The sequence below is a fragment of the Campylobacter concisus genome (genome assembly GCF_003049065.1).
Lineage (GTDB): Bacteria > Campylobacterota > Campylobacteria > Campylobacterales > Campylobacteraceae > Campylobacter_A > Campylobacter_A concisus_BE.
In genome coordinates this window covers 1-55,865 of the sequence record NZ_PISC01000011.1, presented here as the reverse complement: position 1 = coordinate 55,865, position 55,865 = coordinate 1, and the positions used below count along the sequence as shown (strand labels likewise).

Below are 55,865 nucleotides of genomic sequence, written 5' to 3'. Positions count from 1 at the left end.
TTTGACCAAATTCATCTTTAGATGTTATCTCTATAGGCTGTGCTTTGTTTGTCTTGTGATTTAGTAGATCAAAGAAAGATAGTAGGCCTGTTTTTAGTTTGAGGATGATTTTTAGGAGGTAAGACGACATTAGAAGTGAAACTATCACAGAGATGATGATCGCTGCTAAGATAACGCCGATAGCGGAGTAAAATAGCGTATGCAAATCTTTTAAAAGCACATCCTCGTCCATCTCGCCAAATAGGTACCAATCAAGACTTGGGATATATTTTGAGCCAATTATCAAATTTCTCGTGCCGTTAAAGTAACGGATGACGCCGCCATTTTTATTCATCAAGACATCAAATTTCTCTTTGCCAAGGACATCTTTTACATTTACTTTGCCGACCCTGTCGCTCTTTTCTATCTTTACGATACCACTTGAATCAACCATTAGGAATTTACTGCCCTCGCCCATGGTTTTTGAAGTGACTAAATTTACGATGTCATCAAGGTTCATGCCTATCGCGCTGACGCCATAAAATTTGCCGTCTTTTTCAACCTTGCTATTTACATAAAGCGTTAGCGAGCCAGTAGCTTCTGAGACTTGGATATTTAGAGAATTTACCTCTTTGCCATTTTTAACGTCAAAGTACCAGCTATCGCGTGGATTGTCCTTGCTAAGCTGTTTTAAAATTTTGTCGTTTGTGTAGTAGTTTAGAGTTTTATCAGAGACAAACATCGCCGTTGAGAGGTTAAACGCCTTCATAAGGTCGGTGTTATAGTTAAAAAGCGTCGCTAGCCCGTCCTTTGGCTCGCCCTCGTCTATCCACTTGAGAAGATAGTCGTTTTTAGTCATCTGATAAGAGGTATTGATGATCTTGTCTATGGCATAACCGATCTCACCTGCAACGTTAGAGACAGCTAGAGGCAGCTCATCTTTCACAACTTTTTCTGTATATAGGTTGCGAGCTATGTTGTAACTGATGAGGCTAACGCCGATTAGTAACAGCACGATCACAGCTGTCAAAATAACAGAAATTTTAATCCTTAAAGACTTCATAAATCACTCCTTGATCAATATTTGCGTAATTATTCAACTTTTTATATAAAAGTAAAATTAATTTAAATAAATCTGAAATTTTGTTTTAACTATGTCACTTTGAGGGGTTATAATGACACAAATTTAAATCACTCCCTGCCATAAAGTGCTAAAAATTTCTAAGCAACTTTTCAAACTGCACGCCATATCTTGTGCGGTTATTATCTTGTAGCGTGATCTTGATGCTCTCAAGCACAAAATTTGCTGCCTTTTTGATAGCATTTTGCATGCTTTCGCCATTTATGAGTGAGCCAAAAAGCACTGAAGCGAATATATCTCCGGTGCCACTTGCGTGAAAGGGCAAATACTCGTGAAAATACTCCACTTTTTCTTTTGTCCTTGCATCGTAAGCTATGATACCACACTCATTTTGCCTAAACCTAATGCCCTTTAAAACGATCTTTTGCACGCCAAAACTAGCCAAGCCCTCAAGCAACTCCAAAATGTAATCCTCGCCGTATCCCTCGCTTAAAAATGACTTTTCACACATAAAACTTGCCTCGGTTATGTTTGGCGTGATGACGTGTGCCTTTGTGCAAAGCTCTCTCATCTTTGCGACAAATTTCTCATCAAAGCCGTGATAAAGCTTACCATTATCGCCCATGCAAGGATCCACAAGCCTTAGCAAAGAGCCGCTGTCAAATTCAGCAAAGACCTTCTCTATAAGCTCAAGCTGCCTAAAACTACCTAAAAATCCAGTGTAAATTCCATCAAAGCTGATGCCCTCTTTGTGCCAAACCTGCGTTATAGCGTCAAATTCATCAGTTAGATCACGAAAAGTGAAATTTTTAAAGCCGGTGTGAGTTGAGAGCAGTGCCGTTGGCAAGATGCACGCCTCGATGCCTTGGGCGCTGATTATGGGAAGTGCGACTGTGAGCGAGCATTTGCCCACGCACGAGATGTCTTGTATAGTTAAAATTCGCTTCATATATCATCTTAATTTATAAAATTTAACGCCAGCAACGTCAGTTTGATAAACCGCGCCATCTTGCAAGAGCTTGTTTAAAATTTGCTTTGAGTGCTCTGAGAAATTTTCTTCGACATTTGCCGTAGTTTGCGGACGGCGCTCTAGCATGGCTAAAATTTCACTCTTGCTAAATTCATACTTTTGCTCTATCTTGTGAGCCCTAGCTATGGTGACTGGCACGCCTTTTATCTTGCTTGCAAGCTCTTCAAGCCTACTAGTATCAACGCCTTTTACGTTGTAAGCTGGCGGACGATCTATCGTACCCACATCCACTCGGTGCGGAGCTATCTCATTTATAGCCTCATTAAGCGCTATAAACTCCTCTTCTTTGTCGTTAAATCCAGCCACGACCAAAATTTCAAGCACAAGCTCGCCCTTAAATTCCTTGCGAAATTTAGCCATTGCTTTTATAAGTTCATTTACTTCTATGCCACTTTTGTTGCGGTCTATCTTTTTAAATGTGCTTTGCACGGCGCTATCTAGGCTAAATTTAACTATATCAAGCCCAAGCAGTGCTTCACAAATTTTTTGATCTCTCACGCCTGAGCCGTTGCTTAGGATGAGAGTTTTTGCCTTACCTTTTATCTCATTTACTTTTGCCACCAGCTCTTTTAAGTGCGGATAAAGAGTTGGCTCGCCATTTGCTGTAAGCGTGATGACATCGATGTTTTGATGAACTTTTAATGCTTCTTTTAAAGCGCTTATGATTTCATTAACGCTTGGTGGATTTTCTATCTCTTCAACTGGCTTTGCGCCCTTTAGCTCGCAATAAACGCAGTCAAAATTGCATGATTTTTGCTTTGGGCTTAGATCGATGCCAAGGCTCATGCCAAAACGGCGCGAATTTATCGGTCCAAAGACAACAGTGCTATCTTGCACTTTTTCTTTGAACCTCTTTTATGAAATATTTTGCGTTTTCAACTGGCACATCTGGCAAGATCCCGTGACCAAGGTTGAAGATATGCGGCGCGCCTTTCATCGTGCTTAAAATTTTATCCACGCCCTCATCGATCGCCTTTTTGCTATATAGCCTTGTTGGCTCCATATTGCCCTGAAGGACGTATCTTGGGCTAAGTTTTTCTTTTGCTAGTTCAATCGGCGTGCTCCAATCAACGCCAAAAACGTCAAATTTACCTGAAATTTTATCCAGATAGCCGCTTATACCTTTTGGGAAAACGATGACTGGGATCTCTGGAAACTCAGCCTTGACGCTATCAACTATCTTGTTTATGTAGTTAAATCCAAACTCAAAATATGCCTGCTCTTCAAGTGCAGTCGCCCAGCTGTCAAAAATTTGCACCGCATTTACGCCAGCTTTTATCTGCTCTTTGACGTAAAGGATGAGCGCTTGCGTCACTTTTTCTAAAATTTGATGTAAAAATTCTGGATTTTGATAGAGCATTTTTTTGCAGACCGCATAGTTTTTACTGCCACCACCCTCTATCATATATGTAGCTATCGTCCAAGGTGCGCCACAAAAGCCAATGAGCGCCTTATCTTTGGCTAAATTTTCTCTTGTAAGCTTGATCGTATCATAAACGTATGCTAAGCCTTTAACCGATCTTTCGATACTAAGCGCATCAAGTGCAGCCTCATCACGCAAAGGCTTTGTAAAAACTGGTCCCTCGCCCTTTTCAAAGCGCAGATCCATGCCCATTTCAAGAGGCACGACAAGGATATCGCTAAACAAAATCGCCGCATCAACGCCTAGGATATCAACTGGCTGAAGCGTGACCTCGCTAGCCTTTTTATAATCTTTACAAAGTGACAAAAAGTCACCTGCTTTAGCTCTTACAGCCATATATTCTGGTAGATATCTGCCAGCTTGGCGCATCATCCAAACAGGCGTGTATGGCGTAGGTTTTTTAAGGCAAGTGTCTATGAAAATCATCAAATTTCCTTTAAATTTTTAAATGGATATTATCCAAAAATAGCTAAAGAAAAGATGTAGGAGAAATTTTAAGCGTAAAAACGCTTAAAATTTTAGTGATCTCCCTTGTGAAGGAAGTAAAGTCCAAGGCAAAGCGCTAGGATAGAAGCCGCAAGATAGGCCATTTCAAGCGGAGTTGTAAAGTTTGCATGAAGCACTCTTTGGAAGAAATTTACGATTAAAACCATGACGATCACTTTGCCAAGCTTGTCTTTTAGCTCATCAAGCGAATGCACTTCAAGCACCTTACTCTGCTTTGACTGCTTTAGCTGTGTGATCTCTGAGATGAAAAGCTCGTAAATTCCGAAGCTAAATATATAAAGAACAAGCGCCATCAAGTATAGATCGATCGCTCCAACTATCTCGCCAACGACTTCTGAATGGAAATTTTCAACGTGAAAATCTGCAGCAAAGAAATATTTATAAACCTCTAAAAGCACCTTGCCGACATCATAACTTGCGATGATGAAAAGCACGATCGCACCTAAAAGTCCAAAGACCACTGGGAAAAGCGTGAAACTGTTGCTTGCAAGCAAAATTTTCTCGAATATTTTACGCAATAAAAACCCTTTTTGTGAAATTTAAAAAGGGGGTATTTTATAGTTTTTTCCTTAAAATTTAGGTGCAAAATCGCAATTAATTTTAGTGCAAATTACTCTTGCATCACTATCCATTTTTGTGCGATCCTGACGGCATTTGTCGCAGCCCCCACGCGGATCTGATCAATACTACACCTTTTGATTAGAGCTTAAATTTTAGTGGCTAGCATGTAGAAATTTAGCGGCAAGGTTTTATTATGATTTTTGTTTATTTGACTTCAAATTTAAGCTTGTTGCAAGAAGGATTTTAAGTCTTTTGGGCTAAAAATTTAACCCAAAAGATAAACATCAATTAGCCAAAACAGATAAATTTAGCAGGCTAGAGCTCCAGCCTGCAATGGTTACTAAAACAAGCTATTTACGCTTTCGTTGTGATAAACACGGCGTATCACTTCGCCAAAGAGTGAAGCTGTGCTTAGCACTTTTATACAAGGGAGTTCTTCTTTTAATGGGATCGTATCAGTCACCACTAGCTCGTCTAAAAAGCCAAGTTTTAGCCTATCATAGGCTGGTCCGCTAAGCACTGGGTGGGTGCAAAACGCCATTACGCTAGTTGCGCCACGCTCTTTGAAAATCTCAGCCGCTTTTACGATGGTGCCAGCTGTGTCGATCATATCATCAACCAAGATCACATCTTTGCCCTTAACATCGCCAATCACGTTCATCACTTCGCTCTCGTTTGCTTTCTCGCGGCGTTTATCAACGATGACCATATCTAATAAATTTAGATTTTTTGCCAAGGCTCTAGCACGAGCCACGCCGCCTACATCTGGGCTTGCGACGACTGGATTTGGCAAATTTTTAGCTTTTACGTAGTCGTTAAAGATGATGCTACCATAGAGGTTATCTACTGGGATATCGAAAAATCCTTGAATTTGTCCTGCGTGAAGGTCCATCGTCACGACCCTGTCGATGCCTGCTGTTTGCATCATATTTGCCACAAGTTTTGCAGTGATAGGCACTCTAGGGGCTGCTTTTCTGTCTTGTCTAGCGTAGCCAAAATACGGCACTATCGCTGTTATAGAGCTTGCACTGCTGCGTTTTAAAGCGTCGGTTAAGATAAGAAGCTCCATTAAATTTATATTTGCTGGGGCACATGTTGGCTGGATGACAAAAACATCTTTCCCACGCACGCTTTCGCCGATTTGCACGCTGATCTCACCATCGCTAAATCTTTTAATGCTAGCTTCACTCAGTGGAAGCGACAAATATTGCGAAATTTTCTTCGAAAGCTCGATATTTGCGGTGCCTGAGAAAATTTTATAGCCTCTCATAATAGTAACCTTTTTTAGTGATCTTTATGTTGGGATTTTATCGAAATGAGCTTTAAATTTAAATTTATTTACCAACTATTTTTAGTCAAATTTTCTACTCCAAAAGCCAAAATTTACACCAAATTTTTAAACCATTTTACATTTGTAAATTTATGAGGACTAAGATAACAAACATGTTTAAGATATATAGAATTTACGACTTTATTAAAAGCGACGACGAGAAATTTAAAGGTGTCTTTATCGATAGACTTTATCCTAGAGGCGTGAAAAAAGAGATATTTTCTAGCTTCATCTGGCTAAAATCAGTCACTCCGTCAAACGAGCTAAGATCATGGTTTCATGAAGATAAAGAGGCTAGGTTTGATGAGTTTTGCAAAAGATTTAGGCAAGAGCTAAATGGCAAAGAGGAGCAAGAGGGGCTAAAAGAGCTTAAAAAGCTAGAAAAAGAGTATAAAAACGTGGCGCTTCTGACCGCTGTCAAAGAGCCAGAATTTAGCCACGTCAAGGTGATAAAAGAGGCGCTTAAGATCGTATAAAACCGCTTGCGATGACGCGATCTCCGTCATACATCACGCAAAGCTGACCTTGCGCTACGCCAAGTGCGTTTTGATTTAGCGTTAGTTTTGCGGTTTTGTTAGCTTTATCAACCTCTACAAAAGCCTCAAGTTTAGGGCTTCTATATCTTATCTTGGTTTCGCACTCAAATTTATCTTCATCTATAAATAAATTTACATTTTCAAGCTCGACCACCTTTTGAGCAAGGTCGTCCTTCGTGCCGACAACGATCTCGTTTTTTTCGGCATTTATCTTGATGACAAAGTGTGGCTCGTGAGCGCCAAAAACCTCAAAGCCACGGCGTTTGCCGATAGTGTAATGCATGTAGCCTTGGTGGCGGCCGATGATATTGCCGTCTTTATCTACCACATTGCCTGGTAAATTTGTGTTGTAATGCTTGTTTAAAACCTCGATGTAGGTATTTTCCACAAAGCAAATTTCACTGCTTTCTGCCTGAGTAGCGAACTCTTCAAGCACTTTTACGCCTCTTGCTAGCTCTTTTATATCTTTTTTAAATTTATCTCCAAGTGGGAAAATGACATCTTTTAGCACCTCTTTTGGCACCTGAGCTAAAAAGTAGCTCTGATCCTTGCTAGGATCTTTGGCGCAGGTTATAAAACCATCAACCACCTGCACGTAGTGCCCAGTAGCAAGCTTCTCACAGCCATTTGCCTTTGCAAAGTCAAGTAGCGCTCCAAGCTTTATAAATTTATTACACAAGGCGCAAGGATTGGGCGTTTTGCCCTCTTTGTAGAGCCTGACAAATGGGTCATAGACATATTCGTTAAATTTATCCTGCAGATCGAGTATATGCACCTTGATGCCAAGATATTCGCCCACTTTTTTGACTTTTCTGATGTTTTCTTCGTGATATCCTGGCTTTTGATGAAGCATCATGTAGCAGCCTTGCACCTCATGTCCAGCCTCTTGCAGAAATTTAGCCGTCATCGTGCTATCTACGCCGCCGCTCATTGCAACCATTATTTTCATATTTTTACCTTTTTTAAATTTAAAGGCGATATTTTATATCTTATTTTTAAATAGCCAAAATTTCGTTTACGATAAGCTCCAGATCATCGGTGATTTTATATAAGCTTAGATCTTCTTCGTTTATCGTTTTTTGAGGGATCAGCGTCTTTCGTATAAACTCATCAAGCCCTTGCCAAAACTCACATCCATAAAGAAAAATTTTCACTTTTTTGCTACCAACATGAGCTAGCACCAAAATTTCAAATAGCTCATCAAGTGTGCCAAATCCACCAGGGAAGACGACAAATGCGATAGAGCTATCAGTTAGGGCAAATTTTCTTGGGCTTAAATTTGAAAAGAGATATTTTGCGGTGACGTATGGATTTGTATTTTGCTCAAACGGAAGTCTCACGTTTAGTGCGACACTAGGGGACTTTGCACTGTCAAATGCACCCTTATTTGCCGCTCTCATTATGCCGTCCCCACCGCCAGTTAAGATAGCAAAACCTAGCTCATTTAGCTTGTAAGCTAGCTCGTATGCCTTTTTGCAGTAGAAATTTTCTTCATCAAATCTAGCCGAGCCAAAGAAGGTTACATTTTTGTTTTTATACTTTAAAACGCTTGGAAATTTTAAGAGGTCATTTACTAATTCATTCATTATTTTAACTGCTGAAGCCTCTCGCGTTTTGAGCCTATCTGTGTGATCTGTATGCCAAAGTTGCCGTCTATTATGACAACTTCGCCAAGGGCTATCACCTTATCTCCTATCAAAATTTCAAGCGGGTCGTTTGCGAGTTGATTTAGCTCGATGACTGAGCCTATATCCATGGTTAGCACATCTTTTAAGAGCATCCTTTTTGAGCCGATACGAACACGCATTGGAAGTCTAACGTCCATGATAAGGCCGATATTTCTCATCTCTTCTGCGCTAAATTCACCCTTTAGTGCATGAGGAGCGGCTGTGGCTTTTGCAGCATCTGCTGGCTCACTTTTAGCTGGCTCAAAAAATCTCATAAGCGTGTGATCGCAGACAAAAGCCACATGCTCATTTAGATCCTCGATCTTTATGTTAAACAAAAAAAGCTTTTCGAAAACGCTAAAATCAAGCGATGAGTTTTCATCTAAGAAATTTACATTTATCACCTCAAAGCTGATCTTTGGCATGCCTTTTTGCGCTCCAAGAGAGGTGCTAAAGGCGCTAAAAAGGTTTGAAAATATCTCTTTTGCAGCGTCAAGCTCGTCGCTACCGAGGTTTTCATTCTTTGAAATTTCCTCTTCGCCCATCATCCACTCGCTAACTGCGCTTATAAGTACTGGCGTGCAGGCGATCTCAGCTTTTGCATTGATGTCGCCACTTAATGTCACGCTAGCCATGACAACTGGCGGTTTTATGCCATTTTGCGCTGGTGCGTCAAATTCATTTCTCTCGCCGATCTCTGGTGCTCTGCCAGTTAGCCCTTCGATGGTCGCTTTTAACTCATTTGAAAAGATGTTAAAAAATTCATTCGTCATTATCTTCGCTCTCTTCTTCGTTGTTGTGTTCGTTGGCCTCGTCGTATGCCATTAGTTTTGCTTTTCGCTCTTCTTCGTATTTTTCTAGGATGTGCTTGATCTCGTCTTTGTCAGAGCGGATTAGCTGCTCGATCTTGATAGACTTTCTAAATCTATGAAGCCCAACTTCAGCTAAGAATACCTCTTTTTTATCGATGCAAACGATCGCCTTATCATCAGCGCCTCTATCAAGCCTTAAGATATCGCCCTCTTTTAAATTTAAAAATTCATTTACGCTAACGATTGATTTACCAAGGATCGCCTCATAAAGCACCTCAGCACGACCTATTAGCGTTTTTAGCTCTTTGTTTCTACTCTTTTTAGCGCTAGTTTCGCCAAGCATGATGTCCCTGTTCGCAAGGCGCGATAGGATCGGCTCTAGGTAGATGACTGGATAGCATAAATTTATCATGCCGCTTGAGCCACCAACGATGATCTCCATGACAACCATGATGACGATCTCGTTTTGAGATACGATCTGAACGACGTTTGGACTGCTCTCTTTTGCCTCGACGTTTGGATACATATCAGTTATCATCGACCAGCTCTCTTTTAGGCGCTGCATGATCATCCTAAGCACCGCATCAAGTAAATTTACCTCGATGTCAGTTAGCTCTCTGTTTGCCTCGAAATTTTCGCCAGTTCCGCCAAGCAAACGATCTATCATAGGAAATGCTATGCTTGGATTTATCTCTAAGATGCAGTTTCCATCAAGCGGCTTAATAGAAAAGACGTTAAAGCTAGTTGGGCTTGGCAAACTCATCAAAAACTCGCCGTATGTCATCTGATCGACGCTGTGAAGCCTAAGCTCGACGATACTTCTCATGACACTTGAAATTTGACTAGCTAAATTTCTAGCAAGCTTATCATGGATGCCCTTTATCGCACGGAGCTGCTCTTTACTAACGCGGTTTGGGCGCTTGAAGTCATAGATAATGATCTGTTTTTGCTCGCCTTGTGGGCTCTCTTCTATCTCGATATTGCTCGTATCGCCGTCTTCATCGACGACTTCAAGTAGCGCATCTATCTCTTCTTGACTTAAAATATCAGCCATTAAACCCCCAAGCTGCGTCTGATGCGATCAAGCAAACGTTTATGAATTTGTGAAATTCTACTCTCGCTGATGTTCATTATCTCGCTGATCTCTTTTAAATTTAGCTCTTCGTAGTAGTAGAGCTGAACTATCATCTGATCACGCTCGTCAAAGTCTTTTAACGCACTTTCGATCTTTAAGATAAGATCCTCTTTTTCTACGCTTTTTTCAACATCGCTTTGACCGATTAGCTCCATTTGCTCATCTATTGGCAAAATGGTGATGATACCGCTAACTCCCCTTGCCTCTCTTATCTTTTCGATATCTTCATTTAGTTTTTCAGCCAGATACTCGTCGCTTGGCTCTTCTTCGTGAGTGTTAAAGTAGTTATCTATCTCGGTATTTATGCTCTTTACTAGCTTTCTATCGCTTCTACTAACGACATCAAGCGCTCTTAGGTAGTCAAGCATTGAGCCATAAATTCTCTTTTTGCCATATCCCCAAAATGAGTCGTTTTGCTCTTTATCATACTTCCTGCTAAGCTTTATCATCTCCTCGACACCAACGCTTATAAGGTCGTTTACATCGATACTTGAAGGCAAGCGCTCCTTTAGCCTAAACGCCATCGCGCGCAGAGCTGGCATGTATTTTAAGACGATCTCGTCTTGCTCTTTTTTAATGGTGCTTTTATAAGCGTTAAGCTGCTTTTGCTTTAGTTCGTACATTTTGCTTACCAGAGTCTAAATTTTCGGTGGTTACTTTTAGCATGATATTTTCCATCCGTTTTTCCCTAACGTTTAGCTCAGAGATGAGATAGTCCGCGATCTCCTCATGTCTTTGCTTGTCAAAAAATTTCTTCAAAGTCCTTTTTACATCGACGTAGTTCATTATCACGATGTGAATTATAAGGTAAAAAAATAAAGTAATAACTAGCGTATAAACGAGCATTTCGATAGGCTCGCTCACCTTTAGCAAGGTAAAAACTATGCCTATGAAAAATCCACAAACCGTAAAAAATGCTATAAAATTTTCTGCACGCAAAGCTCAATCTCCATTAAAATTGTTCTATCAAACGCTTAAAGAAGCCCCCAAAGCTCCTGCTTTGCTCATCCTTAAGCACTTTTCGTTCCAACCTATAAAGCAAATTCGAAGCTATCTGCTTGATCTGCACGCTAGCAGAGCCGTAAGCTTCGTCATCTGTAAAGAGTGTCCTTTGCTTTATGCTCCTTGCCACGCTCTTATCAGAAGCCACGTAGCCAATTAGCTCTAAATTTAAGTTTGGCCCGATATTTGCATTTGCCACTCGCTTTACATTTTCATAAATTCTAGTGGCCTCCGCCTCGTTTTTTACCATATTTAAAAGTAAAAGCTCGTTATTTTTAAATCTTGAAACGATCTTTATGACCGCGTATGCATCGGTTATCGCCGCAGGGTCAGGCACAGTCACCACGACAACCTCGTCAGCTGCCTCTAAAAAGAGCTGCGTGCTGCCGCCTATGCCAGCACCAGTGTCGATGATCAAAAAGTCAAGCTGATCAAGCTCACTCGCCTCATCTAAAAATCTCTCAAATAAAAATTGATTGTTAAATTTCAAAATTTCATCGCCGCTCTCGCCAGGGATGAGGATGAGATTTTTATTTATAGGTATCAAGATATCTTTTAAGCTGCACTCGCCCTTTAGCACGTGAAGCAGATTTTTGCCCATTTTGACGTTTAAGATCACATCAAGATTTGCAAGGCCGATATCAGCGTCAAAAAGCCCTACTTTATAGCCATTTTGCGACAAGACATTTGCTAAATTTGCACTTATCGTGCTCTTGCCAACGCCGCCTTTGCCACTTGTAATCGCTATAAAATGCGTATTTTTAGCCTTATTTTGAGACTGGACTAAATTTTGTAGTTTTTGCGCTTGGTTATTCATCGCTAGCCTTTTGCTTTGTAAAGCCGTCAAACACGCACTCTACTAAAAATTCGCTCTTTGCCTCCACAAGATCATCAGGCACCTCTTGACCCACGCTAAAGTAGCTAACTGGCGTGTTTGTCTCATATATCAGCGAAAAGACGTTGCCAAAAATTTTGGTCTCGTCAAATTTTGTGATTATTAAAGTGTCGATCTCCAAAAATGAAAATCCATTATAAATTTCTATCAGATCCTCGACCTTTGAGCCAGCTGAGAGGACTAAATTTACATCGATCTTTGCGCCACTATGCTTTAGAAATTTATCAAGTCTTTCAAGCTTTTCTTTGTCATACTGCGAATTTCCAGTGGTGTCGATTAGTATCACGTCGCAGTAGCTAAGCTGCTTTATGGCGTTTTGAAAGTCCTCGACCTCTATGACGTCAAGGATCGGTAGCTTCATCATCTTAGCGTACTGAAATAGCTGCTCGACCGCTCCGATACGGTATGTATCAAGCGTGATGATGCCCGTTTTATAGCGCTTTTCGTTGCCGTATGCAAAACGAGCCGCAAGCTTTGCAAGAGTCGTCGTCTTGCCAACTCCGGTTGGACCAACTAGCATCATTATGCGCTGTTTTTTATCACTTAGCTCTTTTCTGCAAGGCAGCATATTTCGCAAAAGTGAGTAAAAGTACCTTTTTACCGCGGTTGGGTTGCTTTTCATAGAGACTGGTAAATTTTCAAGCGTCGTTTGCATGATCGCCTCTAAATGCTCCTCTTTCATACCACTTTGTTTTGCGAGCTTGTAGATGCTAGCAAACTCTGGCGGGATCGAGAGATTGTTGCGATTTGGGGCTTTTTCGTCCCAGATCATGTCAGTTATCAGCCCTATTTTCTCGCTTAGCACGCTTACTTGCTTTGCCACATCGTCTATTTTTTTATTCATGCCATTTGTATTTGGCTCTTTTATCTCGTTCATATCGACATTTGCGATCGCGCTTATCTCTTTTGCGACGTCTGAGATGTTTAAAAGCACGCTCTCATTTGGATCGTAAGGCTCAGGCGACGTCGTCTTTGCCTCAAATTTAGCAGGCTCCTCTTTTATCTCAAATTTTGGCTTTGGTGGCTCGTAGTTTTTGCTAAATTTAGAGTAGGCATTTTCATAGTTTATTGCTTTTACATTTGGTTTTGGCGGCTGCTTTACATCGTCCTCTTCGACGCTTACTAAAATTTCATAAAGCGGCTTTTTGTTTATCGTTTTGGCTTGAATTTGCTTTGTGGTGACGAGTATGGCCTTCTCGCCGCACGCCTCTTGAGCCTTTTTCAAAGCCTCAATGGTGCTCTCGCCTGTAAAAGTATGAAATTTTGTAGCCATTTATATCCTTTAACCTCTCATAAGCCCTAGTGGCACGATCACGCTAAGCCTCTTGCTAGCCCCTGGGTGCGGGACGATAAGGCGCGGCGTCTTATAGACTTTTTTACTAAAATACAAAATATCCAGATCAAGCGTGCGTGGCGCATTTTTAAACGTCCTCACGCGCTTAAATTTACTCTCATAGTGCCCCAAAATTTTTAGCAAATTTCTAGGGCTCATAGATGTTTGTAAATTTATAACAGCGTTACTAAAATCATCCTGCACTTCGTAGCCAAACGCCGCATTTATAAGGATCGGCGAGACTTCAACCACGTGAAAACGCCTATCTTCACTAATCGCTCTTATAAATTTATCAAACCTCTTTGCGCTATCGCCGATGTTGCCACCCATGCCAACTAGCGCCTCATACTTAAACTCATCTCTTTTATGAAATAAACTAGGGCAAAAACGGCTTTTTACGATCTTTCTTGCTCCAGCTAGCCTCATAAGATATCGCACCCACCTTCTCTTGCGACCACGACGTCTTCGATGCGCACGCCAAATTCATTTTCTAGATAAATTCCAGGCTCCACGCTAAAGACCATGCCCTCTTTTATGAGCGTTTCACTCCTTGCTGATATGACTGGAAGCTCGTGTATATCGACACCCACGCCGTGTCCTGTCGAGTGAAAAAAGGCTTTTTCATATCCAGCCTTTGCTATCACACTTCTTGCTGCAAGGTCTATCTCGCACGCCCTAACGCCAGCTCTTGCGACCTTTATCGCAGCAGCCTGAGCCTCTTTTACGATCTCGTAAATTTCTTGCATCTTGGGGTTTTTAAATTTTTGCTCCTTTGAGAAGTTAAAATTTTCATCAAAGCAAGCAGTTCTGGTGCGATCAGAGCAGTAACGCTTAAATTTAACCCCAGCGTCAAGTAGCAGCAAATCGCCCCTTTTTAAAATTTTATCCCCAGGTAGCGCATGCGCCTTTGCGGCATTTTCGTTTATCGCTACGATCGGATCAAAGCTAAGACCTAGCTCATTTTTTTGCCTAAAGATGAGCGAGGCGTTAAAATGAAGCTCTTTTTCGCTCATCCCCTCACCATTTTCACGCACAAATTTAGCAAATTCATCGAAGCATTTCGCCCCAAATTCGCTAGCTCTTTTTAAAATTTCTACCTCATCTTCGCTCTTGCAAATTCTCTTTAGTCTAGAGAAATTTGCCTTTGGCTTGAAATTTATCTTAAAGCCCTTGCTAAGCTCGTTATACTCGCTTAGACTTAGCTCATCGGGGTTAAAAACGAGGCTACTTGGCTTCATCTTTCTTAAAAATGCTCTAACCTCGCTTATTAAATTTCTCTGCGCCAAAAGAACGACCACGCCTGCATTTACGCAGCTTTTTGCCTCGAAATAATACCTTGCGTCCGTGAAAAAGTATTTCACGCCGTCAAGACACAGCAAAAACTCATTGTCGCAGCTATAGCCGCACTCGTAAAATACGGCGTTTTCGTCCTTTAAGATGAAATTCATTGTGCTTTTTGATTTGCTCTTACTGCTTTGATTTGCTCAAAAATTTGAAGCATGCCTATCATCGCCAAATGATAGCCAACTGGTCCAAAGCCCACGATCTGACCTGCTGCAACTGGTGCGATGAGGCTTTTGTGGCGGAACTCTTCTCTTCTATAAACGTTGCTGATATGCACCTCGATAACTGGTAGCGCAACCGCACTTAGCGCGTCGCGGATAGCGATAGAGGTGTGAGTGTAAGCGGCTGGATTTATGATGATGCCGTCAGCATCACCCAAGCACTCTTGGATCTTATCGACTAGCTCGCCCTCAAGGTTGCTTTGAAAAAACTCGATCTCAACGTCATTTTGATCGGCAACGATCTTCATTTGAGAGTGGATGTCCTCCATCTTCATAACACCGTAAATTCCTGGCTCTCTAGCGCCAAGCATGTTGATATTTGGGCCTTGGATAACCATTATTTTTAGCTTCTTATCCATGTCACTCCTTTTTGATTAAATAGCCCAAATTATACATTTTCGTTCCTAAATTTTCGCTACAATAACAAAAATTTAAGGCTAGAAATGGAAATTTTAAAAGCAAAAAAGATCATCACTGGCGGAGAAAATCCAAAAATTTTAAGAAATTCTTGTGTTGTCATCGAGAACGATAAAATTTTAGAAATTACAAGCGAAAAAGAGGCGCAAAAAAAATTTAAAGATGCGAAAATTTGTGACTTTGGTGATAGCGTGATCGCCCCAGCTTTTATAAATTCACACGTTCATTTGGAGTTTAGCTCAAACGTTAGCACACTAAAATATGGCGACTTTATAAAGTGGCTTGGCTCTATCGTCGATAAAGGCGGCGAGCTAGCTAAAATGGACGCTAAAAAGGCGATGAATGAAGCCATAAATTCGCTGTTAAAAAGCGGAGTTTGTACCATTGGCGAGATATCTAGCTTTGGCTCTGAGCTTGAAATTTTAGCCGCTAGTCCGCTAAAAGTCGTGCTTTTTAGTGAAATTTTAGGCTCAAATGAGCAGATGAGTGAGCAAAATTTACAAAATTTCTTAGCCAAATTTGAAAAAACAAAAGGCTATAAAAGCCAAAATTTCACCCCGGCTATCTCGCTGCACTCGCCCTACTCTGTGCATCCAAAGCTCGCCAAAGCCGCCCTTGAGATAGCTAAAAAAGATGATCTTCTTGTAAGCACACACTTTTTAGAGAGCAATGCTGAAAAGCAGTGGCTAGAGCACGGCAGCGGTGGCTTTAAAAAGCATCTTTTAAGATTTAGCCAAGACCCAAAGCCGATGTATGATGCGGATGGCTATTTTGCGATGTTTCGTGAGATAAATACCCTCTTTACGCACTGCGTTTATGTGAGCGATTTTGCTAAATTTAGGCCTAATCACAGCGTGACACACTGCGCCGTATCAAACAGGCTACTTGGCAAAAAGGCGCTAAATTTAAAAGAAATTTTCAAAAACAATGTCAGTCTAAACATCGGCACAGACGGCCTTAGCTCAAATATCAGCCTAAATTTCTGGCATGAACTAAGAGCCGCCCTTTTTACCCACGCTAGCCTTGATCTAAACGAGCTTGCCACTAGGCTTTTTGTCGCTGCAACACACGGTGGCGCAAAGGCACTTAGGACAAATAACGGCGAGATAAAGGCAGGACGTGCGGCTGATATCGCAGTCTATAACGACCTAGAGTGCGATGATAACGAGCTAATTTTGCAGCTCATACTTCATACAAACGAGGCTAAAAAACTATATATCGGAGGCAAAATTTGCAAATTTTAAGGCTTATTTTTAGAGGGATTTTGGGAATTTTTAAATTTATCAATAACTACTTTAAGGCGCTCATATTTTTACTCATCTTATTTTTTATTTTCGCGCCAGATGGCAAGATGAAAGAGCCAAATTTAGCCCGCATAGACATCACCGGCACGATAATGGAAACAAGCGAAATTTTAGATGCGCTAGAAAAAGCAAGGAGTGATAGCAACATCAAAGGCGTGCTGCTCTACATCGACAGCCCAGGCGGTGCGCTAAGTCCTAGCGTGGAGCTAGCCATGGCGGTCAAGAGGCTAAAAGAGAGTAAAAAAGTGCTCGCATACGCTGCTGGCAACATGGCAAGCGGTAGCTACTACGCTGGCGTAAATGCTGATACTATCGTCGCAAACCCAGGCGCTTTCATAGGCTCCATTGGCGTCATCATGCAAGGGGCAAACATCGAAAATTTAGCCAAAAACTTAGGCGTGAGCGAGCAGGTGGTGAAGGCTGGCGAGTTTAAGGAGGCTGGCACCTTTATGAGAAGCTGGAGCAAGCAAGAGCGTGAAAGCTTGCAAGGGCTCGTAAATGACGCTTACATGCTCTTTGTAAGCGACGTGGCGGAGGCTAGAAATTTAGATATCAAGAAAAAAGACGAGTGGGCAAACGCAAGGGTCTTTTTGGCTCATAATGCCCTAAAAATGGGGCTAATAGACAGCCTTGGTAGCTACATAGACGCTCAAAATGAACTAGCAAAAATGAGCCTCGTAGATGAGCCCGTCTGGCAAGAAAAACCGCAGCTTGAAAAGATAATGGAGAAATTTACAAAGCAAGGCATAAACTCACTTTTTAACGCATTTTTCGAGACAAAGCTTAGATAAAAAACCAGCCAAGTTAAATTTAACTGGCTGGCAAAGCTTTTTATAGCTATCTTATCTGAAATTTCCCTCGTTACCCACTAAGATATCTCGCCCTGCTATTTTTATCAAAAAAGTAGTTTTATTTATCCTTTAAAGCACCTCAAATTTACCATAAATGCTATTTTTGATAATGACATTAAAAGTTTTCATCCAAAAGTCCAAATTTATCACCTAGTCGTGATAAGTAGAAAAAGTCGCTAGCAAAATCAAATTCCTTTTACATATCATTTTTCTTTTTATAGATCATGGTTATTTTGATTTATGCTATTTAAAAAGTGAGTAAAAATTAAGAGAAATTTAAAGCAAGATGGTGGAAGCGAGGGGGATCGAACCCCTGTCCAAAAACAAAATCCGTACAGCCTCTACACGCTTAGCAAAAGTGAAAAATTTCATCTAAAAAGGCTCACTTTCCAAAACCAAAATTTAGACTAAGACTAAAATTTCAGCTAGCAAGCAGTCACTTTGCTGGCCTACTCTAGCTAAATTACTCGCTTACATCCTAGCTAGAATGAGACAAAGCGAGGCTCAACTGAACTTACGCAGCTTTAGCGTAAGCAGGAGCGAAATTAACGTTGTTTGCGTTTAAATTTAATTTGAGCTTTTTACGCTTTGCTCAAAGCGACGTGCCACCGTACACACTCTGCTCCTGTCGAAGCCAAGTCGCTCCCATAAAAATGAAATGGTTTAGTTGGATTGTTTAGTCAAGCTTTGCAGGTACGTCAATGATCTTTGGCTCAAGGACGCTAAAATACTCTAGGTCTTTCTCGACGTCGCCTTTGTATTTATGAAACTGATCGCTAATAAGCAGCAACCAATCTATAAATTTATCATTTGCTGGACCTTTTAAGCTTCTAGCCTCTTGAGTGACCTCTTCAGCCAAAGTCGTTAGTTTCAAGATCGGGTCAAGATGCATAAAACCTGCTGCTGATTTGATATTGTGAAAGATCCTAGAAAGCTCTAAAATGCTCTCCTTATACTTGTCAGCTCTTCCTAAATTTATTATCAAAGGCTCTAGTAAATCGCACATCAAAGTGTAGTGGGAGAGAAACTCCTCAACTATATCATAAGAATAATCGACTTCAAGCCTTTTTAATATACCCATTTTCATGTCCTTAAGAAATTGGCGTAATTGTAGCAAAATTTTGATAAAATTGTTAGCATTATCACAAATTTTACCGGACTTAGCCATGAAAGATGAAAAAACCGCAAAGAAAAAACTAACCATCAATGATATAAAAAACAAAAAAGACATTGAACCTATCGTGATGATAACCGCCTATGATGCGCTATTTGCGAAGATTTTTGATGATTACGCTGATATTATCCTTGTTGGCGATAGCTTAAACATGAGCTTTAACATGCATGAGAGCACGCTAAGTGCCGATATGAGCACCATGCTTTATCACACAAAGGCCGTTTGCGCCGGGGCTAAAAAGACTTTTATCCTAGCTGATATGCCATTTGGCAGCTACACAAACGAAAAACAAGCGATCAAAAATGCGATGAAATTTTTTAAGCAGACAAATGCCGATGCGGTGAAACTTGAAGTTGGCATGCATCAGGTAAATTTAGTAAAACGCCTCTGCGAAGAGGGCATAAACGTGATGGCTCACATCGGACTAAAGCCGCAATTTTTTAAATTTGAGGGCGGATATAAGATAAAAGGCAGAAGCGAGCTTGAGGCAAAAAGGCTAGTTGATGAGGCTTTTGCGTTTGAGCAAGCTGGCGCGTTTGGCATACTGCTTGAAGGCACGCTTAGCAACGTGGCAAACGAGATAACAAGACAGGTTCGTGTGCCAGTTGTGGGCATAGGCTCTGGGGCGGACGTCGATGGACAAGTGCTCGTCTGGTCTGATATGTTGGGATTTTTCGAGGACTTTAAACCAAAATTTGTAAAGCGCTATCTTGACGGAGCCACTCTTGTGCGAAAAGGCGTGCAAAGCTACGCTAACGAAGTAAAAAACAAAATTTTCCCAAGCGAAGAGTTTTCGTATAAGGGTTAAATTTATAGTCCAAATTTAAAAGCACCCCATAAAACTCTGCAAAAAGCTCTAGCAGCACCAAAGCGCTAGAGCATACTTTTTAAATTTAAAAAAGCTCTTCTGATTCAAGATAGTTTTGCGAGATGTTTCGTTCTTTTTCGTCAGTATTTACGTGAAGGACGTAGTAGCCTATCTGCGTGTTGCTAGCATCAAGTAGCGGCACAACGCAAAAATAGTGCGTCTTATATACGTAAAATTCATACTTTTTAAGGTCGATATCACGCAAAATTCCAACTATATTTAAATTTGCACTACTTAAATTTTCGATGTAATAATCACTTAAAATTTGATCACTCGGCGCGCTTTTATGTGCTGGCATCTTATCTTTTGATAGGAGCACGAAAAGGTCTATGCCTTGCGTTTTATAAAAATTTCCAAGCGAGTCGTAGTTTAGCAAAACCTCGATGCTACCGATGTTTTTACCCTCATGCATCACATTTGAAACAGCCCTTATATGCACCCCCGCATACCACGCCTCGATGCCAACCATGGGCCTATCTTGACGTCTTGACTCTTGGACTAAAAACCTACCGCTAGCGATCATGTCACCATATCTGTTTAGATCCCAGCTTCTTACGTAGCTTTTTAGATCTTTGTCGTAAAGATGAAGTTTGATGTTGTTATACATCGACGCTGCGCCAAGGGTTTTGGTTAAATTTTCGATATTTTTTACGCATTCGTCGCGGTCTTGACCTAGCAAGCACATCTGTATAGACTCATTTTGAGCAAGCAAGATCGAGATCGCCATTGATGAAAATTTCGCGTCATCAATGCTTTTGTTTAGCTGCTTTACGTGGTAGTCAAAAAAGACACGCATGTTGTTTTGCTTTTTTTCGGCCATGTATGAGCTATAAAGAAAGTAAAAAAGCCCGCCTATCACGGCAAAAACGGCAAGTGCGATGTAGATGTTTAGATATTTTTTATATTTACTCAAAGCTAAGCCTTAGTTTTTTTTCTAAAAATTTAGCAAACTCATCAAATTTAGGCAGCTCAAGCTCGCTTTTTCTTTTGGGGCTAGCCCAAACGCTATCTGGAAAAAACGCGTCTTTTTCAAATCTCGCAATGACGTGAATATGCACGTGTGGCACGTAGTTTCCAAAGCTTGCGATGTTTATCTTAGTTGGTTTATAAAACTCAAGCATCGCCTTTTCAGCAACCAGCATCACCTCAAAAAGCCTAGCTCTACTCGCTTCGTCACAATCACTTAGCTCGCGGTAGGGCTTAGCTGTAAAAATTTTCACCCACGGAAGCTCGTTTTCTTCGCGCTCAACTCTTATAAATTTATCTTCATATATCATATCTTGCCCCTATTTTATACGAAATTTCTCTCTCGCAAAAGCGTATAAAGCTTGATCGTTGAGATAAAAAATGTCACGATCGCAGGGCCAAGTATGATGCCCCAGAAGCCAAATGTCGTGATGCCAGCCATCATCGCAAAAAAGATGAGTAGCTCGTTTATCTTCGTTGGTATCTTGACTAATTTTGAGTTTATAAATTTAATGACAAGCGGCTTTAGCAGCGTATCAGCGCCTAATGAGATCACGATAATAGTGTAAAGTGTGATCGTGATAGCCGCTGCTGTGTTGCCATTTGCAAACTCATAGATGCTAATAGGCACCCATGCCAAAAAGCCACCAATGACTGGGATGAGTGAAGCAAAGCTAAAAAATATACCAGTTAGCACGCCATCATAGCCGTAAAAGCTCGTTATGATGGCAAATAAAAAGCCTTGGATGATCATATTTGCGATAGTTGAGTAAAAAACCACGCCCATTACGTTACCCACCTCGCTTAGCAAAAACTCGGTGTCGTCTTTTTTAAGCGGAAGCGACTCTTTTAGGTAGCTTATAAGCTCGTTGCCGTAAAGGTTGCAAAAGAAAAAAAAGACTAGGATGATGATCATGTCAACACAAAATCTAAAGCTTAGCCTGCCAAGACTCGCGAGATTAGCAGCGATTTGTGAAAAGAGCATTTTTATATCAAGACCACTTATAAATTCCTTGATCTTTGGCTCTAAGAAATTTATCGACTCTGGTAGGCTAAAGTCGTAGTTTTTGATAAACTCGATCGTCTTTGTGACGTTGTTTATGTCAAATCCAGCTGCGTATTTCGCGATCTCGATGACGGCGTAAATAAGTGGCGCGATAAATAAGCAAAGAAGCACCGACGTGGTAAGCGCCGATGAAAGCGTCTTGCGGTTTTTAGTGAGCGATAAAAATGCGATCTGTACGTTAGAAACGGCCACCGCTAGCAGCGCTGCGATAAAAATATCAAGCAAATATGGTCTAAAAAGATAGACCACCAAAGCCAAAGCACAAAATACAAAAATTCCAAAAAATAGTCTATTGTTCATCTCGCTCCCTTAAAATGGGGTAATTATAGCAGATTTATCAAAGCTACTCATTTGCTTGATAAATTTGCGAAAACGCTTTGGCGCCAAATTTGCAAAGAGCAGGCTTTTGGCATTTTTAGCCTGCCACCGCTTAATAAATTTAGATAAATTTATGCCTTACGTAAATTTTCTAGCTCAAAAGCTCCTATAAATTTAGCCTTTTACGTGCACTGAAAATTTGCTCCGACGACCTCGCACTCATCACAAATTTGCATATAGATCGTGCCCTCGCCGTCTATCAAAGCACCAAAAGGAATTTGCGCTAGATATTTCATCGCTTTTCCGCATTTTGGGCAGCGCAAATACTCCGCGTCTTGCTGCCACTGCGGATATCCACCAAGTAAAATTTCACTATCTATCATAGCCGCATAGTGCATACAAACCTCGTTTGCTAGCTCAAATTTTTGCCCATCAAGCACCGCCACAGCGTCTCTTACATAGTCTTCGCTCTCGCCCTCGCCCACTACCTCTGTTTGCACGCTTGTGCCGTCATTTTGGCAAAAATACTGCACAAAGCCAACGCAGGTCGGACAAAATTTAAGCACCGCGTCATTTTTAAGCTCTAGCCCAAACTGCTTTAGGCTCTCTTTTTTGATAGTAAGCTCCACCATCTCACCGCTGCAAAATTTACATTTTTCATCGCTTAGTGCTTTAAATTTAACGCTTGCGTCTGCATTTTTGCTTGGTTCGCAAACAAAACACCTATCAAAAACAAGGCTTCTTCTCTTGCCGCTCTCATCAAAGCTCCAGCCTGCAACCTGAGCGTATCCATCGGTATCAACGTGAAGCTTTGCCTTCCAAGGCTTTGGCGCACCATAAAGCCTAAAAAATAGCTCCCTTACTACCTCATCGCCCTGCCATGCAAGTGCTGAAAGGATGTGATTTATTATTACGATATTTTCAGCGCCATTTAGACTATTTGTGAGCTCGTCTCTTACGTCACTTGGGGCGTTTTTGTAAATTTCAAATGGATAATACTCGCCCTGTTTGGTCACTTCTCTTATGATCTGCTCGTCGCAAATGCCATGTAGGTAGAAAATATAGACAAGGTCGCTGTAAATTTCACCGTATTTGCCTATCTCGTCTATATGCGCTAGGACATTTTTTAGCTTTTGTTTGATCTCATCTTCATTTAAATTTTCATAAAACTCCAGCTTCTCTTTTTGCTTGCACCAGTAGCAGATCCCGTCAAAGTAAATCGTCCTTTGCTTGCACTTAGGACAAAGATGTGGCTCGCTCATTTTTGCTCCAAATTTAAATTTCGCTACTCAAAAAGCCCTTTTTCGATGTCAATCTTGACGTTAAAGGTCTCAAAGCACTTCGCACTTGCGATCCTGCCCTTTGCGGTGCGCTCGATAAAGCCATTTGCAAGCAGATATGGCTCTATGACGTCCTCAACCGTGCCCTCGTCCTCACTAAGTGCCGCTGCGATCGTGCTAAGCCCCATAGGACGGCGCCTTGCTTGCATTAAAATCTCCAAATACCTAATATCCATCTCGTCAAACCCAAGCGAATTTACACCAAGTGCGTTAAGCCCCTCTTTTGCGCGCTCGTGGCTGATGATTTGCTCGTCATTTACCTCGGCAAAGTCGCGAATTCGCTTTAATAGTCTAAGAGCGATCCTTGGCGTGGCACGTGAGCGTTTGGCGATCTCAAGTGAGGCATTTTTATCGCACTCTTTGCCAAGCTTGGCAGAGGCTATCTGCACGATACGGCTTAGCTCGCTACTTGTGTAAAACTGCAGCCTAAAGTCCATCCCAAAGCGATCTCTTAAAGGCGCTGAGATCATACCAGCACGTGTCGTTGCGCCAATAAGCGTAAATTTTGGCAGGTCTATCTTGATAGTCTGGGCAGCTGGCCCTGAGCCAATTATAATATCAAGTCTAAAGTCCTCCATCGCAGGGTAAAGCACCTCCTCGATAGCTGGACTTAAGCGGTGGATCTCGTCGATAAAAAGCACGTCGCCCTCTTGTAAATTTGTAAGGATCGCCGCAAGGTCGCCACTCTTTTCTATCATCGGCGCTGCGGTCATTTTGATACTTACGCCCATTTCATTTGCGATGATGTGAGCAAGGGTGGTTTTACCAAGTCCTGGAGGGCCGTAAAATAGCACGTGATCTAGGCACTCGTTTCGCTTTTTGGCTGCTTTTATAAAGACGTCTAAATTTTGCTTGATCTTTTCTTGGCCGATGTAGTCTTCAAATTTTGTCGGTCTAAGCGAGACTTCAAAGTCATTTTCAAAGCTTACTTTTTCGATTTCAACGATTCTATCCAAAGTTTTTCCTTCTAAATTTAAGGCTTCATTTTACGCTTTTATGCTTAATCTAAGCTCGTTTAAATTTATAGTAAAAGGTGCTGCCTTCATTATAAACGCTATCGACGCCATATAAAATGTCATGTTTTTGGCAAATTTCACTGACGATATTTAGCCCAAGTCCAAAGCCGCCTTGGATTTCATCCTCTCTGACGTAGCGCTTCCAGATCCTTTTTACGTCCTTTATCCCCTTGCCAAAGTCCTGCACACTAAGATTGATGCGATCTGCTTCAAGCTCTAAATTTACTATTATCTCGCTCTCTTTTGGGCTGTATTTTATGGCATTTGTGATGGTGTTATCGATGATGCGCTGAGCCTCGACCTTGCTTAGCATAGTAAATGCCTCGCTTGCTAAATTTGTCTTTACTACGATGTGCTTGACATCAGCCACGCTTGAGAGAAATTTCACTCGCTCTTTAACGTATTCGCTTAAATTTAGCCTCTCAAGTGGGAATTTGATGTAGCCTCGCTTTATGAAGTACTCGACATCTTCGTAGGTTATTTGCATCTGTTTTAGGGCATTTTTGATGCGGGTTATATACTTGTTTTCAAGTCCAAGCATCTCAAGGTTCATGCCAGCTACGCCAAGTGGGGTCTTTAGCTCGTGCATGGCGTCGTTAAAGAAGTTATTCATATACTTTTGAAACTCTTTATAAGGCTTAACGCTACTTAGATATAAAAAATAGACGATAAAAAGCACCGCCACAAGGATGACAAGCAGCATAAGAGCTGTTAAAAGGATGTTCTTTTTGTTATCAAGCTCCTTTTCTACGACGATGTAGTAAGGGGTCTTATCTTTTATAAAAAAGCTCTTATAAAAAAGATACCCGCCCTCTTCTAGAGTTACAAATTTAAAGCTACTTGGCTCTTTGCTAAGAGTTGAGATGACTGGTTTAAAATTTACGTCATAAATCGCAAATTTATACTTTAATGAGCTAGCTATATTCTCGTTTTTTAGAAATGCATTTTTAATGATGGTTTCATGCTTCATAGCGCCAAAGAGAGCTTTTGAGCTGCTATTTTTCTGACTTAAATTTAAGATCACAAAGCTTTGAAAGCAAAAGAGCGACATTATGACAAATGTCGCTATGATCTGGATCTTAAAGCTCTTGTGCATCTATCTTGTAGCCTATGCGCCTCTTTGAGATGATAAAGTTATTATTTGTCTTGTTTCTTATCTTTAAAACGTGCATTCTTATATCAGCGCCCTCGATCTCTTTGTCGTTCCAGACAAGATCTCTAAGCTCCTCCATGCTGACGTAAGAATTTAGATGTGAGACCAAACACTCGACCAAAGCGACCTCTTTTGCGCTAAGATCAACCATCTTGCCATCTTTAAGTAGCACACGTTTATTTAGATTGAAGCTAAACTCGTCATTTATCTTTACTATGTTTTTATCGTCAGTGCCATAGTACTTTCTCATAAGCTCAGCAACTCTAAATTTAAGCTCAGCTAGCTCAAATGGCTTTTTTAGATACTCGTTACAGCCAAGCTCGTAGCCAATCGCCATATCATCTATATCAACTAAAGATGTCGTTATCATGATAGGAGCGTTTGGATTTAGACTTCTTATATACTTGATGACCTCGTGACCATTTACTCCAGGCACTTTTATGTCAAGTATAAAAAGGTGATAGAAATTTTTCTCTATCAAGTCGCAAGCCTCTTGACCGTCGCTCACCGCTGTAACTTCATAACCAAGCGTCTGCAAAAACTCACAGACGCTCTCTTGAAACCCTAGATCATCTTCTAAAAGCAAAATCTTCAAAATGCTCTCCTAAAAAACAAACTTTAATAAGATTTTTATCTATTGTAATACTTAATAGGTAAATTTCAAATTAAAATTCTTTTTTAAGTATTAAATAAAAATTTGTCCTGCATAGACTATGTAATATCTTAGCAAAAAGACACCACAAATGACTAAAATAGCGTTTAGCACGGCAAATTCGCGTTTGAAATCATGCACCTTTAAAACGCTTAAGTCTAAAATGATAGGCACAGCCATACCAAGACCTATGACGCCGATATAAAACATCAGCCCAAGAGAATTTGCGCTAAGTGCGTTTGCTACGCTCTGCGCACCACTTGCACTTGCACCTTTTACAACCATGAAAAGTGCGACTATTAGCAAAAACTCGGCTACGATCGCTAAAAAGTCAAATTTTAATAAAAAGTGTGCAGTTTGGTTTTGCTCTCTCTTTTCATCTTTTAGCACGCCAAGAAGCAGTGTAAATGCACCAGCACAGCTTAAGCCAGAAACTAAGAATAATAGTGGCAAAACTGGCGTGTTCCAAAGTGCGATCTTGTGAGCTGCACTTAGCAAAAAGCCAGTATATGCACCAACGCCGATGCCTAAGATGAAAAGCAAAACTCCAAGCAAACCTGAAAGCTTGCTAGCTAAATTTGCAAGCGCGTCAAAAAGTGAAATTTTAAGCAACGCGATCTCGTTTTTAAACGCACCAAGCGCGTATATAACGCTAAGAGGCGTATAAACTAGAAGCAGCGCAACGCCTATTGACATAACTGAGTCAAAGTTGTAAAGCAAGAGTATCCAGTAAAAGCTAAGCGGCTTACCAAGATCAAGTACCAAAAGAGCAAGTCCAAGGACGATCGCCACTGGAGCGATAAGAGCGGCTGCTTTAAAGTAGTAGTTATCCTTGCCAAATTTATTTGAGATGAGCACAGCAACGATGCTAGCACCTGCACTAAGTCCTGCTAAAAATAGATAAAAAGCTATCGGCCAGCCCCAGTAAATTTCAGAGTATTGAGCTAGGCTTCCTGACATGTTATTCATGGTGTGCTCCTTTTGTATTTGCGATCATCGCAAGTGAAGGTTTTGTGTTTAACTCCGCTTTTGGCAAGTAGTATTTGCTCTCTTTTAGTTTCTTTGAAATTTTAGAGTTTTCATCATTTACGTCGCCAAAAGTTAGGGCATTTGTAGGGCAGACGCTAACACATGCTGGCTCTTTGCCCTCTTCTAGCCTACTCTCATAGCAAAATGTGCATTTGCCTATCTCGCCATCTGGCAAGACGTAGCGAGCGTCGTATGGACAGGCTAGGATGCAGTACTTACAGCTAACGCAAATTCTGTGATCAAGCAGCGTCACGCCATCAGCTGTTTTAAAGCTAGCTCCAGTTGGGCAAACCTCAACACAAGGTGCATCTTCACACATAACGCAGCTTTGACGTAAAAAGTCAGTTTTTAAATTTGGAAATGTCCCACTCATCTTCGCATGTACTTGCAAGCGGTAAAGTCCCCTTGGCACGTTATTTGCACTTCTGCAAGCTACCGAGCAGCCTTGACAGCCGATGCATAAATTTTCATCATGTATCATCATATATTTTTTCATTTTCTATCCTTACGCTTTACTTATGCTAACGCCAACATTTGTAACCATAGTCGCAGCCACCGGACCCTCAGCTGGATCAAGAAGCACGCTTGTGTTAAGCCCTACGTGATCTATGCTCTTAAGGCCTGGCGTGATGTGTCCAAAGCCGTGATAGATAAAGAGCGTATCTTCTCTAATGCCCTCAGTCACCATAAGCTTGCCCTTTTGCTCGCCAAATTTATTTTTGACCAAAACCATGTCGCCGTCACGTAAATTTTGCTTTTTAGCGGTGTTTGGATTGATCCAGATAGGGCTATCGCTCATAAGGTCATTTAAAAATGGCACTGTCTGAGTGTGGCCGTTGGTATGAATAGGCGTTTTGCCACAAGTTAAGCAAAGCTCGTGTCCGTCAAATGTGTCCATATCTTTGTCATTTAGCGCGCCATATCCTGCAAACTGCGCCTCGACATCAGGCAAAAATAGCTCTATCTTGCCGCTTTTTGTTTTAAGCTTAGCCATATCGTCCATTAGCCCATTTTCACCTACAAATTTAGATGCGACTGGATATTTAGCGACAAATTTATCGATCATACCTTTTTCTCTAAATAAGATCCCTGGCTCATCCCACGTGATAAAGCCATCTTTTTCTAGTGCGGCAAGTAAATTTACATCTCCGCCAGCTTGTTGCATCCTAAACTCGCGCATGTCGTTCCAAGTGTAAAGCTCATCTATCTTCATGCGGCGTGCTAGCTCTCTAAAGATAAACGCCCCATCTTTTGTGTCACCAACTGGATCAACGACTTTATTTCTTATCATATAAGCTGGTTTTAGACCCGACTTGTCCTCTATGCCCTCGTCACGCTCTAGGTAGCTGCTCTCAGGCAATATGACATCAGCGAAGGTTGCCATATCGTTTAGATAGACATCGCTCACTACGATGAGCTCAAGCTTCTTCATAGCTTCGATACTCTTCATCGTCTCAGCTACGTTTATGAGGTGGTTAAAGCGGATGTTAAACCAACCTTTTATGGCGTAAGGCTTCTCGTTTAATATAGCGTTATCTATATCCATCAAAACGCCATGTTTTCTGTTTACAAATTTATGCGCTCCAGCCTCGCCAGCGAAGTCTAGTCTGGTGACCTTTGGCACTTTAAATTTCTCATCTGGGTTTTTAAGAACTGGGAATTTATCCTCGCCAACTAGTTTGTTAAAGGTCTTTGCGTTTTTGCCACCAAAAAGACCGCCCTTAACCTCCCAGTTGCCCATCATCGCATTTGCCACCATGATGGCTTTTGTCCTCATGTATTCAGCTTTTGTGGTAGTTGTCTTATGCCCAAAATCAAAAATAACTCTTGGAGCAGCTTTGTAAATTTCATCAGCGATGCGTCTAACATCGCTTGCTTTTATGCCAGTAATTGCCTCTTGCCACTCAGGTGTTTTGCCCTCGACACTCTTTACGATCTCATCAAAGCCAGTTGTAAATTTCTCAATAAATTCTTTATCATAAGTGCCATTTTGTATCCAAGTGTTGATGAGTGCTAGAACAAATGCTAGGTCAGTGCCAGGTTTGACTGGTAGCCACTCATCAGCTTTTGCAGCTACAACGCTAAATCTTGGCTCAAGCACAAGTAGCTTTGTATCCTTGCTAGCTGCAAATTTAGCAAGCTTTTTAGCATCAGCTATGACGATGCCCTCAAAGAGGTTGTGACCAAAATTTACAACGTATTTTGCATTTGCAAAGTCCCTTTTTAGCTTAGCGATGCCATACATCTGCTCGCAGACCATTTGATAGGTGATCGGACAGCATGAAAAGTGTGAAAAGCAGTTTGGCGAGCCATAAGCTGAGGCAAAATTTACCATTAGCTTGTGTGTTTGCGAGCTTTTACAGGTAAATACAAAGCTTTCAGGACCATACTTTTGCTTGATATCAAGCATCTTTGAAGCAACATAGTCAAGCGCCTCGTCCCAGCTAATCTCGCGCCATTTATTTTCGCCTCTCTCGCCAGCTCTGATTAATGGCTTTTTGATCCTATTTTCATCATAGAGCTGGCTAAGTCCTGAGCCGCCTCTTGCACAAAGAGAGGTTGCCGTGCCGCCAGCTTTTGGATTGCCACTTAAAAAGCGAACTTTACCATCAACGACTTTTGCTTCGATAGGACACCTTGAAGAGCACATCTCACAAAAGCTATGAACGTGCTTTTCGCCTCCATTTGCAGCACCTTGCAAAGCACCACCTGATAGAGATGATGCAGCTGCGCTAACTCCTGCACTGAATTTTAAAAATTCTCTTCTATTTAAGCTCATCTTTCTCCCTTTAAAAGAAATTTTACTTTTTGTTATTTTATTATTTAAAGTTGAAAGTAAAATTAAATTTTATTTAATAATTTTTTTTAGTTTTTATTTTTTATGATATGTGAGATTAAATATCAAAATAGAGCAAATTTTAAAAATGATAAATTAAGATGGATTAAATTTTAGCGCGATTTTTGCGTGATTTATAAAAATGAAAAAATTAAATTTAAAAAGAGATGTTATTTAAGAATTTGATATAAAAAATTGAAAATTTAGAGAAGAATAAAAAGCCGAGAGAGATCTCGGCTTAAGTTTTATATAAGAACTGGAGCTACTATAAATCCAAGGATAACTGATAATGCAACCATTATAGTTCCTGGGATGAAGAATGAGTGGTTAAATACAAATTTACCAACTCTTGTAGTTCCTGTATCGTCCATCGCTATCGCACCTAGTGTTGTAGGATATGTTGGCAATACAAATAGACCAGAAACTGCAGCAAATGAAGCTACAAGGATCCAAATTTGACCTGAATTTTCAGGGCTAGTCATACCAAGAGCAGCAGCAACAGCAGGCATCATAACCTTTGTTGTAGCAGCTTGTGAGTATAGCAAGCAGCTTAAGAAATAAAGCGCAACAGCTAGGATAAATGGATACTGAGTAACGAAGTCTTTTGCAACCTCTTTGATAGCATCAAGGTGTCCATTAACAAATGTTGTACCAAGCCATGCGATACCAACAACGCAGATGCACGCATTCATACCGCTTTGGAAAGTGCTAGTTGATAGAAGTTTGCCTGTCTCAACTTTGCAAGCTACTGCTATCGTAAAGCCGATAGTTAGCATGAAGCTAATGATAGCTGCATCTCTTGAAAGGATAGGTTTTTCTACTAAATTTAAGCTCTTTGAAATGCATAGCGCATAACAAACAACTATCAAAACACCAATCGCAAAAATAGCAACTGATCTTTTTGCGTATGGTTTTGGCTCGTGATACTCGACATCCTTAACCTCTGCAACCAAACCTTTTGCAAGTCTATCTTGATAGATAGGATCTTTTGAAAGGTCAAGATCGTAAAATTTGTTGATAATAAACGCAGTGATAATCATCGCAACAAATGTAGTTGATATACAAATAAATAGCAACACTGGATAGCTAACACCTAGCTTCTCGCATAGACCACTCATAGCAACAAATGCAGCTGAGATAGGGCTTGCAGTGATCGCTACTTGAGAAGAGACAACCGAAAGCGCAAGTGGAGCTGAAGGTTTGATGTTTTGAGTTTTTGCAACTTCAACGATAACAGGGATCATAGAAAACGCAGTGTGTCCAGTACCTGCAAGGATAGTTAAAAAGTAAGTAACTATCGGAGCAAGAAAGTTGATCTGTTTTGGATTCTTGCGTAAAATTTTTGTTGCTACTTGAACTAAATAATCAAGTCCGCCCGCAACTTGCAAAGCTGTGATCGCTGAGATAACTGAAGCGATGATCAAGATAACATCCATAGGGATGTCTTTCATATCGACTTTCATACCGAGTAAAGCGAGTATCACAACGCCTAGACCACCTGCGTAGCCAACGCCCATACCACCTAGTTTGACACCAAGATAGATGCCGCCAAATAGGACTATAATCTGTAAGATCAGCATTATATCCATCGAAAACTCCTTTATTAAATTTTATTACTAAAATCACCACTTAAGCGTGTCAGAATTCTGGCACGCCTTTAATAATACTTTGCTTAAATTTTTACTTAACCATGCTCGGATTTAGCATATTTTTAGGCTCTAAAATCTTATCGATCTCTTCTTTGCTTAGATAGCCTCTCTCTAGGCAGATATCGCCAACTGCTTTACCTGTTTGAAGAGCCTCTTTTGCGATGCTTGCTGATTTTTCGTAACCGATATATGGGTTAAATGCTGTTACGATACCAACTGAGCCAAGAACTGATTTTAAGCAAGCCTCAGGGTTTGCTGTAAGTTTTTTGATAGCTTTTTCAGCTAGTGTTTTCATAGCATTTTCAAGGATGAATATAGAGTTAAATAGCGCATAAGCGATGCCTGGCTCAAATGCATTTAGCTCAAATTCGCCTCTTTCAGAGCAAAGCATGATAGTTACGTCGTTGCCGATAACCTCATAGCACGCTTCTCCTACAACCTCAGCGATAACTGGATTTACCTTACCTGGCATGATTGAGCTGCCTGGTTGCATTTGAGGTAAATTTATCTCACCAATTCCGCATCTTGGGCCTGAGTTCATTAGTCTTAAGTCATTTGCAATTTTTGAAAGTCTAACAGCTGCAGTTTTAAGCGCACCACTTACATGAACAAAGTCTGCAGTATCTTGTGTAGCTGCGATGAAGTCATCAGCCTTTTTAAAATCAACTCCAGTGATCTCTTTTAGTTTTTTAACAACTACATTTTTATACTCTGGGTGGCAGTTGATGCCTGTGCCTATCGCAGTTGCACCCATGTTTAGATGTGTCATTGACTCACGAGCAGCAGTGATCTTTTCGATGTCACTTTTGATGTAGCTTGCAAATGCGTTAAAAGTGTTGCCAAGTGTTGTAGGGACGGCATCTTCAAGCTCTGTTCTACCCATTTTGATGATATCTTTAAATTCTTTTGCTTTTTTCTCAAGCTCATCTTTTAGTAAATTCATAGCAGCAAGCAAGTCAGTAAGTTTTGCATAAGTTGCTACTTTAATAGAGCTTGGATAAGTATCATTTGTGCTTTGTCCAAGGTTTGTGTGATCGTTTGGATGGATGTATTGATACTCGCCTTTTTTGTGACCAAGGCTCTCAAGCGCGATGTTTGTGATAACCTCGTTTGAGTTCATATTTGTACTTGTTCCTGCTCCACCTTGAACCATATCAACGACAAATTGATCTAAAAACTCACCAGCTATTACTCTATCAGCAGCTTTTGCTAAAGCATCAGCTATCTTTGGATCTAAAACGCCAACCTCTTTATTTGCAAGCGCAGCAGCTTTTTTGATCTGTGCAAATGCCTTTACAAAGTATGGATACTCTTTTAATGTTCTACCGCTCATGTGGAAGTTCTCAGTAGCCCTAAATGTTTGGATGCCATAGTAAAAATTGTCAGAAATTTCCAACTCACCAATAAAATCATGTTCTCTTCTGGTTGCCATAACAGCTTCTCCTTAGTAAAAAATTGTTACCGAGTGAAATTATATAGGTATTTGAGGTTTTAAATATTAATGACTACTTATTTTTTTTAAGCTTTAAGTTTTTGACTTGATATGGCGCTCTTTGAAAGAAAATTATATTTCATATTTAAGCTAGTTTTTAGGAATTTGCTTGTCTAAATTGTTATATTACTAATAATATTACTTTTTTATTATATAAAAAGGGTCAAAATAGCTCAGATTTGTCCTACACTTTAAGTTTAAAAGCCATTTTTGAGAAAATTTAATATAAAATAAATATAAATTTACAAATTTTATAACAGGCAAGCTAAAATTTATAATAATATTTTGTTTAGCAGTAAGTAAGGCAAAAAATTAAAATTTTATTAAATTTGCTATCATCTTTTAAAAATCACACCTAAAAAAGCAACAACAAACAAGGCAATTAATTAAAAAATTTATCACTTGTCATTATTTATTTTAAATATAACTTAAACTAAGTTTTTATTAATATATAAAGACCTTTATTTTATACATTAATATATCTTGCAAAAAATAAGTCAAAAAACTAAAACTATCTTAATGTAAATGCTATAGGAAAGCGAAGATAGCGAGCTTCTTTTGGCTTTGGAAACTCAGAGCTCGCTTTTTTGACATTTTCTAAAGCACCATTATCAAGCGACTCAAAGCCTGAACTCTTAGTAACCTTTAGCTCGTCTATGCTGCCGTCTGTTTTAAGCAAAAATCTAACTTCAACAACGCCTTGATGCTTCATCCTTCTAGCGTTGTTTGGGTAGCTTTTATACTTTTTCACAGCTGCTATGACCTTGCTAAAGTCCTCATCGCTTTGCGCATTTGCTAAATTTAGCTCTTGGGCTACTTTCTGAGCTGGAGCTGAGGCGATTGATTTGTTATTTGCTGGTAAATTTGAATTTACAACAGGTGCTGGTGTCGTGGCAGGAGCTGGCGCAGTGATAGCAGGTTTTGGCTCCACTTTTGGCTCTGGTTTTGGCTCAGGGCGAGGCTCAGGCTTTGGCAGTGGCTTTGGCTCTACCTTTGGCTCAGGCTTGGGCTCTGGTTTTGGTGGCTGGGGCGGTGGCGGTGGAGCTGGAGGTGTTGGCTCTGGGATCATTACTTGTTCGCTTATCTGCGGAGCCGTAGTTTGCGGCACTGGAGTGAATGAATTTAGAGCTATTTTTATAGGTTTTTGCTCGCCTATCTTTATCTCACTAAAGTTATGTGAAAGCAAGAAATAAGCCGCTGCCACGTGCACTATTGCTGATACCGCTAGGCCACTATAGTTTGAAATTTTACTCAGAGATTGTTTGGATTGCAAAGTTTTCGTGACCTTTTTCTTTTAAGATATCAATTACTTTGACAAAGCTGTCAAATTTAGCGTTTTTGTCGCTTTTTAGCTCGATTAAGGTTTTTATATCCACAGCATTTAGCTTATCTTTTAGCTCATCTTCTGAAATTTCCACATCATCTATGAAAAATTTATTATCTTTATCGATAACGACACTCACTTTTTTCTCATCCTCTTTATCCTGCTGTGCGCTTTTGGCGCTTGGTAGATCGACTGCGATCTTGCCCTGAGCGATAAAGGTCGAGATGCTTAGCACGATGGCTAGCAAAACGAGCATGATATCGATAAATGGGACGATATTTAGCCCATCTTTTTTATTTAGACGCATTTTCGGCCTTGTATCTGTTTATCATGACATCGACTTTTCTAACAAAGCCGTTGTAGATCATGAGCGTCGGGATCGCCACAAGTAGGCCAAATGCAGTCGCTTTTAGCGCTAAAGATAGGCCGATCATAATACTTTTTGTATCGATGCCGCCAGCCATACCCATGTCATAAAATGTGATCATGATGCCAGCAACCGTGCCAAGAAGTCCGATATATGGGGCATTTGAATAGATGATGTAAAGCGTGGTTAAATTTTTTGTTAGCGCCTCATCGAGCTTTTCGATGTTTTTGTAGCCATTTATATCAACACGTGAGTAAAAAATGATACGCTCGATCGTATACCAAAGCACAAAAAAGCTCATGACGCCCAAAATACCGATGATTATATAGTCAATGTTGTGTTTTAAAAGTTCCATAATGCCTCTTATTTTTAAAATTTGAGTGTGATTATAACTATATTGATAATTAATGTCAAATATATTGTAAAAATGTAATCTAAAAATATTTTATAAGAAGAGAAATTTAAAGAGAACAGATCTGAAGATTAGCGCAAATCTGCGTTATTAATTATATTAATACGATAGATAAGCGCTAAATTTTATAATTTGATAATTGTTTTTAGTATAAATATATGGCTAAATTTCTAGCTCTTTTACTACACGTGCATTTAGTGCCATTTGCATGTGGTGTAAAAATACATTTTGGTAAAAATCCCCACTATGCCCTGCTGCGTCGTAGGTTTGCACCAAATTTGCTGGCACGATGATCTCTCTTTTTAAATTTTGCTCATTTGCGCTAAGTCTTAGGTGAGAGACAAGCTGATAGATGCACATATCGGTGCAGTCACCCATGATGACAAAGCTATCAAATTTACTTATAAATTTATTAAATTCCTGCGAATAAGCGATGCTAAGTGAGTTTTTGTAAAAAGTCTTCATCTCATCAAAAAAGTCTAAATTTCTTAGCTCATCAACTGCCTCTGCCTCATTTTGTCCCTTTAAAGCATGAGCTGGAAAGCTCGCAAACTCAGCTGAATTTGGCTCGTGGACATCTTGGATGAGGATGTAGTTTTTAAGATCAAATTTCTCTCTTGCTAGCTTAAAAGTATCTGCTATACCTTTTGAGAGCTCACCCACACGCTTGCTAGCTAGTGCACCCTCACAACAAAAGCCATTTATCATATCAACGCTTATAAAGACCACTTTTTCGCTGCCATTTTTAAAAATTTCGCTAAATTTAAGCGCTTTTAGGCCATTTTGCCACGCATTTAGCTCATTTAAAATTTCTCTCATTACTTCTCCTTTATAGGTAAATTTATACAAAATGTCTTTGGCTCAAGGGTTATCTCTATGCTGCCCTTGTGCGCCTCGATGATCTGCAAGCAAAGGTGCAGTCCCAGGCCATTGCCCTTTAGTTTGCTCGTCTTAAATGGCTCAAAGACGATATTTTCATTTTTTATAGAGACGCCGCTGTCATAGACTATAAATTTATGTTCATTTGGCGTCTTTTCGTAGCTTAGCTTCACCACACCTTCGTCGTTTTCGTCCTCTTCGATAGCATCGATCGCGTTAAATAAAATGTTTTGAAAGACCATCGCGATGAGGTCAAAGTCGCCCTCGTATGTGGCGTCAGGGAAATTTAGCTCAAAAGTTATATCTTTTGAATACTCGTAAAATTTAAGCGCCTCCTCGCACTCGCTTTTGATATCTAAAAAGTTAAATTCCTTTGGCGTGATGCTAAGCCCTTTTGTAAAAAGAAGTGTGGCTTTGATGATGCGCTCAACACGCCAGATCCCCTTTTGTATCTGCTCGACGATAGGCAAAATTTTTGGCTCAGCCCTTTTTAAAAGAGTGGAGTTTAGAAGCGAGATAGAGCCTATGGGGTTTCTTATCTCGTGAGCTAGGTGTGCTGCTACTTGACCCATCGAAGCTAGGCGCTCGGTGCGTTTTTCTTGCGTTATGTCAGTGGCTGAGATGATCTTTTTATCGTCTTTGACCACCTTTTTTACTAGATAAATTTGTGAGCCAAAATTTAGCTCGCCCTCATCTTTTGGGATGAAATTTAGCGCTTTGCCAAGCTTTTGCGCCTCTGAGTTTTGCAAGAAAATTTCATCATTTTCATCAAGCACCCAAATGGCATTTGGCAAAATTTCCACGATATCTTTTATAAAACCTTGCAAACTCATATAAGAGGCAGTCAAATTTTTATACTCACGCTCTATCAGATAGGTCTGCTCTATTAGGCTTTTTAGGCCATTTTGTATATCGATATCACTCACAGCAACTCCTCATAATCTTTTATCTCATAAAGCCTAAGTCGCTCATCTTTTAAGCCCAAAAGCTCGTTGCTAAAGCCACTTTTTGAAAAAAGCGCGATGATATCAGGCTTTATGCCAAGTCTTTCGCACTTGTGAAGGACTAAATTTAAGACATTTTTGCAAATTTTTCGCTCTTTATACTTTGCTTCGCCTACTATTATCTTGCCATTTATGCTAAAAAGCATGTCTAGCTCTATATTTTTGCTCCAAAATGAGCTTAGTAAAATGCCATCAAGCCCAAGCTTTTTGGCCATTAGCTCGCCACTTAAAAGCTCAAATCCAAGGCTCGCGTACTCGTCAAATTCTCTTCTTATAAGCTCTAAAATTTCTTCACTCCTGCCCTCTTTTAAAAGGCTTAAATTTGGCTCGATAAATCTAAACCAAAACCTTGAAAAATGGCTGTTGAAGTGAATTTTATCCTCTATCTTATAAGCTCGCTCGCTCTTTTTTAAAATTTGACGCTTGTTTTTTACTCGCGGCTTTTCTTGGCTCTTTTCAAGCACTAAAAAATCCTTGCTAAAAAGCTTTGCATAGACCCTATTTGTCATGCTTTGGGGCAAAATTTTATTTACGCTAAATTTCTTTCTGTCGCTTCTAGCAAGCTTAATGAGAGCCATTTTGATGGCCTCGTCGCTATCCTCGTCAAAGTAAAACCTAGCCATCAAATTTTTATAATCATCTAAAATTTCAGCCCTGATCGCCTCAAAAACATCGTAGTATGAGCCCTTTAATAAAAAGTCATCAAAAACAAGATGAAATTTTATAACTTCAGCAATACCAAGGTGCTTCATCCGCTCAAATGTCGATTTTATGGCTAAAATTTCGTATCCTTTGTGTGGCGGATTGTAGCATATTTTTAGAAAATTTTAATTATAATCACGCAAAAACTAAAAGGCTAAAGTTGGTAAATTTAGAGCACATTAGAAGAGATATTATTTTAAAAAAAGGGATACATTACTTCGACTACACAGCCTCAGGACTTGCGTATAAACCTATCGAGGACGAGGTCGCTGATATCTTAAAAACCTACGCCAACACCCACTCGCTAACATCCTCAAATGCCTATAAAACGCAGCTTTTGTATGATAGCGCTAGAAGCGAGCTAAAGCGATTTTTAGGGCTTGATGATAGCTTTTATCTCATAGCCACAGGATACGGTGCCACTGGTGCGATCAAGAAATTTCAAGAGCTTTTGGGGCTTTACGTGCCTCCAGCTACTAAAAGAAGGTATAACCTAAAGGTTGATGATAGCTCGCCGCTAGTCGTGCTTGGCCCTTATGAGCACCACTCAAATGAGATCAGCTTTAAAGAGGCGCTTTGCGAGGTTGAGCGCATAAGGCTTGCAAAAGACGGCAGCATCGACCTATCTCACTTGGAGCAAATTTTAAAGATAAACGCAGGGCGCGAGATCATCGCTAGCTTTAGCGCAGCCTCAAACGTCACAGGCGTCATAAGCGACTACAAGCAAATTTACACGCTTGTTAAGAAATTTGGCGGCATCGTGGCATTTGACGTGGCGAGCCTCAGTGCCTATGCAAATTTAGATTGCGACTACTTTGACGCGCTCTTTATCTCGCCGCACAAGCTTCTTGGCGGAGTTGGCAGTTGTGGGCTACTGGCAATCAAAAAAGTGCTAGCAAATGACGATGTGCCAAGCTTTGCAGGTGGTGGCACGGTAAGCTATGTGAGCAAAAACTATCATATATTTTTAAAGGATCAAGAGGCACTTGAAGAGGCTGGCACACCGCCTATTTTGGGGCTTATACGTGCAAATTTAGCCTACAGACTAAGAGAAGAGATAGGACTTGCTACCATCTATGAAAACGAGAGTGAGCTTAGCGAATACTTTTGTCAAAGACTAAGGGAGATCCCAGAGCTAGTTAGCTACTGCCCAGCAAATTTAAAGCGTCTTGCGATATTTTCATTTAATGTAAAAAACGTAGCTCCATATGAGCTTTCAAAAATTTTAAGCAAAGAGTATGGCATACAAACACGTGCTGGCTGCTCATGTGCAGGCTCATACGGACACGATCTTTTGGGGCTAAAAGAGGATCCAAATTTCACCCACAAGCCAGGCTGGGTGAGGGTTAGCCTGCACTATACGCATACTTTTGAGGATATTGATTATCTGGTGAGTGCGATCAAAAAAAGTATCGAGAAATACGCACTTTCGTGGCAGGTTAAAGACCCTTTTGACGTAAAAGAGATAAGTGGGTGTGTGGGTGAATAAAAAAAATGTTTTGATAGTTGCGGGAAGCGACAGCGTCGGCGGTGCAGGAGTGCAGGCGGATATAAAAAGTTGCGAGGCGTTTGGCTGCTTTAGCGCAAGCGTCATCACAGCCGTGACCGCGCAAAATACAAATGGCGTTAGCAGCGTGCTTGCGATGCCAGCAAATATGGTAAAAGCTCAGTTTGAGATGGTACTAGCCGAGCTTGATATAGGCGCTGTGAAGGTTGGTATGCTCTTTAACGAGGAGATAATAGCCGTTATAAGCGCGTTTTTAAAGGGGTTAAGAGCTAAAAATGTGCCAGTTGTGATAGACCCAGTTTGTGTGGCAAAGTCAGGGGCAAAACTTCTTGAAGATGGTGCGATCGAAGCGCTAAAAGAGCTTTTAAACCTCGCAACTATCGCCACGCCAAATGTAGATGAGGCTAGGATTTTGGGTATTAATTTTACAAATTTGCCTTGCGATATGGTGCTAAAGCGAACGAAGGTCGATGAAATTTGCGAGGATACGCTCTATCTAAAAAATGGGGGCGTGATGAAATTTAGCGAGGAGCTTTTTGAGCCAAAGGTGATGCACGGGGCTGGTTGTAGCTTCTCAAGCTCGCTAGCGGCCATTTTAGCGCAGCAAAGCGATCTAGTAAGCGCCATAAAAATGGCTAAAAAATTTGTGGCAAATGGGATAAAAAATGCTCATAAAAGTAAATTTGGCGCAAGGCTTATAGATCATAAAGCAGGGCTTGATGGCTGAAATTTATGCTATTAGCGATGATATTTTAATGCCTGAAAATTTGGCTTTAGAATACGTAAGAGAAATTTTGGAGTGCGGGGTTAAATTTTTTCAGTTTAGGTCAAAAAAAGCGGTCAAAAATGAGAAGCTCGCAAGTGAAATTTTAAATTTATGCGAGAAATTTGGCGCGAAATTCATCGTAAATGACGATGTCAAATTTGCTAAAAAGATAGGCGCAAAGGCTGTTCATCTAGGCAAAGACGATGAGGGCATAAAAGAGGCGTTTGAGATTTTAGGTAAAGACGCATATGTGGGCGTTAGTTGCTATAACGATATAAGCTTAGCCATAAATGCCGCTAAAAATGGTGCTAGCTACGTTGCTTTTGGCTCTGTTTTTACAAGCCCTACAAAGCCAAATGCCCCAAAATGTGGGCTTGAAGTAGTTAAAGAGGCAAAGCAAATTTTAAACCTACCTGTTTGCGTGATAGGTGGCATAAATGAGACAAATATCGGCTCGCTCTCTCATACCAAACCCGATCTCATCGCCGTCATATCAGCGATCTACAAAGATAGCAACATCAAAGAAAACATCAAAAATTTACAAAGAATAATTGAGCTAAATTTATAAATCTAAGCTGGTTTTAGCAAAAAATTGTTTTGAATCATGATAAATAAATTTACAAATTCAGTAAATTTTTTTGCATATTTTAAAATTTCACTCGCAAGAATTGACTGCTAATTTTTTTCATTTATAAAATTCAAATTTTCTAAACTATTTTAATAAATTATATTTATGTAATTTATTTTAATAAAATCATAATAATTTAAACTTTAGTTTGGTACTATTTTGTCAAATTTACAAAAAGGTAAAATGATGAAAAAGGCTCTATTTCTAGGATTTAGCGCACTTTTATTATTAGTGGGCTGCAAGGAAAGCAACATAGGCATTGTTAAAAACTACATTTTAAAAGGTAACAAATCAATAACAATAGGTTCGGCGATAGATAGCTTTAAAGGCTGTACAAGCACCCAGTGGCAAGACATCAGTAGTGACGATAAAAAAGTGGTTAAAGTAAGCTGCGTGGTAGGGAAAAATGTGCTTGAAGATGAGTTTGAAAGAAAAAATAGCGGATACATAAAAGCTCTAAATAATGCAAAAGCTGCTCAGCAAAAAAGAGTTGATAACAGCCTGGAGCTAGCACTTGATAGCGCAAATAGCATATTAAAAAGTGGTAAAAACATAGATAAAGAGACGATCTTGTCCACCGCAAACAAGCACTGCAAATTTGATCCGACAAAAGAAAGTGCTGGCTACCTAGCCTCTGTTAGCTGTGACCTTGAGTTTAAAAATGAGCTCGCTCAAAATTTAGATATCAAACAAAAATGGGTCTTTGACAACGTCGTAGCCCAAAGCAAATATGCCGCCTACTACTCACAAAAAGAGCCAGAAGCGATCTATTTTGGTCAAAATGCTAAAAAGGTAAATGAGAGAGTTATTGAGCTCACTTTTACGATAAATAGCGATAAAAGTGTGAGCATCTCAAAGGTTACGAAGATAGATGATGGCGATACTAAAGATATAAACCGCGGTTTGGTTGCGATGTTTTATGCAAGATAAATTTTGCTGCCAAAATAAATATCTTTAAGTTTAAAAGTATTACATTTTAAAAGCATGCTCTAGTTCATTCAAATAAGAGCAAATTCGCTATTTTGCAACCAAAACTCACTACTTCTTTTTGACTACTTTTTTAGTTGTATGAAGCTCTTTTTGATGCAGCACATATTGCCAAAATAAGATGCCTCTTAACCTGCAAGTATAGAGTATCTAGGCAGTGTCCTAAAATCATTTGCATCAAAGCTTTTGCCTACTAAACGGTCTTTACAATTTTGATTGATAGCTTCATAAGTAAAAATTTAATAAAATCCAAAAATATCAATAAAAAGAGTTTTTATGGATGAGTTTTTAAAACAGGCTTGGCGTGCAAATAAAATTTATACAAATGCTGCTGCTAGCGTGCCATTTTATCCAGATCTGCTAGCCCTTCTTTTGGTTTGCGACGAGAGAAATTTAGATCAGTTTATGGCGCTTGATGAGTTTAGAGCGGTGCTAAAAAGGCTTAAAGTTGAGCTTGATATATTTAGCATACAAAGTGCACAGCTTGCGACTCTTAAAGCACTAAATGAGGCTAAAATTTCAAGCGATGAGATATTAAAATACCTAGAAAAATTACGTGATGAAAAGATCATAGATGATGAGAAATTTGCCTTTTTAGAAAAGATCATAAGCAAAAACAAAGGCGCTAATGAGGCTAAAATTTCTCATACCAAGCCAAAAGATCACTTCCATAAAAACTTAGACTTTTTAAATGATATAAACGAAAAAGCAAGCTTGCTTGATAGCGATAAAACATTTTTAGAGGCACTTGCGGCAGCCAAAAAAAGATCAAACGAAACGCTTTTTAACATAGCAGCAAGTGGCGTCATAAATTCTGGCAAATCAACCCTTTTAAACGCCCTTTTAAACAAATCTGTCCTTGGCGCTTCAAACGTGCCAGAAACGATAAATTTAACCATTTTAAAATACTCCAAAGATAGCTTTGCAAGGGTAAATTTTTACAGCATTGATGAGCTTTTAGCACTTGGCATACCAAGCGAAAATTTACCAAGCAAAAGCGTAGATGTCGGCATAGATGAGATAAAAAACTACACCTCTTCAAGCTCAAAAACAGCAAATCTCGTAAAAAGCGTCGAGCTTTATGACGATTTGGAGCTTTTAAAGGACAACGTCTGTATCATAGACACGCCAGGTATCGATGATGCGGTGGTTTTAAGGGAGCAGATCACTACAAATTTTATGAGGGAGTGCGACCTTTTAGCCCACCTCATGAACGCCTCACAAAGCGCCACACAAAAAGACGCGCTCTTTTTAAAAAAATGCCTTGAAAACTCGCACATCGTAAGGCTTGCTGTGGTGCTAACTCACGCTGACGAGCTAAGCGCTAAAGAGCTAAACGAGACGCTAAACTACACTAAAAAAGCGATTGCTGAGCAGATAGATGGCGTGGAGATTGATTACTTTGCGCTTAGTGCAAAAAGCTACTTAGAAGGTGCTTCAAATAGCGGCGTAGAGGAGTTTAAGGACTATCTTTACGAGGTGCTTTTTGGCAAAAATTCTAAAAAATCAGCCCTTATCTTAAGCTCGTATCAAAAGGAGCTAAAAAATATCCTAAATAGCAAGCTTGAGGCCACTAAGGCTGAAATTTTGTCGCTCAAAGCTTATGAAGTGGAGCTTAAAAAGTTTCAAAATGAGCAGGCAAGCGTCAAAAACGCACTTAGTGAAAATTTCTCTAAACTTGAGAGCCTAACCAAAAACGAGCTTGCAAAGCTTGAAAGTAGCAACACCAAAAACATCTATAAAATGGGGCTTGAGACGCTTTTGCAAAACCTAAACGATAAGGTAAAAAGCGAGATAGCCTACTGCAAAAGCAAAAAACAAAGCTTAAATTTTGAGCGCTTAGAACAAATCGCAAAAACGACACTTCGAGACGGTGTGATGGCACTTATGAGAGAGGCTAGAAACGAAACTTTGGTGCAAACAAGATCATGCGAGCAAAATATCGCTTTAAATTTTGATGATTATGTGATGAGTAAAGATGAGGTTTTTAACATCAATGACTTTTTAGAACAAATGGGCGTAAAGCTTGAATTTAAGGAGCTTTTAGCTACATTTAGAGCTAAAATTTCAAGTGACGCAAGTGAAGCACTTTTAAGCTTAAAAGAGGGTTTGCTAAAAGATAAAAATATCTCTCAATTTTGTGAAATTTTAACTGACCACGAAAAAAACCGCCTTTTAAACCTCATAAAAACCTATGAAAGCGCTCAAAAAGCCACGCTTGATAAGAGGCTAAAAGAGCTAGATCGTGAGCTAGAAAAGCTTAGCTCGCAAAATCAAAACTCACTTTTAAAACTAAAAGAGCAAAACGCCTTGCAAGATGAAATTTGCTCGCTTTTAGGGGAGCTAGAAAATGTTTAATGAGTTCATAAATGCCTATAAGGCGAGATATTTTAAGGTTTTTACAAGCGACTTTAAGGGTGAGCTAGCAAGGCTGGTAAATGAGCTAAATGATCCAAGCCTGCACGCAAGTGATGAGATAAAAGAGAGCCTAAATTTACTAATCGACACTCTAAATGAGCCGCCTCTTATCGCTGTTATAGGGCAGTTTTCAAGCGGCAAATCAACATTTTTAAACGCTTTGCTTGGACAAAACATCTTGCCATCAGGTCTAACGCCTGTCACGGCAAAGGCTGTACGGCTAAAATTTGCAAAGATGCCGCTTCTTAGCGTGAAATTTACAAATGGCAGCGAGAGCTTGCTAGCTAGCAGCGAACTTGCAGAGCTAAACGCCATGAGCGAGCAGATAAAAAGCATGACACTTTATGCGCCAAGTGAAATTTTAAAAGAGGTAAATTTCATCGACACGCCAGGGCTAAACTCACTACGAGATGCCGATACAAAAGAGACCAAAAACACGCTAAAAAAGGTCTGTGGCGCGATCTGGCTAAGCCTCGCAAATAACGCTGCAAAGGCTAGCGAGCTTGAAAGCGTAGAAGAAATTTTAAAGACAAACGATCTAAAGGCTCTTTGCTTCATCAACCAAAAGGACAAGCTAAGTCTTGACGAGCTTGAAAGCTTGCTAAAGCACGCTAGGCAAACTTATGGCGAGCTTTTTGAAGATATCATCGCCATCTCGTCAAAGCAAGCACTCCTTGGCATCACAAATGAAAACAAGAGCGAGCTAGAAAGCTCAAATTTCGCTAAAGCACTAAGTGCGGTAAAAGAGGCGTTTTTAAGCGCGAGCTTTAAAGAAAATTTCATAAAAGCAAGGGCGAAAAAGATAGTAAATTTTTTAATTAGCGAGCAAGAAAATCGCCTAAAAGTTTATGGCGCAGCTGATGAAATTTTGGATAAATTTAATGCCACACTTGAAGAAAAGCTAGAGGAGATAAAAGAGGAGTTTAAGCCTAAAATCGCCCTGCGATACAGCGATATGAGCGAGGCTATCAAACTTGCAAGCGATGAAGTTTTTAAGCTGCTTAAGCCATTTTCTAGGACAAAATTTAACCCAGCAAAGACGCTTTTAAACAAAGAAATTTATAAGCGTGAAAATTTTGAAATGATAAACCTTGACACGGACGAGGTCTTTTCAAAGCTCATATATGAAGACGTCGTTTTTTCTAAATTTTTTAAACGCTACAAAAGGGATCTAAAAGAGCTTGAAAATGAGATCATATCGGCTTTTGATGAGCTTTATAAAAGCTTAGAAGATGAGCTTTTCGTTTACAAATCTCGCTACGAGAGCTTTAATCCATTTGATGAGTTTGCCTCAAACTACGAGACGAAATCGATAAACACCTACGCTGGCAGGACTTATGAGAATTTCTTAAGAGAGTATGAAAATGCCAAATTTAAGGCGACGCAAAAGATTTCGCTCTTTTTTGAAAAGCTTGACGTAAAGGTTGCGTCAAACTACGAAAATGCGCTTAAGCTTGCGGTTTATTTTCTAAAGCAAAAGATCGAAAACTCGCTAAATTCGCACCTGCAAATGGGCACGCCACTTTATATCCCAAGCGCAAAAGAGGTTTATGAGCGCATGCTAAATGCCTTTAGTTTATACGAATTTGACGATCTTATGTGCTCAAATAACTCGTTTTTAAATAAAACTTTGCTTGATATAAAGACCGAATTTAATGAAATTTACGCCCAAAAAATAGCGATGCTTGAACGCCTAAAAGCAAAGCCAAATGAGCAAATTTTAAAGCTAGAAAAATTGCAAGAGAGTTCGGTGATATTAAATTAACCGCGCTAAGTGACTGTCTATTAAATTTTAAAATTTCATAAACGAGTAATTTCGGCTCTAAAATTTGAGCTAAGCGTTTAGCGAAGCCAAATTTTAATAGCCAACTCTTTAGAGTGAATGAGATTTTAAAAATTTGTAAATTAAAATTTTTAGAAATTTAAAGTTTTATTTCTTTGTTAAGGGGCAAGAGACTTGAACTACACTCTGCTTGCAGTTGCGAGCTTGTGAAGCAAAGCCGTCCTCTTATCCCACTTTTTAAATCACCCAATCCCCTCGCACGTTAGAAGGGCATGCGATAGCACTATCGTGCCGCATGTATTTTTTATGCCAGGCAAACTCAGACAAATTTTATAATTTATGGGCGAGCATATCACGGTTCTAAATTTAGTGCTAAACGTAGTGCAGCCTAAATTTAGTAGTTTGCTAAGGTGAACGATTGAGATTTTAAAATTTGTAAATTTGCTTTATTAAATCAAGTGAATTTCAAGTAAATTTTAAAATTTCATGAACGAGTAATTTCGGCTCTAAAATTTGAGCTAAGCGGTTAGTGAAGCTAAATTTTAGTAGTCAATTCTTGCGAGTGAATGGAATTTTAAAATTTGAAAATACTAAATTTCTATTTTTAAGAATATAAACTTTAAATTTAAAAGATTTTGTTCAAAAGGGAGACAAGGGGACTTGAATTACGGTCTGCTTGCAGTTGAGCTTGCGAAGCAAAGCCGTCCCCTTATCTCCCTTTAGATCCCACGTCTGCTTGCAGTTACGAGGCGAAGCCCGAGTAAAATCCCCTCGCACGTTAGAGGTGCATGCGTCAGTGCTAAAGCACTGCATGCGCAGATATATCAACCAAATTTACTTATTCTATCTTACCTCTTGCCAAAACTGGTACTTTTTCGCAGACCTCATCGCCACTTACGAGATAGGCGTAGTCGTATAAATTTACCACCGGACAGATGTGGTTTGGATAGATGCGCACAAGATCGCCCACGCGCACACTTTTTGCAAATTTCTCGTTTAAGATGATCGCATGCTCGTCAAATAGGCTATCTATCCACACTTCATGCTCTGCAATGAGTCCCATGCCAGGCGTCGTGCAAAAGCCCTCGCTGCGCCTCTCTTTGGTTAGCGCCTTTGCCCCAGCATCAAGGATCGTGCGGGTCGCAGTCGGCCTTGAGATCACGACGCTAAGCACGCTAGCAGCGTTCATATCAAAGCTACCATAAGCATTCGCCTGCGACGCATCCATAAATATATATGTGCCAGGGCGAAGCTCTGTAACGCCTTTTGGTATCTCAAAGTCGTTTATCAGTGATGGCGTCGAGCCTATGCTAACGGTGAAATTTTCATACCCAAACTCACGCGCGATATCAGCAAATTTTAGCGTTCTCTTGGTTGCTACTTTAAAAATTTGCTCGCACTCGCGCTTATCTTTTGCCTTATATGAGTGGCCATCATGCGAGAAAACACCGCAAAATTCTGCATTTTTACACTCTTTAAAAGCGCTCATCAAAGCTCTAAAATCGCCCTCTTCTATGACGCCTGAGCGGTTTTCGCCAACTTCTATCTCAACAAGTAGCCTAGCTATCTCACCAGCCTCGCCAAAGACCTCGTCAATAAACCTTAAAATGCCCACGCTATCGACGCCAAAGCTCACTTTTGCGCCATATTTTAAAAGCGCTATAATGCGAGCAAATTTCTGCCTTGTGACGATCTCATTTGCGATGAAAATGTCGCTTAGCCCCTCTTTTGCCATCACTTCAGCCTCGCCTACTTTTGCCACCGTGATGCCCTTTGCACCGCACTCTACTTGCAGTTTTGCAAAGTATGGCATCTTGTGCGTTTTGGCATGTGGTCTTAAGCTTACGTTAAATTTATCAGCGTATTTTTGCATTTTGTCTAAGTTTTTTAGCACTATCTCCCTGTCTATGAGCAGTGCTGGAGTGTCTATTTCGACTATTTTCATGAGCTATCCTTTCTTTTTTCTTAGATTTTAACTCTAATTATTAAAAAAGGATAGCTTTTAGCACTTTAAATTTTCAAAGTGTTACTTTTAGGCCTTTCTTGCACCGATCTTTGGTGCGTCAAACGCCCTGACACGTTTTGGAGTGCCCTTAAATTTCTCGACCTCGACAAGGCTCGTGTGAGCGGTGTTGCTCTGGCTCATCTTGCTTGATGGCACGTCTTTTGTGAGCACGTTTAAGTTTCCGTGCAAGCAAAGGCTCTTTTCGCCTGGCACATCTGGGTCGTACCAAGCGCCCTCGCTCACGATGACGACGTTTTGCGGCACGTCCTCGGTCACAAAGGCACCGCACAAAATTTCGCCCCTGTCGTTGTAAATTTTCACCACGTCGCCCATTTTTATCCCTCTAGCCTCGGCTGTTTTTGGGTTTATGAGCACTGGCTCGCGCTCTGCGATCTCGTTAAAATGGCGAAGCACAGAGTTATTTAGCTGCGAGTGAAGTCTAAATTTAGAGTGCGCGCCGCTGATGGCGATAGGGTATTTTTTATTTTTTGCGCCCAGCCACTCAAAGGGCTCAAGCCACGTCGCATGCGGTGGGCAGTCATCATAGCCAAAGCCAGCGACCGTTTCAGAGTAAATTTCTATCTTGCCAGATGGCGTTTTTAGCGGATTTGCCACTGGGTCGTCGCGAAATTTCTTATAGTTTGTAAAGTAGCGTTTTTTCTCATCGACTTTGTCAAATCTAAAATATCCCTTATCCCAAAACTCATCAAAGCTTGGCATGCTCTCATACCCAAGCCCAGCAGCCTTTTTAACGGCATCTTCGTAAATTTCTTTGACCCATTCTAGCTCGCTTTTGCCCTCGCTAAATGCCTCTTCTCTGCCCCACTCTTTTGCAATGAGCCTTGCGATCTCGAAGTCGCTCTTGCTCTCGCCAAATGGCTTAACAAGCGGCTTAATGGCGAATAGATACTCACTAGTTGAGTTTGCCATCTCGATGTCCGTTCGCTCGCACTCAAGCGCAGCTGGCAGGACGATGTCGCTAAATTTAGCCGTGCTCGTCCAAAATGGCTCGCAAGTGATGATCGCACTAACTTTTTGCATAGCTTTTATCGCCCTGTTGGTCTCTGGATGTCTTGTAAATGTCGAGCCGTTGGCGTTAAACATCACTCTGATCTTTGGTAGCTTGTAGCTCTTGCCATTTCTAGTTATCTCCTTGCCAGGGCTTAAAAGCGCGTCTATGAGCCTTGAGTTTGGCAGCTCATATCCCTTAGTCTTTGGCACAAGGCCGCTATCAATGAATTTTTGTGGTACCTTCGTCTCAAAAGCCGCTAGTTTAGGCGCTATATAGCTTTCATCAGCGTTTTTATGCATGCCGTCATTTGTGACAAAGCCACAACCCTCTTTACCGATGTGTCCAAGCATCGCATTTAGCGTCACAAGCGCCCAATACGCCATCTCGCCGTGATCTTGCCTTTGGATGGCGTAGCCACTAACTATGACTGAGTCGTTTTTGGCTAGATCCTCGCTAAATTTCGCCAGCTCTTGCTCGCTGACGCCACAAATTTTGCTTGCCCAAGCTAGGTTTTTATTAACCCCGTCTTTTGTGCCAAGCATATACTCTTTAAATTTATCAAAGCCAACGGTGTATTTTTCTATAAATTCTTTGCTATAAAGCCCCTTTTCAAAAAGGTAGTTGCACATACCTATCATCATCGCCGTATCGGTGCAAGGCACGACTTCAAGGTACTTTGCGCCAAAATATCTTGCGCTTTCGTTGTGATAAACATCGACGCTATAAATTTTCATCTCGCCGCTTTCGCCTTTTTTTCTGATCTCATCGTAGTATTTATATGAGTTGTGAAGCGGCACGCCAATGGCGATCTTGTTTGAAACGACTGGGTTTGTGCCCCAAAATACGATTGTTTTGGCATTTTTTAAGATAGCCTCCCACTTTGTTGGTGCGAGCGTTGGGTCGATCGAGCCTGTGATGTGCGGCATGATGACGGTTGCTGCGCCGTATGAGTAGCCACCAAGCTCATTTACATATCCGCCAAGCACGTTAAGTAGCCTCTTTGCTGTCTTTTGGCTGTGACCAACTTTACCAAGGCTACCCCACTGATAAACCTGTCCGTAGATAGCTTCAGCGCCGTATTTATCAAAATTTTCTTTTAAAATTTTCGCACTTAGTTTTATCGCCTCGTCCCAGCTAACGCGCACAAACTCCTCTTTGCCACGAAGCTCTGGCTTTGGGTTGTTTGGGTCAGCCAAAAAGCTCTTTCTAACAAATGGATATTTTACACGGCTTTCATTTTGGATATGATCAAGAAGTGCGTTATTTAGCTCATTTGGGCACGCATCACCCTCAAATGGCTCAGTCTCTACAACGCGCCCTGCGATAGTTCTTACGTAAAATGGGCCAAATTTGTTTGCACTTAGCCCGCTTTGCTTGTCAAAGAGCGCTTGAGCTGCTCCGTCAAGCTCCTTTGCTTGAAGGCTTGCTGCGCTTAAGGCACCAAGCTTTAAAAAGTCTCGTCTTTTCATTTTTTCTCCGATATTTGGTTAAATTTGTTTGGTTTTATGAGTTATAAATTTAGTATTTTGTATCATCTTGTCATGAAAAGGCCTTGTAATGTAATACGCAAACTTGCGTCTAAATTGCGTTATTTTAGCCAAAAAATATTAAAGGATAGACAAATGGTAGGATTTTATGTAAATGTAAAGTTAAAAGCTGGATGTGAGGCGAAATTTGAAGAAATTTTAAAAGAGATCGTACCAGCTTCAAGAAAAGACAAAGGCTGCATAAGCTACGAGTGTGGCGTGGTTGCGGGCTCTAAAAGCGAATACTGCTTTATGGAGAGCTGGGAAAATTTAGAGAGCCAAAAAGAGCATATGAAGAGCGCTCACATGGTGAAAAATGCGGCTGCGCTGGAGGCTTGCAAAGAGAGCCAAGAGGTGAAAATAATAAATTTTGTGGACGCAAAGGAATAATATTTGCTTAAAAAGGGGCAAAATTTAAAAAAATGAGCGAAGAAAAGATGCTTGAGATGATAAACGCGACTGCCGATATTATGTTTATGGCTATACTTAGAGGACGTGTGAGCCTTGAAGCTTGCAAAAAGGATAAGGAGTTCATCGACGCTTTAAGAGAAGAGCTACTTAGCAAAAACCCAAACAAGCTCAAAGTCGCGCAAGACTCGCACCAGATGATCGCCATTTTTGAAAAATACCGCAATAAAAAATAATCCCACTTAAAATTTAAATCCATTTGCCGATATAGTGTTAAAGGATTTGACATGATAAACGCACTAAATGGATTTAATCAAAGCTTTAACTATCAAGACGCTTTTAGTAAGCAGCCAACGACTATCGCAAATTTAGGCAAAGTAAAAATTTCTCCCAATGCCCTAGACATCAAGCATCTATCGCTCTCTGGCTACTCGTCAAATTATAAAATTTCTATCTGGGGCAAGATAAACGGGCTTGATAGCTCTATGGGTAAAGATGAAGTTGCTAGCCTTAAAAATTTCGTTGATAGCACGAAGCTTTGGAGGTTAAATTCCATCCTTACTAGCGAGAAAAACGGATTTAGTGTAGATGAGTTTAACAAAACCTATCACATATCCGCTAATGCCACCAAAGCTCTTGGCGCTCTAATCAATCACGACATTGGCGTACTTCATCTAAGTCGTGAGGCTAGAAATTTGCTAGACTCTGATCTAAGTATCGACGATTTTAAAGACAAATGGCTGGAATTTACCGCCGAAAGGATACTTGGCGAGCATGCAAATGTGAAAATTTCTTTCAAAGACGGGGCTTTGCAATACGAGCAAACATCGGCTAAGAAGCGCATAGAAATCCTAGGTCAAGCGATGCCACAGCGTGTAAGCTACGCTGATAAAAACAGCAAAGATGAGTTTTTGAAATTTCTAAAAACAAGCTATGAAAAGGGTGAAAATATCGCTGATGTGCTGCAAAATATCGCCCTTACGCCAGTTAGAGAAGATGGCGATGAAGATATAGAAGAGGAGAAATTTAAGCCTATGCAAGTTACCAAAAAGAGCGTGACTTACACGGACAAGGATATAAAACGCGAATTTTTTGAGGAATTTATCAGGCGCGAGGTCGAAAATGGAGCGAGCTTTGATGATCTGGTGCAAAAGCTAAACAAGCTAAAGCCAAAGGATATACTGGCTTAGCTTTATGGTTTAGAGTTAAATTCAGAGGCTAGCTTAGCTCTCTAAATTTCTACTCAGGTTTAAATTTCTGGAGGCTAGCTTAGCTCCAAAATTTCTACTCAGGTTTAAATTTAAAAAGCCAGCCTAGCCCCAAAAAATTTCTACTTTGGATTATTTATACTTATCACCATATTTTTCTCATCAAGATATAGCCTAGCGGCCTCTTTGATGTCGTCATTTGTGAGCGCTTTGACCGCATCTATATACTCATCAGCCGTGTAAAGTGGCGTGTTAAAAATTTTATTTGAGATGATGAGATTTTGCCAAAACTCAGGCTTTTCGTAATCTTTTTTTATAGAAATTTCACTCTGCGCCTTAAAATCCTCCAAATGTTTTGGCAAGAGCGCGCCATCACGCTTGATGCTAGCTATTATCTCTTTTATCTCGGCGATGATCTTGTCCGTGTTTGCAGGGTCACAAGTAAAGCCGATCACCGCCTTTGAGTGCTCATACGGATAGCGAGCGAGCTTAGCGTTTAAGCTAAAGCCGTATGTTTGGCCTTTATCTTCTCTGATCTTTTCTCGAAGCGCCGTTTTTAAGACTGAGCTTAGTGCCCTTAGCTTGACCACCTCTTTGAAGCTATATTTTGTATCTAAATTTACGATATCCACGCTCACATCGCTTCTTTTTGTGCTTTGATACTCCCTTTTAAATGTGTGCTCTCCCTTGATACTTCGCACGCCGTCATCCTTAAAATTTTCAGCCTCGCCAAGCTTTGGCAAGGTAGCGATATATTTTTTAACAAGTGGCAAAAGCCTCTGCTCGTCGGTGTCGCCGATGATTACGAAGGTGTATGAGGCTGCGTTTGTAAATTTATCTTTGATGATCTCTTTTAGCTCATTTAGCTTTAGCGCGTCGATCTGAGCCATCTCAATGGGCGCTACACGCTTGTTGTTTTCGTAAAAAAACTTGCTAAATTCGGTGCTAAATTTATATTCAGGTAAATTTTGCTCTTTAGCTAGCTCATCTTTTGCTCTTTGTTTTATCCTCTCAAGCACGTTTGCATCGGCTCTTGGCGAGCTAAACTCTAAATTTATAACAGCTAGCAGCGAGCCAAGATCGCCACTGCTTGAAGAGCCGTAAATGCCCTGTGTAAGCGCCTCTATGCTCTTTTCGTAGCTTACTATCTTGTCGTTTAGCACCTTTGAAAGCTCGTAGTTGTTAAATTTGCCAACGCCACTTTCATTTGTGAGCGCAACCGCAAAGCCGCCAAGCTTAGGATCAGCAAGATCTGAAGTGCCACCCTTGCTAATGGCCGCAAACAAGATGCTATCTTTTTTGGTGGTTAGCGGCTTAAAGATGACTTGCGAGCCATTTGGCAGCTTATAAGTATAGATGCCATGCTTTTGGTCAAATTCGCTAGAGACTATATCTTTTGGCTCTAAATTTTCATTGCCAAGGCTCTTATTTAGGCTCTGGCTAGCTAAATTTGTATCATAAGGTTTTGCTTCATCTTTTAGCTTCAAAAAGGCACCTTTGCTAAGCTTAAAACCATCTTTACTAAAGACCCTCACGCGCTCATCAGGTATGGCTAAAATTTGCTTAAATCTAGCATTAACATCCTCTAGCGTGATCTCGTTTAAGAGCTTTAGACTAAGGTTTTTGCTATCTTCATCGCTTAGCACAAAGCCGCCATTTTCGATCATATTTAAAATTTCACCTGCATAAACGCTTGATTTTTTAGTTTTTGAGCGTTTAAATTTAGCCTCTACGTTTGCCACAAACGCCTTTTTCACATCGGCAAAATCGCCTTTATTAAAGCCAAATTTCTCAATGCCCTTTAAAACGCTTAACATATCTTTAAGGCTAGCGTTAAAATCATCTCCGATCACATTTGCCTCAAAACTATAAATTTTTTGCTTTGCTTGAAGCGTTTGCGCCATAAAATCAACACTTAAATTTGATGAATTATTTGCATTTTTTTGCTCATAAAGCATATTTATAAGGCTAGCTATTAGCGCATCTTTTAAATTTCGCTTCACGTCAGCCTCGTCTGAGACTGGCTTAAATTTATCAAAAAAGCTAAGCCTTACAAACTGAGCTGCCGTCTCGTTTGCGTCGTAGTTAAAGACATTTAGCCCATCTTTAAAAGCGATGCTTTTATCTGGATGAACGTATGAGTTGCTATTTTTTGCTGCGCTAAAGCTTTTTTCTATCAGAGCTTTTATCTCGTTTTTATCAAAGTCGCCAACTGCCACAAAGCTCATAAATCTTGGCTGATAGAGCCTCTCGTAAAACTCTTGCATGTGCTTAGCATCTACGCTTTTTATCACGTTCATATCGCCTATAGGCACTCTTTTTTGATAGATGCTACCTGTAAAGATATCCTTGCTCTGGGCAAGATAGAGCCTATATGCTGGCGTATTTCGCTGGCGCTCCTCCTCCATTATGACGCCTCGCTCCTTATCAAGCTCGCCTGCGTCGATCTTTACGCCATCGATCCAGTTTGAAAAGACCTTGAAAACGTCCTTTAAATTTTTCTCATTTACATTTATGCTTAGCGTGTAGCTCGTCTGATCATAGCTTGTTTGCGCGTTTAGATCAGCGCCAAATTTAACCCCAAGGCTCTCAAGCTGTTTAATGAGCTCATTTTTGCTAAAGTCACGGCTGCCATTAAACGCCATGTGCTCCAAAAAGTGCGCAAGCCCCTGCTCGCCGTCTCTCTCATCAGTCGAGCCTGAGTTTACGACTAGGTAAAAGATGGCTGTATTTTGCGGGAGTTTATTCTCTTTTATATAGTATTTAAGCCCGTTTTTTAGCTCGCCGCTTAGCATATCTTTGTCATTTTGCAAGGCAAAGAGACTAAGCGCTAGGCACAAAAGTAGCAGAATTTTTCTCATAATCCGTCCTTTAAATTTCTATGTAAAAGCGGATTTTAGTATAAATTTTAAAATGCAAAATAAAGCTAGCCTGCTAAATTTGCAGGCTAGTTGGGAGGTGTTATTTTAGTTCGTATTTTTTAAGCAGTGCGTCGTAGCTGCCGTCTTTTTTCATCTCATCTAAAATTTGATTTATCTTAGCGATAAGCTCGCTCTCTTTGTTTTTGTCAAAAGCTATTGAAAAGCCCTCGCTACCATCAACCTCTTTGAAAAATGCCTCTATTTCAGGGTTTTTCTTGATAAAGCCATAGCCGATCGAGCTATCAAGGATGACTGCGTCAAATTTGCCAACTTTTAGCCCCATTATAAGTGGCACAGTATCTTCTGAAGGCACTACTTTTGCGCCATTTATCGCATTTGCAGCTAGCTCTTGGATGGTGCCTTGTTGCACGCCTACTTTTTTGCCAGCTAGCTCCTCTTTAGCTTTTAAAGCGTCGTTGCCTTTTTTCTTTAGGTAGATGTTTTCAGTTAGATAGTATGGCTTTGTAAAGTCAATCGACTTTAGTCTATCAGGAGTCGCACTCATCGCACTTATGATGCCATTTATCTTGCCAGCTTTAAGCGCTGGGATGAGGCCATCAAAGCTCATATTTATGATCTTGTATGAAAAGCCAGCACGCTTTGAAATTTCATCTATCAGATCGATGTCAAAGCCTGTTATTTTGTTGTTTTCATCGATGTATTCAAATGGCGGGTAGTTTGCCGCTGTACCAAATTTTAGCTCGTTTGCACAAAGAGCAACAAAAGCTGTCAGTAAAAGAGCAAAGATCTTTTTCATGTCTATCCTTTAAGGTGATTTAAAGCCCTAATTATCGGCATTTATCTATTAAAATTTGTTTAAATTTAGCGCAATGACAGAAATTTACACAAGCTTGTAAAGCGTATAGGCAAGTGCGCTAAAAGAAGTCAGGCAAATTTTAAAAATTTATGAGCGTGTATATCTAAAATTTATTAGAGCTTTTGAAACGCATGCGGCACGATAGTGCTATCGCATGCACCTTGAACGTGCGAGGGGATTGGGGGGATTAAAAAAAAAGGGGGG

The 55,865-nt window shown here is 40.3% G+C and carries 54 protein-coding genes and 1 other RNA gene; 14 read left to right on the top strand and 41 right to left on the bottom strand.

Going from position 1 to position 55,865, the window contains the following annotated elements:
- The 6 genes from CVS81_RS08885 to CVS81_RS08860 all read right to left on the bottom strand — a co-directional run.
- The coding region (locus CVS81_RS08885; RefSeq protein WP_159070978.1) for a cache domain-containing protein at positions 1–1,042 on the bottom strand (1,042 nt) is incomplete at its 3' end.
- 148 nt (positions 1,043–1,190) lie between these two features.
- Positions 1,191–2,009 carry a pyridoxamine kinase gene (locus tag CVS81_RS08880; RefSeq protein ID WP_107965738.1) on the bottom strand — a complete coding sequence of 273 codons (819 nt, stop codon included), beginning with the start codon at positions 2,007–2,009 and terminating at the stop codon, positions 1,191–1,193.
- A 3-nt stretch (positions 2,010–2,012) separates the two neighbouring features.
- Positions 2,013–2,927 carry a radical SAM protein gene (locus CVS81_RS08875; protein ID WP_107965737.1) on the bottom strand — a complete coding sequence of 305 codons (915 nt, stop codon included), beginning with the start codon at positions 2,925–2,927 and terminating at the stop codon, positions 2,013–2,015.
- Positions 2,917–3,939 carry a uroporphyrinogen decarboxylase gene (hemE, locus tag CVS81_RS08870; RefSeq protein WP_107965736.1) on the bottom strand — a complete coding sequence of 341 codons (1,023 nt, stop codon included), beginning with the start codon at positions 3,937–3,939 and terminating at the stop codon, positions 2,917–2,919. Before hemE ends, CVS81_RS08875 begins: the two co-directional genes overlap by 11 nt.
- 92 nt (positions 3,940–4,031) lie before the next feature.
- A complete protein-coding gene (locus CVS81_RS08865) occupies positions 4,032–4,538 on the bottom strand; it encodes a YqhA family protein (RefSeq protein ID WP_087578735.1) in 507 nt (168 codons plus the stop codon).
- Positions 4,539–4,921: 383 nt separating this feature from the next.
- A complete protein-coding gene (locus tag CVS81_RS08860; RefSeq protein ID WP_004317514.1) occupies positions 4,922–5,851 on the bottom strand; it encodes a ribose-phosphate pyrophosphokinase in 930 nt (309 codons plus the stop codon).
- A gap of 173 nt (positions 5,852–6,024) precedes the next feature.
- Between CVS81_RS08860 and CVS81_RS08855 the strand changes: the two genes are divergently transcribed.
- Entirely contained in the window at positions 6,025–6,387 is a 363-nt protein-coding gene (locus tag CVS81_RS08855) for a DUF488 domain-containing protein (protein ID WP_107965735.1), read from the top strand.
- Here CVS81_RS08855 and mnmA read toward each other — a convergent pair.
- The 11 genes from mnmA to aroQ are packed head-to-tail and all read right to left on the bottom strand — an operon-like array spanning position 6,374 to position 15,215.
- Positions 6,374–7,426: a tRNA 2-thiouridine(34) synthase MnmA gene (mnmA, locus tag CVS81_RS08850; protein ID WP_262974887.1), complete on the bottom strand. Its 1,053-nt coding sequence runs from the start codon at positions 7,424–7,426 to the stop codon at positions 6,374–6,376. The two genes, CVS81_RS08855 and mnmA, sit on opposite strands and share 14 nt — an antisense overlap.
- Positions 7,427–7,442: 16 nt before the next feature.
- On the bottom strand, positions 7,443–8,033 hold the full coding sequence (locus CVS81_RS08845; protein WP_103570280.1) for a TIGR00730 family Rossman fold protein: 591 nt from the start codon (positions 8,031–8,033) through the stop codon (positions 7,443–7,445).
- Positions 8,033–8,887 carry a flagellar motor switch protein FliY gene (gene fliY / locus CVS81_RS08840; protein WP_103636695.1) on the bottom strand — a complete coding sequence of 285 codons (855 nt, stop codon included), beginning with the start codon at positions 8,885–8,887 and terminating at the stop codon, positions 8,033–8,035. The genes CVS81_RS08845 and fliY overlap by 1 nt, the downstream gene beginning before the upstream one ends.
- Complete coding sequence (fliM, locus tag CVS81_RS08835) at positions 8,877–9,980, bottom strand: flagellar motor switch protein FliM (RefSeq protein WP_012140115.1); 1,104 nt, start codon at positions 9,978–9,980, stop codon at positions 8,877–8,879. Before fliM ends, fliY begins: the two co-directional genes overlap by 11 nt.
- Positions 9,980–10,684: an RNA polymerase sigma factor FliA gene (locus tag CVS81_RS08830; protein WP_004317527.1), complete on the bottom strand. Its 705-nt coding sequence runs from the start codon at positions 10,682–10,684 to the stop codon at positions 9,980–9,982. Before CVS81_RS08830 ends, fliM begins: the two co-directional genes overlap by 1 nt.
- The gene (locus tag CVS81_RS08825) at positions 10,656–11,000 is read right to left on the bottom strand and encodes a hypothetical protein (RefSeq protein ID WP_012140116.1); all 345 of its coding nucleotides are present in this window, start codon (positions 10,998–11,000) and stop codon (positions 10,656–10,658) included. Before CVS81_RS08825 ends, CVS81_RS08830 begins: the two co-directional genes overlap by 29 nt.
- A gap of 13 nt (positions 11,001–11,013) precedes the next feature.
- The gene (locus CVS81_RS08820) at positions 11,014–11,880 is read right to left on the bottom strand and encodes a P-loop NTPase (RefSeq protein WP_004317632.1); all 867 of its coding nucleotides are present in this window, start codon (positions 11,878–11,880) and stop codon (positions 11,014–11,016) included.
- Positions 11,873–13,231 (bottom strand): flagellar biosynthesis protein FlhF, encoded by a 1,359-nt coding sequence (gene flhF / locus CVS81_RS08815; RefSeq protein WP_103609722.1) that lies wholly within the window; start codon positions 13,229–13,231, stop codon positions 11,873–11,875. Before flhF ends, CVS81_RS08820 begins: the two co-directional genes overlap by 8 nt.
- Positions 13,232–13,240: 9 nt before the next feature.
- Entirely contained in the window at positions 13,241–13,717 is a 477-nt protein-coding gene (gene folK, locus CVS81_RS08810; RefSeq protein ID WP_107965733.1) for a 2-amino-4-hydroxy-6-hydroxymethyldihydropteridine diphosphokinase, read from the bottom strand.
- Positions 13,714–14,739 (bottom strand): aminopeptidase P family protein, encoded by a 1,026-nt coding sequence (locus CVS81_RS08805; protein WP_107965732.1) that lies wholly within the window; start codon positions 14,737–14,739, stop codon positions 13,714–13,716. Before CVS81_RS08805 ends, folK begins: the two co-directional genes overlap by 4 nt.
- On the bottom strand, positions 14,736–15,215 hold the full coding sequence (gene aroQ / locus CVS81_RS08800) for a type II 3-dehydroquinate dehydratase (RefSeq protein ID WP_004317604.1): 480 nt from the start codon (positions 15,213–15,215) through the stop codon (positions 14,736–14,738). Before aroQ ends, CVS81_RS08805 begins: the two co-directional genes overlap by 4 nt.
- A gap of 84 nt (positions 15,216–15,299) precedes the next feature.
- Between aroQ and CVS81_RS08795 the strand changes: the two genes are divergently transcribed.
- Both CVS81_RS08795 and sppA read left to right on the top strand, forming a co-directional pair.
- Positions 15,300–16,517: a metal-dependent hydrolase gene (locus CVS81_RS08795; RefSeq protein WP_107965731.1), complete on the top strand. Its 1,218-nt coding sequence runs from the start codon at positions 15,300–15,302 to the stop codon at positions 16,515–16,517.
- Complete coding sequence (gene sppA, locus CVS81_RS08790) at positions 16,505–17,368, top strand: signal peptide peptidase SppA (protein WP_107965730.1); 864 nt, start codon at positions 16,505–16,507, stop codon at positions 17,366–17,368. Before CVS81_RS08795 ends, sppA begins: the two co-directional genes overlap by 13 nt.
- Positions 17,369–17,715: 347 nt before the next feature.
- Here sppA and ssrA read toward each other — a convergent pair.
- Positions 17,716–18,075: a transfer-messenger RNA gene (gene ssrA / locus CVS81_RS08780) on the bottom strand.
- Positions 18,076–18,104: 29 nt separating this feature from the next.
- Entirely contained in the window at positions 18,105–18,509 is a 405-nt protein-coding gene (locus CVS81_RS08775) for a hypothetical protein (protein ID WP_004317574.1), read from the bottom strand.
- Positions 18,510–18,594: 85 nt separating this feature from the next.
- On the opposite strand from CVS81_RS08775, the gene panB reads away from it, so the two are divergent.
- Entirely contained in the window at positions 18,595–19,410 is an 816-nt protein-coding gene (panB, locus tag CVS81_RS08770; RefSeq protein ID WP_107965729.1) for a 3-methyl-2-oxobutanoate hydroxymethyltransferase, read from the top strand.
- Positions 19,411–19,495: 85 nt separating this feature from the next.
- Here the strand turns inward: panB and CVS81_RS08765 are convergent, their stop codons facing one another.
- The 3 genes from CVS81_RS08765 to CVS81_RS08755 are packed head-to-tail and all read right to left on the bottom strand — an operon-like array spanning position 19,496 to position 21,802.
- Positions 19,496–20,383 (bottom strand): cache domain-containing protein, encoded by an 888-nt coding sequence (locus CVS81_RS08765; RefSeq protein WP_107965728.1) that lies wholly within the window; start codon positions 20,381–20,383, stop codon positions 19,496–19,498.
- Positions 20,376–20,747, bottom strand: coding sequence for an HIT family protein (locus tag CVS81_RS08760; protein ID WP_107965727.1), 372 nt, complete (start codon positions 20,745–20,747; stop codon positions 20,376–20,378). The genes CVS81_RS08765 and CVS81_RS08760 overlap by 8 nt, the downstream gene beginning before the upstream one ends.
- 14 nt (positions 20,748–20,761) lie before the next feature.
- A complete protein-coding gene (locus CVS81_RS08755) occupies positions 20,762–21,802 on the bottom strand; it encodes an AI-2E family transporter (protein ID WP_107965726.1) in 1,041 nt (346 codons plus the stop codon).
- Between the two features lie 55 nt (positions 21,803–21,857).
- Here CVS81_RS08755 and CVS81_RS10130 point away from each other — a divergent pair, with 55 nt between their 5' ends.
- A complete protein-coding gene (locus CVS81_RS10130) occupies positions 21,858–21,992 on the top strand; it encodes a hypothetical protein (RefSeq protein WP_004317461.1) in 135 nt (44 codons plus the stop codon).
- Between the two features lie 10 nt (positions 21,993–22,002).
- Here CVS81_RS10130 and CVS81_RS08750 read toward each other — a convergent pair whose 3' ends face one another.
- The 15 genes from CVS81_RS08750 to CVS81_RS08680 all read right to left on the bottom strand — a co-directional run bounded on the left by CVS81_RS08750 (position 22,003) and on the right by CVS81_RS08680 (position 37,725).
- A complete protein-coding gene (locus CVS81_RS08750; RefSeq protein WP_107965725.1) occupies positions 22,003–23,082 on the bottom strand; it encodes a cytochrome C in 1,080 nt (359 codons plus the stop codon).
- Positions 23,083–23,105: 23 nt separating this feature from the next.
- Positions 23,106–24,116: a Holliday junction branch migration DNA helicase RuvB gene (gene ruvB / locus CVS81_RS08745; protein WP_021090089.1), complete on the bottom strand. Its 1,011-nt coding sequence runs from the start codon at positions 24,114–24,116 to the stop codon at positions 23,106–23,108.
- A gap of 49 nt (positions 24,117–24,165) precedes the next feature.
- Complete coding sequence (locus CVS81_RS08740; RefSeq protein WP_107965724.1) at positions 24,166–25,272, bottom strand: sensor histidine kinase; 1,107 nt, start codon at positions 25,270–25,272, stop codon at positions 24,166–24,168.
- Positions 25,256–25,924, bottom strand: coding sequence for a response regulator transcription factor (locus CVS81_RS08735; RefSeq protein ID WP_009294240.1), 669 nt, complete (start codon positions 25,922–25,924; stop codon positions 25,256–25,258). Before CVS81_RS08735 ends, CVS81_RS08740 begins: the two co-directional genes overlap by 17 nt.
- A 90-nt stretch (positions 25,925–26,014) precedes the next feature.
- Entirely contained in the window at positions 26,015–26,950 is a 936-nt protein-coding gene (gene nrfD / locus CVS81_RS08730; RefSeq protein ID WP_107965723.1) for an NrfD/PsrC family molybdoenzyme membrane anchor subunit, read from the bottom strand.
- Complete coding sequence (locus CVS81_RS08725) at positions 26,943–27,506, bottom strand: 4Fe-4S dicluster domain-containing protein (RefSeq protein WP_012140133.1); 564 nt, start codon at positions 27,504–27,506, stop codon at positions 26,943–26,945. The genes nrfD and CVS81_RS08725 overlap by 8 nt, the downstream gene beginning before the upstream one ends.
- 9 nt (positions 27,507–27,515) lie before the next feature.
- Positions 27,516–29,789, bottom strand: a complete 2,274-nt coding sequence (phsA, locus tag CVS81_RS08720) for a thiosulfate reductase PhsA (protein ID WP_107965722.1) — start codon at positions 29,787–29,789, stop codon at positions 27,516–27,518.
- 302 nt (positions 29,790–30,091) lie between these two features.
- Positions 30,092–31,435 carry an anaerobic C4-dicarboxylate transporter gene (locus CVS81_RS08715; RefSeq protein ID WP_103617859.1) on the bottom strand — a complete coding sequence of 448 codons (1,344 nt, stop codon included), beginning with the start codon at positions 31,433–31,435 and terminating at the stop codon, positions 30,092–30,094.
- A gap of 91 nt (positions 31,436–31,526) precedes the next feature.
- Entirely contained in the window at positions 31,527–32,927 is a 1,401-nt protein-coding gene (locus tag CVS81_RS08710) for an aspartate ammonia-lyase (RefSeq protein ID WP_103638637.1), read from the bottom strand.
- A gap of 571 nt (positions 32,928–33,498) precedes the next feature.
- Entirely contained in the window at positions 33,499–34,191 is a 693-nt protein-coding gene (locus CVS81_RS08705; protein WP_234399550.1) for an energy transducer TonB, read from the bottom strand.
- 43 nt (positions 34,192–34,234) lie between these two features.
- Positions 34,235–34,618, bottom strand: coding sequence for a TonB system transport protein ExbD (gene exbD, locus CVS81_RS08700; protein ID WP_087583736.1), 384 nt, complete (start codon positions 34,616–34,618; stop codon positions 34,235–34,237).
- On the bottom strand, positions 34,605–35,033 hold the full coding sequence (exbB, locus tag CVS81_RS08695) for a TonB-system energizer ExbB (protein ID WP_035142272.1): 429 nt from the start codon (positions 35,031–35,033) through the stop codon (positions 34,605–34,607). Before exbB ends, exbD begins: the two co-directional genes overlap by 14 nt.
- Positions 35,034–35,252: 219 nt before the next feature.
- A complete protein-coding gene (locus CVS81_RS08690) occupies positions 35,253–35,909 on the bottom strand; it encodes a cysteine hydrolase family protein (protein WP_107965720.1) in 657 nt (218 codons plus the stop codon).
- Positions 35,909–36,895, bottom strand: a complete 987-nt coding sequence (locus tag CVS81_RS08685; RefSeq protein ID WP_107965719.1) for a sensor histidine kinase — start codon at positions 36,893–36,895, stop codon at positions 35,909–35,911. The genes CVS81_RS08690 and CVS81_RS08685 overlap by 1 nt, the downstream gene beginning before the upstream one ends.
- Positions 36,892–37,725, bottom strand: coding sequence for a DUF234 domain-containing protein (locus tag CVS81_RS08680; protein WP_107965718.1), 834 nt, complete (start codon positions 37,723–37,725; stop codon positions 36,892–36,894). Before CVS81_RS08680 ends, CVS81_RS08685 begins: the two co-directional genes overlap by 4 nt.
- Before the next feature lie 110 nt (positions 37,726–37,835).
- Between CVS81_RS08680 and CVS81_RS08675 the strand changes: the two genes are divergently transcribed.
- From CVS81_RS08675 to CVS81_RS08650, 6 genes are all read left to right on the top strand, one after another.
- Positions 37,836–39,164: an aminotransferase class V-fold PLP-dependent enzyme gene (locus tag CVS81_RS08675; protein ID WP_107965739.1), complete on the top strand. Its 1,329-nt coding sequence runs from the start codon at positions 37,836–37,838 to the stop codon at positions 39,162–39,164.
- The gene (gene thiD, locus CVS81_RS08670; protein WP_413784310.1) at positions 39,157–39,909 is read left to right on the top strand and encodes a bifunctional hydroxymethylpyrimidine kinase/phosphomethylpyrimidine kinase; all 753 of its coding nucleotides are present in this window, start codon (positions 39,157–39,159) and stop codon (positions 39,907–39,909) included. Before CVS81_RS08675 ends, thiD begins: the two co-directional genes overlap by 8 nt.
- Complete coding sequence (gene thiE, locus CVS81_RS08665; RefSeq protein WP_107965717.1) at positions 39,902–40,516, top strand: thiamine phosphate synthase; 615 nt, start codon at positions 39,902–39,904, stop codon at positions 40,514–40,516. The genes thiD and thiE overlap by 8 nt, the downstream gene beginning before the upstream one ends.
- 246 nt (positions 40,517–40,762) lie before the next feature.
- A complete protein-coding gene (locus CVS81_RS08660; protein ID WP_107965716.1) occupies positions 40,763–41,506 on the top strand; it encodes a hypothetical protein in 744 nt (247 codons plus the stop codon).
- A 333-nt stretch (positions 41,507–41,839) separates the two neighbouring features.
- Positions 41,840–43,921, top strand: a complete 2,082-nt coding sequence (locus tag CVS81_RS08655) for a dynamin family protein (RefSeq protein ID WP_107965715.1) — start codon at positions 41,840–41,842, stop codon at positions 43,919–43,921.
- Complete coding sequence (locus CVS81_RS08650) at positions 43,914–45,746, top strand: dynamin family protein (RefSeq protein ID WP_107965714.1); 1,833 nt, start codon at positions 43,914–43,916, stop codon at positions 45,744–45,746. Before CVS81_RS08655 ends, CVS81_RS08650 begins: the two co-directional genes overlap by 8 nt.
- An 856-nt stretch (positions 45,747–46,602) precedes the next feature.
- On the opposite strand, the gene CVS81_RS08645 is transcribed toward CVS81_RS08650, so the two are convergent.
- Together CVS81_RS08645 and CVS81_RS08640 are read right to left on the bottom strand one after the other, a co-directional pair.
- Positions 46,603–47,709: a D-TA family PLP-dependent enzyme gene (locus CVS81_RS08645; protein WP_107965713.1), complete on the bottom strand. Its 1,107-nt coding sequence runs from the start codon at positions 47,707–47,709 to the stop codon at positions 46,603–46,605.
- Between the two features lie 87 nt (positions 47,710–47,796).
- Complete coding sequence (locus CVS81_RS08640; RefSeq protein ID WP_107965712.1) at positions 47,797–50,250, bottom strand: molybdopterin-dependent oxidoreductase; 2,454 nt, start codon at positions 50,248–50,250, stop codon at positions 47,797–47,799.
- A gap of 153 nt (positions 50,251–50,403) precedes the next feature.
- Between CVS81_RS08640 and CVS81_RS08635 the strand changes: the two genes are divergently transcribed.
- From CVS81_RS08635 to CVS81_RS08625, 3 genes are read left to right on the top strand one after another with little or no spacing between them, the layout of a single operon-like run.
- Positions 50,404–50,697 carry a putative quinol monooxygenase gene (locus tag CVS81_RS08635; protein WP_107965711.1) on the top strand — a complete coding sequence of 98 codons (294 nt, stop codon included), beginning with the start codon at positions 50,404–50,406 and terminating at the stop codon, positions 50,695–50,697.
- Positions 50,698–50,729: 32 nt separating this feature from the next.
- Positions 50,730–50,951, top strand: coding sequence for a hypothetical protein (locus CVS81_RS08630; protein WP_002941152.1), 222 nt, complete (start codon positions 50,730–50,732; stop codon positions 50,949–50,951).
- A 51-nt stretch (positions 50,952–51,002) separates the two neighbouring features.
- Positions 51,003–51,905 (top strand): hypothetical protein, encoded by a 903-nt coding sequence (locus CVS81_RS08625; RefSeq protein WP_107965710.1) that lies wholly within the window; start codon positions 51,003–51,005, stop codon positions 51,903–51,905.
- Positions 51,906–52,045: 140 nt separating this feature from the next.
- On the opposite strand, the gene CVS81_RS08620 is transcribed toward CVS81_RS08625, so the two are convergent.
- Both CVS81_RS08620 and CVS81_RS08615 read right to left on the bottom strand, forming a co-directional pair.
- Positions 52,046–54,784 (bottom strand): M16 family metallopeptidase, encoded by a 2,739-nt coding sequence (locus CVS81_RS08620; protein ID WP_107965709.1) that lies wholly within the window; start codon positions 54,782–54,784, stop codon positions 52,046–52,048.
- A gap of 100 nt (positions 54,785–54,884) precedes the next feature.
- Positions 54,885–55,601, bottom strand: coding sequence for a basic amino acid ABC transporter substrate-binding protein (locus tag CVS81_RS08615; protein WP_087583725.1), 717 nt, complete (start codon positions 55,599–55,601; stop codon positions 54,885–54,887).
- Positions 55,602–55,865: the final 264 nt, after the last annotated feature.

Bases quoted from the DNA above. Each gene is read 5' to 3' on its own strand.
- CVS81_RS08660 (WP_107965716.1), top strand. From the start codon at position 40,763: ATGAAAAAGGCTCTATTTCTAGGATTTAGCGCACTTTTATTATTAGTG.
- CVS81_RS08775 (WP_004317574.1), bottom strand. From the start codon at position 18,509: ATGGGTATATTAAAAAGGCTTGAAGTCGATTATTCTTATGATATAGTT.
- folK (WP_107965733.1), bottom strand. From the start codon at position 13,717: ATGAGGCTAGCTGGAGCAAGAAAGATCGTAAAAAGCCGTTTTTGCCCT.
- CVS81_RS08620 (WP_107965709.1), bottom strand. From the start codon at position 54,784: ATGAGAAAAATTCTGCTACTTTTGTGCCTAGCGCTTAGTCTCTTTGCC.
- CVS81_RS08650 (WP_107965714.1), top strand. From the start codon at position 43,914: ATGTTTAATGAGTTCATAAATGCCTATAAGGCGAGATATTTTAAGGTT.
- CVS81_RS08625 (WP_107965710.1), top strand. From the start codon at position 51,003: ATGATAAACGCACTAAATGGATTTAATCAAAGCTTTAACTATCAAGAC.
- CVS81_RS08690 (WP_107965720.1), bottom strand. From the start codon at position 35,909: ATGAGAGAAATTTTAAATGAGCTAAATGCGTGGCAAAATGGCCTAAAA.
- CVS81_RS08630 (WP_002941152.1), top strand. From the start codon at position 50,730: ATGAGCGAAGAAAAGATGCTTGAGATGATAAACGCGACTGCCGATATT.
- CVS81_RS08880 (WP_107965738.1), bottom strand. From the start codon at position 2,009: ATGAAGCGAATTTTAACTATACAAGACATCTCGTGCGTGGGCAAATGC.
- CVS81_RS08755 (WP_107965726.1), bottom strand. From the start codon at position 21,802: ATGAACAATAGACTATTTTTTGGAATTTTTGTATTTTGTGCTTTGGCT.
- CVS81_RS08760 (WP_107965727.1), bottom strand. From the start codon at position 20,747: ATGATATATGAAGATAAATTTATAAGAGTTGAGCGCGAAGAAAACGAG.
- CVS81_RS08845 (WP_103570280.1), bottom strand. From the start codon at position 8,033: ATGAATGAATTAGTAAATGACCTCTTAAAATTTCCAAGCGTTTTAAAG.
- phsA (WP_107965722.1), bottom strand. From the start codon at position 29,789: ATGAGCTTAAATAGAAGAGAATTTTTAAAATTCAGTGCAGGAGTTAGC.
- nrfD (WP_107965723.1), bottom strand. From the start codon at position 26,950: ATGAATAACATGTCAGGAAGCCTAGCTCAATACTCTGAAATTTACTGG.
- panB (WP_107965729.1), top strand. From the start codon at position 18,595: ATGAAAGATGAAAAAACCGCAAAGAAAAAACTAACCATCAATGATATA.
- fliY (WP_103636695.1), bottom strand. From the start codon at position 8,887: ATGACGAATGAATTTTTTAACATCTTTTCAAATGAGTTAAAAGCGACC.
- CVS81_RS08655 (WP_107965715.1), top strand. From the start codon at position 41,840: ATGGATGAGTTTTTAAAACAGGCTTGGCGTGCAAATAAAATTTATACA.
- CVS81_RS08680 (WP_107965718.1), bottom strand. From the start codon at position 37,725: ATGAAGCACCTTGGTATTGCTGAAGTTATAAAATTTCATCTTGTTTTT.
- CVS81_RS08635 (WP_107965711.1), top strand. From the start codon at position 50,404: ATGGTAGGATTTTATGTAAATGTAAAGTTAAAAGCTGGATGTGAGGCG.
- CVS81_RS08740 (WP_107965724.1), bottom strand. From the start codon at position 25,272: ATGCACAAGAGCTTTAAGATCCAGATCATAGCGACATTTGTCATAATG.
- CVS81_RS08715 (WP_103617859.1), bottom strand. From the start codon at position 31,435: ATGGATATAATGCTGATCTTACAGATTATAGTCCTATTTGGCGGCATC.
- CVS81_RS08860 (WP_004317514.1), bottom strand. From the start codon at position 5,851: ATGAGAGGCTATAAAATTTTCTCAGGCACCGCAAATATCGAGCTTTCG.
- thiE (WP_107965717.1), top strand. From the start codon at position 39,902: ATGGCTGAAATTTATGCTATTAGCGATGATATTTTAATGCCTGAAAAT.
- CVS81_RS08640 (WP_107965712.1), bottom strand. From the start codon at position 50,250: ATGAAAAGACGAGACTTTTTAAAGCTTGGTGCCTTAAGCGCAGCAAGC.
- CVS81_RS08820 (WP_004317632.1), bottom strand. From the start codon at position 11,880: ATGAATAACCAAGCGCAAAAACTACAAAATTTAGTCCAGTCTCAAAAT.
- exbD (WP_087583736.1), bottom strand. From the start codon at position 34,618: ATGCGTCTAAATAAAAAAGATGGGCTAAATATCGTCCCATTTATCGAT.
- CVS81_RS08615 (WP_087583725.1), bottom strand. From the start codon at position 55,601: ATGAAAAAGATCTTTGCTCTTTTACTGACAGCTTTTGTTGCTCTTTGT.
- CVS81_RS08830 (WP_004317527.1), bottom strand. From the start codon at position 10,684: ATGTACGAACTAAAGCAAAAGCAGCTTAACGCTTATAAAAGCACCATT.
- CVS81_RS08750 (WP_107965725.1), bottom strand. From the start codon at position 23,082: ATGAGCGAGCCACATCTTTGTCCTAAGTGCAAGCAAAGGACGATTTAC.
- CVS81_RS08855 (WP_107965735.1), top strand. From the start codon at position 6,025: ATGTTTAAGATATATAGAATTTACGACTTTATTAAAAGCGACGACGAG.
- hemE (WP_107965736.1), bottom strand. From the start codon at position 3,939: ATGATTTTCATAGACACTTGCCTTAAAAAACCTACGCCATACACGCCT.
- CVS81_RS08710 (WP_103638637.1), bottom strand. From the start codon at position 32,927: ATGGCAACCAGAAGAGAACATGATTTTATTGGTGAGTTGGAAATTTCT.
- exbB (WP_035142272.1), bottom strand. From the start codon at position 35,033: ATGGAACTTTTAAAACACAACATTGACTATATAATCATCGGTATTTTG.
- CVS81_RS08725 (WP_012140133.1), bottom strand. From the start codon at position 27,506: ATGAAAAAATATATGATGATACATGATGAAAATTTATGCATCGGCTGT.
- aroQ (WP_004317604.1), bottom strand. From the start codon at position 15,215: ATGGATAAGAAGCTAAAAATAATGGTTATCCAAGGCCCAAATATCAAC.
- CVS81_RS08795 (WP_107965731.1), top strand. From the start codon at position 15,300: ATGGAAATTTTAAAAGCAAAAAAGATCATCACTGGCGGAGAAAATCCA.
- CVS81_RS08805 (WP_107965732.1), bottom strand. From the start codon at position 14,739: ATGAATTTCATCTTAAAGGACGAAAACGCCGTATTTTACGAGTGCGGC.
- fliM (WP_012140115.1), bottom strand. From the start codon at position 9,980: ATGGCTGATATTTTAAGTCAAGAAGAGATAGATGCGCTACTTGAAGTC.
- CVS81_RS08645 (WP_107965713.1), bottom strand. From the start codon at position 47,709: ATGAAAATAGTCGAAATAGACACTCCAGCACTGCTCATAGACAGGGAG.
- flhF (WP_103609722.1), bottom strand. From the start codon at position 13,231: ATGGCTACAAAATTTCATACTTTTACAGGCGAGAGCACCATTGAGGCT.